This window comes from Rothia sp. HMSC072E10, assembly GCF_001813965.1.
GTDB classification, from domain to species: Bacteria; Actinomycetota; Actinomycetes; order Actinomycetales; family Micrococcaceae; genus Rothia; species Rothia mucilaginosa_A.
This window is the reverse complement of sequence record NZ_KV814491.1, coordinates 625,845-683,515: the sequence shown is the minus strand read 5'-3', so window position 1 is coordinate 683,515 and position 57,671 is coordinate 625,845. Positions and strand designations below refer to the sequence as shown.

The following is a 57,671-nucleotide window of genomic DNA, read 5'->3' as shown; positions in this document are numbered from 1 at the left end:
CGGCCTGTACGAGGTGACCAACGAGGGTATCCGCTTCACCCCCCCCGCCCGCCGCACCCCCGGCGCAGAGCTCAAGCCCATCGTCTTTGAAACCAACGTGCACCCCGGCTTCATGACCGACTGGCAGCAGCCGCTCGTCGTGGCGCTGACCCAGGCCAAGGGCGCCTCCATCGTGCACGAGACCGTGTACGAGGAGCGCTTCGGCTTTACCAACGCCCTCAAGCAGATGGGCGCCGACATTGTGGTGATGCGCGATTGCGTGGGCGGTGCACCCTGCCGCTTCGAGGGTAAGGGCTACGGCCACTCCGCCATCATCTCCGGCCCCACCCCGCTGACCGGTGCCGACATCGAGGTTCCCGACCTGCGCGGCGGCTTCTCCCACATCATCGCGGCGCTGACCGCCAAGGGTACCTCCCACGTGAGCGGTGTTGAGCTGATTGCCCGCGGCTACGAGAACTTTGAGCAGAAGCTCAAGAACCTGGGCGCAAACTTTGAGGTGCTCAAGCGCAAGGCTTCCAAGGCCCCCAAGCCGGACGCCGCCATCGTCGTGGTGGAGCCCGAGGAAGTTGAGGTTCAGGGCTAATGAGCGGGCAGCAGGGAAAGAAGGCACTGCCGGAAATTGAACCCACCGCCTACGGCGATGCGCTCTACAAGGTACTCGGTAATGCAGCGCGCGGGGTGTATAAGCTCATCGCGCGCGTCGAAATTACCGGCCGCGAGAACCTGCCGAAGAATGGCGGGTACATCATCGTTGCCAACCACACGACCGAGCTTGACCCGGTCACCGTGGCTTTCCCTGCTTTCGTTGAGGGCGCCCTGCCGCGCTTCTTGGCGAAGGACTCGCTCTTCCGCGCTCCCGTGCTCGGCTACATCATGCGCAAGCTCGCGCACATCCCCGTGGTGCGCGGCTCGGTGGATGCCCGCAAGTCACTGATTACCGCTCGCAAGGTCGTGGAGGCCGGCGGCGCCGTCGTGATTTTCCCCGAGGGCACCACCACCCACGATCCGCAGCTGTGGCCCATGCAGGCACGCACCGGTGCGGCTCGTCTGGCCCTGTCCACCGGCGCGCCCGTCTACCCGGTGGCGCACTGGGGTGACGAGCAGATTCTCGGTTACGTGGATGAGCCCGGCGAGGACGGTCGCGTGAAGGAAAAGCGCAAGGTTTCGCTCTTCCCCCGCAAGACCGTGCGAGTAAAGGTCGGACCGGCCCTCGACATCGCCTCCCTCGTGGCTGACCCCAGCCCGGAGGCGAAGCACACTCGCACCGAACTGGGCGTGGTCACCGACGCCATGCTGGACGCTATTACCGCCGAGCTGGAGGAAATCCGCGGAGAGAAGGCCCCCGAGGGACGCTGGAACCCGCGCACTAAGCGCCGCGAAGCCCCCGGCACCCCCTCGGGTCCGGTCGGCGGCGCCCTCGGCGAACCGGACGCGAAGTAGACCTTCGCCCCGGCCGCCCGCACGATCCCGGCTCGCACCCTCCCCTTACCAGCCACACCTATGCCCGCACCCCGCATCCGTGGGGAAGCGCGAGAGAGACAGGTTCCCATGAGCTTCTTTGGACGAACCCCGGCACCGAGCCCCGAGTTCACCCTCTCACCCACCGTGGAATCCATTGCGATTCTCGGCGCGGGTAGCTGGGGCACGGCCTTCGCCAAGATCGCGGCGGACGCCGCTCGCGAGCGCGGCGACGACACCCGCGTGACCCTCATCGGTCGCGACGAGCAGGCCATGGCCGAGTGCGAACGCACCCGCGAGAACTCCCGCTACTTCCCGGGCATTAAGCTCCCCGACAACCTGCACTTCACCGCGGACGCGCCCTCGGCGCTGACCGGGGCGGACCTGGTGGTCCTGGCTCTGCCGGCACAGGTTTTGCGCTCGCAGTTGCAGAACTACGCCCGCTTCATCGAACCGGATGCGTTGCTGGTCTCCCTGGCCAAGGGCCTGGAAACCGGCACAGGTCTGCGCATGTCGCAGGTCATTACCGAGGAGCTGGAGGAGGCCCTCGCGATGCGCGGCGCGGATGTGCGCGCGATCGGCCACATTCCGCACCGCGTGTGCGTGCTCTCGGGACCGAACCTGGCCACTGAGATTATGGGGGAGGAGCCCACGGCATCCGTCGTGGCGGCCCGCACCCTGCCCGTGGCCGAGGCCGTAGCCCGGGCCATTGCCTGCGGCTACTTCCGCCCCTACACCAACACGGACGTGGTCGGCACCGAAATCGGCGGCCTGGTCAAGAACGTGATTGCCCTCTGCGTGGGTATCTGCGAGGGCCGCAACTACGGCGATAATTCGAAGGCCTCCATCATGACGCGCGGCCTGGCGGAGATTACCCGCCTGGCGGTGGCGCTGGGTGGCGAGGCCTCGACCATGAGCGGACTGGCCGGCATGGGCGACCTGATCGCCACCTGCTCCTCACCACTGTCCCGTAACCACACGGCCGGCCGCCTGTTGGCCGAGGGGGTTGCCCCCGACCGCCTGCACGAGCACATGAGTCAGACGGCCGAGTCGATTAAGTCGGCTCCCGTGGTGGCCGAGCTGGCTCGCCGCCACGGTGTGGAAATGCCCATCGTGGAGGCCGTGGTGGCGGTGCTTTCGGGCCGCATCAGCATCGAGGACCTCGCCCCGAAGCTGCTGGGGCGCCGCCTCAAGCACGAGGGCCACTAGGGTTAAAGCTTTCTGATGTGCTGGCACCCCTTGATTCGGGTTGTGTGCCAGGACATACTAGAAGAAGATTGAATGTAAACATCCAAGGACGGATACCGTTGCGGAAAACCGGTGCGTGAGAAACGCATCAGTGACCGCGACGGTATTCGTGCGTTAGGATTATTGATGCATTGCCGTTCCACCTTCCGGACCTAATGGTAGGGGAACATTGACTAGGAGAAACACATGACCGAGAAGAAGACCGTCGCCCTGCTGTGCGGTGGCCGCTCCTCCGAGCACCCCATTTCGCTCATTACCGCCGCTGGCGTGCTGAGCGCTATTGACCGCACCGCCTACGACGTCATCACTATCGGCATTACCCGTGACGGCCGCTGGTACCTGACCGACGAGCAGCAGCTTGCCGAGCTGACTGCCGGCACTCGCGGTACCGCGGAGTTCCCCGAGGGTACCCAGCAGGTATTCCTGCCGATGGGCACCGGCGATTCCCGCCTGACCCTGGTGGACGCTGAGGGCAACGTTACCCGCACCGCGCCGGTGGACGTTGTGTTCCCGCTGCTGCACGGCCCCTTCGGTGAGGACGGCACCGTGCAGGGTCTGCTGGAGATGGCTGACCTGCACTACGTGGGTTGCGGCGTGACCGCCTCGGCCCTGGGCATGGATAAGCACTTCATGAAGGTTGCCTTCGAGTCCGCCGGCCTGGAGGTCGGCCCCTACGAGGTCGTGACCAACCGCCAGTGGGAGCACGAGGACCGCGAGCAGATTCTGGAGCGCGTGCTGAAGCTGGGCTTCCCCATGTTCGTGAAGCCGACCCGCGCAGGTTCCTCCTTCGGCATCACCAAGGTGGATTCGGTGGAGGAGCTCGTGCCCGCCATCGAGGAGGCTCGCCGTCACGACCCGAAGATCATCATCGAGGCCGGCATCGTGGGCCGCGAGATTGAGTGCGCCGTGCTCGACGGCCACCACGGCGAGATGCCGCGCGCATCCTACCCCGGCGAAATTGAGGTTGTGGATCAGGATCACGGTTTCTACGATTTCGAGGCGAAGTACGTTTCTGAGTCTTCCGCTGTGACCGTGTGCCCGGCGAACCTGCCGCAGGATGTGCAGGAGCGCCTGCGCGAGCTGGCTGTGAAGGCGTTCCTGGCACTGGACGGCGAGGGTCTGTCTCGTGCGGACTTCTTCTACACCGAGGACGGCCGCCTGGTCATCAACGAGGTGAACACCATGCCCGGCTTCACCCCGATTTCGATGTACAAGACCATGTGGGAGAACACCGGTATTTCCTACACCGACCTGATTAGCGAGCTGCTGACCCTGGCGATGGAACGCCCCCTGGGCCTGCGCTAGTTTCTGCATTAGCCGGGGCGCCGTATTCTGTCTTACGTACGGTGCCCCGGCTTGTGTGCGCTCTCTCGGAGCCATCGCGCCCCACCGGCCGAGCCGCAGGGGGATTCTCAGGATACATGAGAGACGTTCTAATTTCTCTGGTGCGAAAAATCACTTGACGGTTATACTTTTAGGATGCCTTTGCGATTTATCGAGTAAAAGTGCATACCGATTAGGGGTAACGCAAATTTTCTCGCAAGTGAATGTAGCGCCCGCAAAGGGTAATAAACCCGGATAAGCGGTCGTAAAAATTCATGACAAGCCCCGAAGACATACCCAAAGCGATAAGATAGACAGGAAAGAATCCGCTAATTCGGTAGAATAACTGATGGTGTTCCGTCGCTCACTGATGGGATACCTATTCACTCACGAAATATCAGAAAGTCAAGGACAACCTTTTGGGAAAACGAAACCGTAAGGTGGTCTCTGCGAGTCTGGCGACAGCACTGGTTGCTTCCGGAAGCCCCTTTGTAGCCTCGTTTGCGCAGGATATACAGGATGCCGCCCAGGTACCGGTGCACCCCGAAAACGCTGCAGACCAAACCCTAGACCCCGCCGTTGACGAACATTCGCAGACTACAGTTCCTACCCTAGCTACGGTGAGTGCATGGCCTACCACTGAAGCTACTTCCTCCGCGACGGCCGATGCTGAGGCATCCCCTCGCGCTACTTCTGATGCCCAGCCGACCCCGTCCGAGAGTGCTGAGCCGACCAAGGAGGCCGCTCCGGCACCTTCTGAGAGTGCGGACCCCACCCCCGAGCCTTCTAAGAGCGCCGAGCCGACCCCGGAGCCTTCGAAGAGCGCCGAGCCGACTCCGGAACCGTCGAAGACTGCCGAGCCCACCCCCGAGCCGTCGAAGACTGCTGAGCCCACTCCGGAGCCTTCGAAGAGCGCCGAGCCCACCCCCGAGCCGTCGAAGAGCGCCGAGCCGACCCCGGAGCCGTCGAAGAGCGCCGAGCCGACCCCGGAGCCGTCGAAGAGCGCCGAGCCCACCCCGGAACCTTCGAAGACTGCTGAGCCCACTCCGGAGCCTTCTAAGAGCGCCGAGCCGACCCCGGAACCGTCGAAGACTGCTGAGCCCACCCCCGAGCCTTCGAAGAGTGCCGAGCCGACTCCGGAACCCACTCAGGATCCGACCCCCGAGCCGACACCGGAGCCTACTCAGGATCCGACTCCTGAACCGACCCAGGACCCGACTCCTGAACCGACCCAGGACCCCATCCCTGAACCGACTCAGGACCCCGTCCCCGAGCCGTCCAAGGAACCCACGAAGGACGCAGACCCGAACCCGGTTAAGGACCCCACTCAGGAACCTAAGCAACAGCCGGTTGTCCCCGTGCCCAATCCGGAGCCCACGAAGAACGTTTCCCAGGATCCGGTGGTTCCCGTTATCCCCGTGATTTCTGACGAACCCAGGGATAACACCCCGAACCAACCGGTGGCTCCTCCGGAGACAGAGCCCGTGGCGCCGGCGCCCTCGGTGGACCGTGAGGTTATTGCGCCGACCAGGCGTCAAGAGGACACCGTCATCTCCATCGAGGTGGTGCGCCCGAGCACTTCGTCGGCATCGAGCGAGTCCGCAAAGCCGACCCCGATTGGTGACACCGATGAGGATCCGTTGCCCTCCGGCTCCACCACGCTGGGACGCATCGCGGCGAACAATGGTTCGCAGGATTCCATCCCCGGTGCAGCCGATTGGGTGGCCGGTTACCTTTCGCGTAATAAGTCCGAGGATGACCGAACTGCAGAGGCCAGCCCCTCGAAGTCGCCCAGCTCGGCGGCAGCATCGAAGTCGCCCAGCTCCTCCGCGTCCGCTACCGCCAGCCGCTCCGCCAAGAGCGTGACCAAGGCCGACGGCGCGAACGCCTCGCAGGAGCAGGCCGTGAAGAATGCCGACGCGGACGACTCGGGCCTGTCCGGCATCGCGCCGCTGATTCTCTTCTCGCTCATCGGCATCGTGCTGATTGCCCTGGCAATCCGCTACTTCAGCCAGGGAAGCTAAGACTCCCGAACGGGTAGAGACCAGGCCGTCATTCTCCCTAGTGAGAAAAGCAGCCGCGAGCTAACGCGTAGCGCAGAATACGCGATAATTAAGGGTGTGAATCCTCAAACATCTAGTGAAACGCGGGACCATCCCACGCGCGAGACGCCTCTCGCGCAGCTGGGAGAGTCCCGCGTTCTGCGCGCCTTCATGCCCATTATCGAGGCGCATAACGAACGAGTGACCGATGCACTCCGCGCATCGGGGCGCACCGAAGCGCTCGAGGTGGGACCCGGAGACGACTGCGCCGTGCTGACCCCCTCGACCGAGCGGACCGTGGTCACCACCGATACCCTCGTGCAAAACCAAGACTTTATGGACCCCTGGCTCGGGGGCTTCGACGGAACCCGTAGTGGCGGGTACGAGGTCGGCCGCAAATCGGCCACGCAAAACCTGGCCGACGTCGCCGCCATGGGCGCGCGGCCCGTGAGCCTCTTCGCATCCCTGAGCCTGCCGGGTGAAACCCCCTACGGCTGGGTCGAGGACTTCGCCCGGGGACTCGTGGACGGCGTGCGCGCCTGCGGAGCTGAAGACTGCACAATCGCCGGGGGCGACATGGGTGCCTCCGGCGAGATTTCGGTAACCGTCACCGCCCTGGGCCGCACCGACAGGCCCGTGCTGCGCTCCGGCGCGCAGGCGGGTGACACGCTTGCGCTGGCCGGGCGTACCGGCTGGGCCGACGCCGGGTTGCGGCTGCTCCTCAACCCGCTATCCCGCCCCGCCATGGTGCTGCTGAAGGGCATCGCGAACGGCGGGCTGTCCCACGATCCGCTCCCCGAAATTCCCCTGTCCGAGGGGCTTTTGGACCTCATCGGAACCCTGAATAGCGCCGAAGCTGCCGAAATGCTCGAGGCCTGCGAACGTGCCATTGATGCGCAGATGCGCCCGGTCAGCCCGGTGCCCCTGGGCGAGGCGGCGCGCGATGCGGGCGCGAACGCCATGCTGGACGTTTCCGATGGGCTCGTCAAGGATTCGGGCCGGATCGCCCGCGCATCCGGCGTGCAGATTCACCTGGACGAGGCCGCCGTGGATGCGCTTGCCTCGCCCCTGTTGCCCGTGGCCCGTCTGTTGCTGACCATCGTCGAACACAACGAGGGGGCCGAGAGTCCCGCCTCCCTGGCCAGGGCCTTCGTGCTCGGCGGGGGAGAGGATCACGGCTTGCTGGCGGCCTTCCCCGCGGAGGTGCCCGAGGGCTTTACGACCCTGGGCTCGTGCCGCGTGGACCGCGCGGGCCGAGCCCACAGTGCGGATCCCCTGGCCGGTGGGCACTACGGTGCGGGGCATCGCGGGTCGCTCGCGGCCGGTGCCGTGCTCATGAACGGCGTGCCCCTGAGCGAGCTGGGCTGGGAACACTACGGGGCCTAGCGCGAGCCGGGACCCGCGGGTTCTTAGACTCTTGGGTTTCGCGGAAAATACCGTACATTTAATCGAAAATTCTATTAGAATAGAAATACGAAGCAGGGGTGTGGGTGCTAAAGTGACGCCCACCCGCCGACCTGCGAATTACCGCAATTAGCCGTGGCGCGGGCCAGCCCTGGCGCGCGTGGGCTCGCGGAAACACCAGAAACCGGAACCGCAGGAGGGGAGCATGAGGACAGAACGTGAAGACTCGCGGGGCACCCGGCCCGCCGGAACCCGCGGTGATGCCCGTCCCGGGGGCCTTTCTGAGGGGCCGAATAGCGCTTCTGCACCGACCGGCCCCGAGCGCAATGATTCACTGCGCGAGGCCCGCGAGGTGTACCGCCGCGCCTGCATGCGAGCCTATCGATTCGGTATCGCCTGGTCCGCGAGCGCCCGGGCCGTGGTGGACCACTACCGCGAACCCCTCAACGAGCTCAACGGCTTTCCCGTGCCCGACCACGACACCGGGTCGAACCTGGCCCACACCCTGCGCACGCTCACCGAGGAATTCGACCGGGGCATGGAGGAACTCCTCTTCGAGGACCCCGCTGACCGCGAGGACGTGCCCGGGCTGGCCCACCTGTGGGTGCGCCTGGGCGGAATCTACGAGCGCGCCATCGTGAGCGCCTCGCGGATGGCCCGCGGCAACTCCGGAACGCTGCTCTGCGCCTGGGGCTTGGAAGCCGTGCGCAGCTACTGGGGCCTGCCCGGCAACCTTGCTCAGGAACTGGGTCCGGAGGCTGAGGAACTGCCCCTGCTGAGCGCCCTCGCCCGAGATGAGGAGCGGGTGCGCGCGGCTCACGCGGCCGCTTCGGGAAGCGGAGACCTCGAGGCGCCCCGCGGTTTTGACTACGCGGTGGCCGAGGCCCGCGCCATGGCCTGCGCCGCCGAGCGCGTGCGCGCGAGCGTGGGGGAGCAGATGGTGCCCTCCACGATGCTTTCCGTCATGGTGGAGCTGGCCAGCCTGGGGCTGTACTACCCCGAGGGGGAGAACGCCCCCGAGAAACTTGCGCACGGCGCTGATGAACCCGAAGCTGGCGAGCCCGGAGCTAACGGGGCGAATGGTGCCGAGGCGGAGGATGCCGAGAGTGCAGAAACCCCTCTGAACCGCGCCCGCCGCGCCGCCATGCTGAGAGCCCTGGAACGCACCGCCGAGCATCCGCCCGCACCGCACCTGGCCGGAAGCGTGGACGCCGGCGCCCTCGGCTTCTACCTGGCCGTTGTGCACGCCAACCCGAGGTGGGAGGGCGCAACCCTGAGCGAGGAGGAGGTCCGGAGTATGCTGACCCCCGCCTCCGCGGCACCCGCACAGGTCGCCCCCGCCCCGGGTGCGAAGACTCCCGCAGAGGAGGGGGAGAGCGGCTGGGAACTCATGGGTACCCTGCGCTGCGAACCCCTCGCGATGGCTCAGCTGCGTCTCGAGCTGGAGGGCATGGGCGATAGCCTGCTCATCACCCCGCTGGATATGGCCGCAGGCCTCTGGGCCGTGCACGTGCACGTGCCCGAGGTGGAACCGGCACGCCGGCTCGTGACCTCATACGGGGAGTGGTCGGACGAGCGCATCTCCTCGCTCGCGGACGGGCACCACGCGGAGAGCTGCAGATGAGCCCGCGCCGCACCCCAAAGCACAGCCCCGAACAGGAGGCCCTGGACCTGGGCATTTTCGGGGCTGAGCCTGTCGCGCCCGTCGAACCCACCGATCCTGTTGTACCCGCCGAGAAGGCTGAACCCGCTGCGCTCGCCGAACCTCACAAGAGGGAACGCGGGGTGCCCCTCCTCAGCGACGAACAGCTGCGCACCACGGCCGAGCTGACCGTCCGTGACCTTGCCTCCTTCGCCCGCGGCGAGGCGAGCCGCGAGGAGCTGAGCGAACGGGCCGCGCGTCGAACCAGCGCACCCTACCGTAAGGCGCTCAGGGCGCTCAAACATTCGCTGGGCCCCGCCGCGCACGCCATGACCGACGATGCGCTCTACGAGCTCGTGGATATCGCGCTGGCCGCCCGGCAGACGGCTCAGCCGGAGACGACTCAACCGGAGGAGCCCACGCCGAAGAAGCCGGCACGGAAGGCACCCGCCCGAAAGAAACCGGCGCAGAAAGAACTAGCTCAGAAAGCCTCCGCGAAGAAGGCCCCGGCTGAACGGAAAGCTGCGGTTGAACGGAGGGCCCCGGCTGAGAAATCGACCTCCGCATCAGTTGCCGCGGAGGCCAAAAGTCGTGCCCTGGCGCGCTACGCCGCCGAGGACAGCCTCGAGAACACGCCCCTCAAAAAGTACCTGCCCGCCCCCAGCGCCAAGGCCATCGCCACGCACCTGGGAATCACCACGGTCGGCCAGATGCTCGAATACTTCCCGCGCAAGTACCTGCCGCGCGGTGAGCTCAGCTCCTTTGCCGAACTCGTTGAGGGGCAGGACGTCACCATCATTGCGCGCGTGGTGCACGTGAGCACCCGAACCATGGCGGCCCGCCGCGGCAAAATCACCGAGGTGACCATCACCGACCGGCTCGCCGACTCCTCCGCACACGAGGAGAGCGGCTTCGGCGGCATCGTGTCCGTGACTCCCGGCCGCGCCAACGCCTCCGCCCCGGGCACCTCCTCCCGGGGGGCATCCAGGCTGGGTCTGCGCTGGCAGGCAACCGGCCAGCACAACCCGCGCATCGACTCCCTCGCCGCGCCCGCATCCTACACGGGCTACGCCGACTCCTACGGGCAGGACGACTTTACCCGCCCCGAGCAGGGCGGCCTCTTTGGCGTGCCCGCACCCGCGCCGCTCATCGGCGCGCAGATGAAGCTTTCCTTCTTCAACGCCTGGACCGCCGCCCGCGAAATTCGCGAGGGCGAAACCATGATGTTCTCCGGTAAAGTCGGCATCTACCGCGGCGAGTACACGCTCACCAACCCGCACTACGCCCTGCTCTCGAAGGACGCCTCCGGCTCCGAGATGAACGAGGCCGCCACCGCCCCCGTGCCCGTCTACCGGGCCCCCGCCAAGCTGCCCACCGACCGCATCGCCGGGTACATGGAGCAGCTGCTAGAGAAGGTTCCGCTCAAGGAGCTCGAGGACCCGGTACCCTACGCGATTCGTCGCGCCCGCAAGGTGCCCTCCCTCGCCTGGACCTACCGCGCCCTGCACACCCCCGACACCGAGGACACGTGGCGTGCCGCCCAGGCGCAGATGCGCTACCGTGAGGCCTTCGTGCTGCAGAGCGCCCTGGCGCGCCTGCACTCGGCCCGAGCAGCGCACCGCACGCAGGCCCGGCCGCCCATCAAGGACGGCCTGGCCGATCGCCTGCTCGAGGTGCTGCCCTACGAGCTGACCGAGGGGCAGCGGAAGGTGGGGGAGGAAATCTCCGCCGACCTCGCGAGCGAATCGCCCATGAACCGCCTGCTGCAGGGTGATGTGGGCTCCGGCAAAACCGTGGTGGCACTGCGCGCCATGCTGCAGGTGGCCGATGCGGGCGGCCAGTCCGCGATGCTCGCCCCGACCGAGGTGCTCGCCGAGCAGCACCTGCGTTCGGTGCTGGACATCCTGGGGGATATGGCCGCGCCCGAGGACTCTGACGGCTCTGCCGGAGGAATCCCCGAAGGGACTGTGCGCGTGCGCCTGCTGACCGCCTCCATGGGCACCCGCGCCAAGCGCCAGGTGCTGAAGGAGCTCGCCGACGGCACCGCGCAGATTGTGATTGGTACGCACGCCCTGCTCTCCGACGACGTGCGCTTCAACGACCTGGGCCTGGTCGTGGTGGACGAGCAGCACCGCTTCGGCGTGGAGCAGCGCGACGGCCTGCGCGGCCCCGACGGCGCCCTGCCGCACCGGCTGGTCATGACCGCGACGCCCATTCCGCGCACCGTCGCCATGACGGTGTTCGGCGACCTGGATGTGTCCGTGCTGGACACCCTGCCCGCCGGCCGCCAGAAGATTTCGACCCACGTGGTGCCCCTCGCCGAGAAGCCCGCCTGGGCCTCCCGCCTGTGGCAGCGCGCCCGCGAAGAAATCGACGCGGGGCACCAGGTGTATGTTGTCGTACCCAAAATCGGGGAGGACGGCGACGGCCTGGAGGAGGGCGCCGCGTTCTTCGGCGCCTCCGTCCCGACCGTTGCAGGAACCCCGGGCCTGGGTGGTCGGGCCAGTAGCGACGGCAAGGTGCAACTGACCTCCGTGGCCTCCATGCACGCTTACCTGAGCGCCGAGGATTCCCTCGTCGGCGTGCGCATCGGCACCCTGCACGGCCGCATGGACCCGGCGGAGAAGACCGCCGTCATGACCGCCTTCGAGCGCGGCGAGATTGACCTGCTCATCAGCACCACCGTCATCGAGGTGGGTGTGAACGTCCCGAACGCCACGCTCATGATCATCATGGACGCCGACCGCTTCGGCATCTCGGGTCTGCACCAGCTGCGCGGTCGTGTGGGTCGCGGCGGCTACGCGGGCACCTGCCTGCTGGTGACCCGCCAGGAGGAGGGCGGCGTGTCCCGCGAGCGTCTGGATGCGGTTGCCTCCACCACGGACGGCTTTGAGCTCTCCCGCATCGACCTGGCGCAGCGCCGTGAGGGTGATATTCTGGGTGCTGCACAATCGGGCTCGAAGAGCACCCTGCGGTTCCTGCGGGCGCTCGCCGATGCCGACATTATTGAGCGTGCCCGCGAGGATGCCCGCTCGGTGGTTGAGAAGGACCCGACGCTGGCTAAGCACCCGTCGCTGGCCCGCACGATTGACCGTGCCCTGGACGCTGACCGCGAGGCCTTCCTCGGCAGGGGATAGGTGCTCGGGGAATGGGGAGCACACTCTGCCCACTGTTCGCTAAAACCGTGCCCGCCCAAACCGTAACTGCACCACACCGCCGTTACCTAGTTAGTCAACTACTTCAGAGGAGAGACCCTATGAGCCGCATTATTGCCGGTGCCGCCGGAGGCGTGCGCCTGGCCTCGGTGCCGGGGGACAACACACGCCCCACCACGGACCGGGTGAAAGAATCCCTCTTCTCCAAGCTGGAGAGCTACGACCTGCTGCGCGACGCCCGCGTACTGGATGCCTTTGGTGGCTCGGGTGCGCTCGGATGCGAGGCGCTTTCCCGCGGGGCGGCCTCCGTGACCCTGCTGGACACCTACCCGAAGGCGGTTGCGGTGATTCGTCGCAACGTCGAGGCGGTGCAGAAGGCGATGGGCGGCAAAGCTGCCGGTTCTGCGGCGCGCGTGCAGCAGTCTCAGGCGCTGAGCTACGTGCAGACCGCATCGGGCCCGTGGGACCTGGTGTTTGTGGACCCGCCCTACGCCATGCCGAACGAGCAGGTGCGCGAGCTCATGCGGGCGCTGACCCCCAAGCTCGCCCCGGGTGCCGTCGTGGTGGTGGAGCGTTCTTCGCGCGATGCGGAACCCGAGTGGGGCGGCGAGCTGCACTGCTTCTCGACCCGCCAGCACGGCGAGACGGTGCTCTACTACGTTGAGCCCGAAGAGCCGGCCGACGGAGACGATCCCGCCGACGACTCTGCCGACGAAACAACCCCTCACCACTTCGACACCGCGGAGGTTACCGCATGATTGCCCTGTGCCCCGGATCCTTTGACCCCGTGCACCACGGTCACCTGGAAATCATTGCCCGGGCCGCCGAGCTCTTCGATGAAGTCATCGTGGGCGTGGCCCATAACAGCGCCAAGAAGTACCGCTTCTCCCTCGAGGAGCGCGTGCGGCTCGTGGAGGAATCCCTGCGCGAGCTCGGCATTGAGGGCGTGAGCGTGGAACCGATTCCGCCGGGCGTGCTGCTGGCCGAGTACGCGGCCGAGCGCGGCGCGAAGGTGCTGGTCAAGGGCCTGCGTTCGGCGACGGACTACAGCTACGAGGCTCCGATGGCGAGCATGAATCGTCACCTGGCGCGCGTGGAGACCGTGTTCCTGGCGGGTGAGGACCGCTACGGGGCGGTGTCCTCGACCATTATTCGCGAGGTGGCTTCGCTGGGCGGTGACGTGACCCCCTTCGTGCCGGAGGCGGTGGCCCGCGCCCTGAAGAGCGCCTAGTAGAGAGCCCCGCAAAACCGGCGGGCGCACCCGCCCGACACGCCCGCCGACATGCCCATCGGTACGGCTCCCGCACCGCCGACCGGGCGCTTAACCGCCTCTGCAACGTCCCCGGCCGGCCGGTTAAGCGCCGCGCGGCGCCTCCTTGAGGAGATATTTAAGAGGTGAGCGCCACTTAATTGGATTTAAAAGAGCCTTAATCTTGATTAACCGCGCGAACCACCCCTAAAATGGGACTTTGGTTTATACATTTCGTAAGGAGAAACGCCATTTCACGTGCAGACGCATCGCCGCTGGTGGTATCGGTTACTAACCTGATGCACCGTCCCGGCACCATGGAAACCCTCACCGAGGTCGTGCCTGCACCGGCAGACCTGGGTAACGCGCTCATCGGCGTGGAAGAGGGTTCGGATATTGACCTCGATATTCGTATGGAGTCTGTTGTTGATGGTATCCTAGTTACCGGCTCCGTTGTCGTGGATGTACACGGCGAGTGTAGCCTCTGCTTGGATCCGATTGATTACGAGATGTCGGCCAATATTCAAGAGCTTTTCGTCTTTGAGAAGGCCCCGGCTGGCGGCCCCGAAGACGAAGTAGATGAGCAGTACGCCGTTGAGGATGATTCGATCGACCTTGAACCGGCACTGCGGGACGCAGTAATCCTTCAACTGCCGTTCCAGCCTGTTTGTAGGGACACCTGCCAGGGTCTGTGCGCCGATTGCGGTGCGCGCCTGGAGGATGACCCCGGGCATCATCACGAGGTGTTGGATCCGCGCTGGTCGGCCCTGCAGGGCCTGCTCGGCGCAGATACCGAAAACTAAATTGTTGTTACTAGAGATTGTGAGATAGCTGTGGCTGTTCCCAAGCGCAAGATGTCCCGCGCTAACACCCGCGCACGCCGTTCCCAGTGGAAGGCATCCGTGCCCCAGCTGGTTAAGACCGTTGAAAACGGTCGCGTGACCTACAGCCTGCCCCACCAGGCAAAGGTTGTAACCGACGCTGCAGGCAACGCCCTGTTCCTGGAGTACAAGGGCCGTAAGGTTGCAGACGCCTAAGAAGCGGTGAATCCTTATGACTGAATTTCCTAGTGTTGATACTAGGGAGTTGCGTAAACGTCTCGGGGTCGATATCGACGCCGAGACGTTTTTGCTATCCCTAACCCACCGCTCCTACGCCTTCGAGAACCCCGGGGTGGAGCACAACGAACGCCTGGAGTTCCTGGGCGATTCGGTGCTTTCCCTGGCGATCGCTGAAGAAGTGTACCGACGCTACCCCGAGCTACCCGAGGGTGAGCTCGTGAAGCTGCACCATGTGGTGGTGTCTACGGTGGCGTTGGCGAAGGTAGCGCGCGACCTGGACCTGGGCAGGTACATCCTGCTCGGTAAGGGCGAGATTCACACCGGCGGCGCCGATAAGGACTCGATCCTTGCCGACACCATGGAAGCGATTTTTGGCCTGACCTACCTGCAGTGCGGTCGCGAGGCAGCCCGCGAGCTGGTTCTGCGCCTAATCGCGCCGCTGCTCGACGACGAGAAGGTGCTGAACTCCGGCCGCGATTGGAAGACCGACCTGCTGAACCTCGCCACCGCCCGCGGCTGGGGGGACGTCAGCTATGAAGTCACCGGTGAGGGTCCCGACCACGCGCGCGTGTACACCGCGGTCGCAATCGTGGCGCACCAGAAGACGGGCATCGGCGTGGGCCCGAGCAAGAAGGAAGCGGAACGCCTGGCCGCCGAGCAGGCGTACCGGGTTCTGGTTTAGGCTCATTCAAGTATCCTGCAGGCCTGTTAGCTCTGCGGGCTCTTGATTCTGTAGCCCCGCTGATTGGAGGGAACCATGCCCGAACTGCCCGAGGTAGAAACCGTTCGCGCAGGTCTAGCCGACCATTCGCTGGGCCGCCCCGTGCAGGCGGTGCGCGTGGTCGATGCACGTTCGCTACGTAGACACCTGCCCGGTCCCGCCCAGTTCGAGGCGGCGCTCACCGGCAGGACGCTGCGCGGTGCCTACCGTCGCGGCAAGTACCTGTGGCTGACCCTGAGCGAGCCGGACGGTGCGCTCGCCAATGAGGCGCTCGTGGTGCATCTGGGCATGAGCGGTCAGCTGCTCGTGCGCGATGAGCCGGGCGATGATTCCGGTAGCGACTCGGGTAATGATTCGGAGGCTCGCGCGGCCTTTGATGAGCAGCCGCGGCACCTGCGCGTGGCACTGGAACTGGGGCCCGCGGAAGCCAGGCCCGAAGAAACCTCCGAGGGGGAGGGACGCACCGGGCAGCGCTTGCTCTTCGTGGACCAGCGCATCTTCGGCGGCATGTTCCTCAGCCCGCTGGTACCGGACGTACCCGCAGCGGTTGCAACGAATAAAGCAGCGCCGGGTGAAGTACCGGAGCATTTTCTAGTACCGGAGGCAGTCAAGCACATTGCCCGCGACCCGCTGGACGAATTCTTCGACCCCGTGGCGGTGCGCCGCAAGTTCCTGCGCACCTCCAGCGGCATTAAAAAGGTGCTGCTGGACCAGTCGGTGATCTCCGGGGTGGGTAATATTTACGCTGACGAGGCGCTGTGGCGTGCGCGGCTGCACTACGCGAAGCCCGCACGCACCCTGAGCGCCGCGCAGACCCGCGACCTGCTGGCTGCAGTGACGGACGTGCTCCGCGAGTCCCTAGCGGCTGGTGGCACAAGCTTCGACGCCCTGTATGTGAACGTGCTGGGCGAGTCGGGCTACTTCGAGCGCTCGCTGAATGCCTACGGGCGAGCCGGGGAGCCCTGTCACCGGTGCGCGGAGGCGGGCCGCACCTCCCTGATGGTGCGTGAGCCGTTCCAGAATCGTTCGTCCTATCGTTGCCCGCACTGCCAGCGGGCGCCGCGCTCACGCTAACCTCACACGTTGATATTCCTATCTGTGACCGACGATATGGAAATGACGAGTGCTTATACACCAAAATATTATTCGGTGTACGCTAAATATAATTGGACGGTCGGCAAGGTGTACTGCCCAGACTATCTGACATTTTGAATTTCAACACCGAAAGGATGTGAAAACCATGCGCTCTGTTTTTGATGTCTCACTCGACATCCTAAAGGTCTCCGGTCAGGAGAGCCTGCCGACACTCACCCTGCAGAAGCTGGTCTTCTACACCTACGGGTGGTACGCTCACCTGACTGGTTCGCGGCTTTTTGAGCAGTCTTTCTACGCGATGCCCATGGGACCCGTGGTAGGTGAGCTGCTGACCGCTCACGCTCGTCGGCTCGATGTTGACCGCGATGTCTTAGAGCTGGGTCGGGAACTTTTGGAGGACGAGCCTCAGCCTGAAGATCCTTACTACGTCCAGATTATTGAGGCCGTTTGGGGGTACTACGGTCAATTTTCGCGTTGGGAACTGGTCCATATGACCCATGAAGAGCAGGTTTGGCGGGACGCTTGGGATTCACGCCGTGAGGGCTCCCGACGTGCTCCTCTGGAAGCAACGGATATTATTGATTACTTTGCCTTGAAGCGCGATATTCCTGAAGCCCTGCGTGCCCAACTACCGGATCCTCTCGTTGAGTGTCTTACTGAGAACGAATGGGCATATCTAGAGGCCGTTCCGGTCGTTGCTCACGCCCCTTTCCTTGAGCGTCTCGTGACGCGAGCTAACTAACGGCCGGGTGTCATGAACTATTCCGTTAGAAAGCTTGACGAGGAACACTACCTGGAATTTTTTGAGACTACCACGAGCTCGGGAGAAGGCACCGAATTAGGCGACTGGTTGCAAACCAAAGCTCGGGAGTACCAGAAACTCCACCGGAGCGTCGTATGGATCATGGGGGACGCAGATGATCCGGAGGACGTGATTGGATACTTTACGCTAAGTGGTTACCAGATTACAGGTGGGTCCCTCACGAAGCGTCTGCGCTCTGGCATTGAGCCGAGCCAGACCCATCCCGCACACCTTTTAGGAAAATTCGCCCTACGTACTGAGGGTCAAGGTAAAGGCATGGGGGAATTGCTCATGCTGGAGGTCTTCCGTAAATATCGTGATGTGGTTGCTATCTCTGGAAGCCGCTTCCTTTGCTTACACGTGCGGAACGAGGAACTCGAAAAGTACTACGAAGGGCGCTACGGATTCAGCACGGTAAGTGATGGATGCGGGTACCCAAAACTCATGGTGATAAGCACCGAGGCGGTGTTGGATCTACTTCGCAGGGTTGAAGAAAGTGGTAAAGAAAGCTACCCGAGTTAATCAATGTTAGCCGCGGCTGTACCTATCGCCTGCACCTAGCGGCTGTACCTGTCTCCGTAGAAAGCCCCCAGGCGCTCGTAGCCCTCCTCAATCGACACGGCGGGCTCCCACTGCAGCAGCTCGCGGGTGCGGCGCTGATCGAACCAGTGTGCCGTCGAGAGCTGCTCGGCAAGGAACTCCGTCATCGGCGGCTCATCGCCGGCCGTCACGTTCTTCGGCAGACGCTCCCACACGCGCTCGATTACGCGCCCGGCCAGGGCCGCAACCTTCGCGGGCACCGAGAAGCGCGGGGCGGGAACGCCCACCGCCTCGCAGAAACCTCCGAGTAGCTCAGAGATAGTGCGCGGCTGGCCGTTCGTGACCACCAGCGCCCGGCCCGCAAAGGCGTCGAGGCGCTGGTAGCCGCGCACCAGTGCATCCGCGGCGTTATCAATGTAGAGCGTGTCAATTAGGCCCGTACCGCCCGAAAGCAGCGGCAGGCGCCCGGCGGCGGAACGCTCCAGAATACGCTCCACCAGCTGGGTATCGCCCGGACCCCACATCAGGTGCGGGCGCAACGCGCCGGTGTGCATGACCCCGCCCGAGGGCAGGGGCGTGCCGTTCGCCGCCAGAACCAGCAGCTCGGCGGCCGCCTTGGAACGGGCGTAGTTGCCGCGCGCGTGCTCCGGGGATGCCACGCCGGCGCCGTCACCCACGATGGAAGATCCCGCGTGCGCCACCGAGGGCGAAGAAATGTACAGGAAGGTGCGCACCGAGTGGTTCACGGCGGCCTGTAGCATGACGCGGGTTCCGCCAATATTAATGCGCTCGTAGTCGGCCCACTCGCCGCTGACCGAAACCTTCGCGGCCGCGTGCACCACGCCGTCCACGCCGGTCATGGCCTCGTCGACGACCTTTTCGTTCGTGATGTCGCCGCGCACCTGCTCAAAGCGGGGGCGAATCGAATCGGGTAGCAGGGCCGCGATGCCCGAGTCGCCGCGCTGCAGAACGCGCACATCGTAACCGACGCGCAGCAGCTCCAGCACGCTCTCACGACCCAGCAGACCCGACGCACCTGTGAAGAGGATGCGCTCGCCAATACGCGGCGCGAAGTCCGACTCCTCGACGGCGCGCAGGGAACGCGGCGCGGGGTCGCTGTAGCGGGCGGCCAGGGGGCGCGCCGGCTTACGGAAACGAGCCGTGGGGGAGGCCGCCGTGTGCGCGGTCGACAGGCGGGACGCAGCCTCGCGAGAAGAGGACCCACGAGAAGAACGAGGGGACATCATGCTCCTTAGAAAGTAAAGACCCGGCGGATTTACGCCCCGGCGAGGACCTTTGCCGCCCACTCGCCCAGGGCGGGGCGGTCAATCTTCGAATTGTGGCGAATATCGGTCGGATGCTCGTGCACCACCAGCACGGCGGCCACCTCCACGCCGGTATCCTCGGCGACCTTTCGGCGCACCAGCTGGGAGAGCTCGAAGGGTGCCACGCCCTCCGCGATGGGGAAGCGGCCCACGCCGGGCACGCGATCGAGCAGGGCGCGCTTGAATGCGGAGGCCGACTGACGCGCCTCCAGTACGGCAGTATTTGCGGACGCCTCAATGACCAGCACCGGGGCGGCGGTTCCGGCGGGGCCCACCGCAACCAGGGCGGCGCGGCGCACCTCCGGCAGGGACTCGGCGGACTGCTCGGCGGCCACCGGGGTCAGCACGCCCTGGGAGGTCAGCAACACGTGGGCGAGGCGGCCCTCAACCCACAGGCGGCCCGAAGCGTCCAGGTGACCGACATCACCGGTGTGATGCCAACCCGGGGTGCTAATGGATTGCTCCTCGGTGACCCACAGCGTGTCGTAGCGGTCCTTCACGTGCGGTGCCGAGACCAGAATCTCGCCGGTCACACCGGGCTCGTGGGTCATTTGCGAATCGACCGAACCGTCCTGCAGCAGCGGTGCAATAGCCACCGCCGCGCCGTACACCGCGAAGCCCACGCACACGCCGTCACGGGCGAACGGGTCGAGCACCTCACCGGCGGCGTTCGGGGTGCCCTCGGCAATCGCCTGGCGAATCATCTCGAAGGACACATCGGTCACCGGCAGACCCTCGGTCATACCGTACGGGGTGTGCAGGGAGGCGTTCGGCACCAGGGCCGACAGCGCCTCCAGCAGGGGCACGGGAATCGGCGCGCCAGCACTCAGCACCGTCTGAACCTTAGCCAACGCCGCACGTTGCTCAGCGTTCAGCTCGTCGGCGGTCGCCACTACGTTCACCAGGGCGGCGGGGGAGGCGAACACGACCGACGCGTCGATGGCCGCCGCGGCCGAGGCCAGGGCAGAGGCCGTCAGGGTCTTCGGGCGGGTCACGTCCATGGTCGGGGTCACGCTGGTCGCGCCCAGGGCCGGGCCCAGCAGGGCAAAGGGCGCGAAGCCGGCCACCAGGCCGCTACCGGGTGCGAAGCCGTAGGTGTTTGCGATGGCGTCGCGCATACCCGCCAGCTGACGCTGCGTGTACACCACGCCCTTGGCCGGGCCGGTCGAACCGGAGGTGTACAGCACCGCCGCGTCAGCATCCGGAACGGGGGAGGGGAACTCCACCACGGTCGGGGTGGGGATGGGCTCGCCGAGTCGTCCCTCGGCGGAGGCAGCGAACACGGAACCGGATACGCCCAGTAGCTTCTCCTGCGCGGCACCCAGCGGCTCCACCGAGATGCGCTTGCCCGGCCAGAGCAGGGTGCGGGCGGCGGTCAGCGCGGCGGGAATACCGATCAGGAAGCTCGGGTTGGCGCCCTTCAGCGCGCGGGTCAGGCCCGCCAAGCCCAGGCCGGTGTCGGCCACGACGATGACCGCGCCGAGCTTCAGGCAGGCGTAGATCAGGGTGGTCAGGCGTGCACCGGGCGGCACCATGAGGTTCACGCGGTCGCCCGGGCGCACGCCCAGGGCGTGAAGGCGGGCCGCGGCGGCGTTGACCTGGCGGTTCAGCCCGGCCCAGGTGAGGGTCACGCTCACGGTGGTGCCATCGCCCTTGGGGTCCATGTCCACCACGGCCACGGAGGTGTCGTCGGCGCGCTCGGTGAGGGCCGCGAGCATGGGGCGGAACGCCGCGGGAACAGCGCCCTCAGTAATAGCGCCCTCGCCGGTAGTCAGACCGTGGCGGCGCGCGCGGGCGGCACGATGCTCCGCCTCAACGTTGTGCGGGGGCACCAGAGCGCCATCCTCCCTTGTGCCGAAGGTCTGCGCAAGCCACGAAATCATGGGGGAGGCAATATCGTAATCCTCAATGACCAGGTGCGAGGCCTTCTCGTAGCGGTGCACCTTCGCCTGCGGCATGCGCTCCATCAGGTCGAAGAGGTAGCGGCGCTGGAACACCGGATCCTTCGTGCCCCACTGGAAGAACGCGGGCACGTCCAGGTCACGAATCTGCTCGGCAATGCGCTGCATGGGCGCGTACGAGGGCACATCGGTGCCGGTCGGAATATCGCCCACGAAGTTGCGCACGCCCTCGCGCCAGGCCGGGTGGGCGTAGGGGGCGCGGTAGGTACGGTAAATCGCCTCGTTCAGCGGGCTCGGGTACAGGCGCTTGGGCTGCTTACCCATCGGCTGCGGCAGGGGGCCGCCCGCGGGGCCAGCGCCGGGGGTTCCGGGCTCGGGCAGGCGGCCCTCGTTCTGGGCCAGGCCCAGGGTCACATCAATAAACGCGGTGGAATCACGGGTGCCCAGCTCGTGCACGCCCAACGCCAGGCGCAGGGCGGCGGGAATGTTCTCAATGCCGTCGTGGTACACCGCGGTGTTGGTCAGCAGCACGCCCGAGAGAAGGTTGCGGTGCTCCAGGGCCCAGCCAAAGGAAATGAGGCCGCCCCAGTCGTGGGCGAGGGTCACGACCGGCTGATCGGTCTGATCCAGGCCAAGGGCCTTCGTAAAGTCGCCCAGGTCGGCGATGCGGTCCTCCAGGCTGCGGCGCTCGCCCTCCAGGTCCAGGTGGGTGCGCTCCGAGAAGCCCATGTCAATCTGGTCGACCGCCACCACGCGCCACGGGGTGCGCTCGTTCACGCCCGCATCCAGCACGGTGCGCCACAGGTACGACCAGGTCGGGTTGCCGTGCACGCACAGAATCGTGCCGATGGGCTCCAGTCCGCGTTCGGCGAGCACCGGTAGGTTGTCCAGGTAGTGCCAGCGGCGCGCGTCCGCCTGCTTTGCCCGCCGCTCAATGGGGGCGGTGGTGGGCACCTCCAGCCGGTGGGAGTAGCGCGGGTCCACGCCCGCCCACTCCTCCGGGTTGTAGGGAGGCTGGGTCTTGGGGAAGTTCAGGTGACGCATACTGGGGGTCCTTCCGGCCGAGGGCTTCGGCGGTTAGCGGAATCGGTGAGGGGATGCCGGTTGGGGGCGGCGAACGGGCTGAAGGGCCCGCGGGGGTGAGTCGCTACCACTGAATCTCGAGCAGGGCGGTGTTCAGGCCCGAACCCACGCCCATGCACAGAATACGGTCGCCCTCCCTATAGGTGGGGGCGCACTCGGCCAGGGTCATCGGCAGCGCCGCGGCGGCCACGTTGCCCCACTTCGGGAAGGTCAGGGGGATACGGTCGCGCTCGATGCCGACCGCCTCGATAATGGCGTTCGTGTGGGCGTTCGAAATCTGGTGGGTCACGTAGGAGGTCATGTCGTTCCACTCCCAGCCGTCCTCGTGCGCCTGCTCCCAGGCCTGCGCCACGAGCTCCAGGCCGTGCCTGAGCAGGCCCTCGGCGTCGGTGTTCATACCCTGATCGGCCTCGCCGCCGATGCACAGGTTGCGGTGCTCGGTGCCCGCGCGGGACACCGAACCGACGATGCGGTGGCCCTCCGGATGACGGTCAGCGCGACCAATCACGGCCGCCGCCGCACCCGAACCGAGGGTCAGGGTCGCAAACTGAGCCAGCACATCCTCGCGGGTCGAATCGGGGTTATTCAGGATGCGCACCGCGGTACGGTGCCACGGGGAGGGGTCCTCGCCAGCCACAATCAGGGCGTAGTCGATAGCGCCCGCGTCAATCATGGTGGAGGCGACGGTCATCGCGTTCACGAAGCCCAGGCATGCGTTCGTAATATCGAAGTTCAGGGCGTGACGCGGCAGGTCCAGGCGGTCGTGCACACCCACCGAAACGGCGGGCTCAAAGTTATCGCGAGTCACCGAGGCGTTAATCAGCAGGCCAATCTGGGAGCGGTCAATACCCGCCTGTTCGATAGCCTTCTCGGCTGCGGCGACCACGCCGTCCTCGAAGGTCTGGCCCTCGGCCCAGCCGCGGCGGGTGCTAATGCCGGCAAGGCGCTCGAGCAGGCCCTTGGGCATCTTCAGACGCTTGTAGGTATCGGCCAGCTGCTCGTCAAAATAGTCGCTCGTGACAATCTCGGGCGGTAGCTCGTGGGCGATGGAGAGCAGCGCGGCGTTGGAATGACGAATGTCGGAGTTTGTGCCGACCTTATCGGCGGGTGCATTCAACATGTGGGCCTTTGAGGTAGAAGTCAGTGGGTGCATACGCAAAAGCGGGGAGGCGTGCTGCTTCCCCGCAGATGTCATATGCTTCTTTCCAATGTACCGCATGGCGCGGAGGAGACCCCCACTTATTTCTCGTTCTGGACGGCCCCGTTCACCGCGCGCGTAAGCCCCGGGTGGGCCCCGCACCGCGTACACTAGAGGGATGCCGCCCACACACCCGAAAGGCCCGACCTGCGGGTTCGAGCTGCAGGTTCGAGCCGATGGGCTTCGCCGCGGCGGCGCTCCGATTCCGGCACCTTCCTCTGCAGAAAGGCCCCTTGTGCACCTGATGTCGCTGACCCTGCGCGGGTTCAAGTCTTTCGCCTCGGCCACGACCTTCGAGTTCGCTCCCGGCATTAACGCCGTGGTGGGCCCGAACGGCTCCGGCAAATCCAATGTGCTGGATGCGCTCGCCTGGGTCATGGGCGAGCAGGGCGCCAAGAGCCTGCGCGGCGGCAGCATGAAGGACGTCATCTTTGCCGGCTCGGGCGACGGCGTGCGGCGCGCGCCCCTGGGCCGCGCCAAGGTAACGCTGACCTTCGATAATTCGGACGGCACCCTCAGTATTCCCGCCGATCGGGTGCAGATTTCACGCACCATGTTCCGTTCGGGCGGCAGCGAGTACGAGATTAACGGTTCCCCGGCGCGCCTGAGCGATATCCAGGACCTGCTGTCGGAGGCCGGCCTGGGTCAGGACATGCACGTGCTCGTGGGCCAGGGCCAGCTGGATGCGGTCCTGCACGCAACCTCGCAGCAACGCCGCGACATGATTGAGCAGGCGGCCGGAGTGGTGAAGTACCGCCGCCGCCAGGAGAAGACCAGCCGCAAACTGGAGTCGGTGGCCTCTAACCTGACGCGCCTGAGCGACCTGGCGAGCGAGCTGGACTCGCAGCTTCAGCCGCTGAGCGACCAGGCCGAGTCCGCCGCGACCGCGCGGCAGCTGCAGGGGCGCATCCGCCAGCTGGAATCGGTGCTTCTGGCCCGTCAGCTGGGCGTTCTGCGCGCCGAGCAAGAGCAAGCCGCCACCGCCGAGGCGCAGGGCACCCGCCGCGCCGAGGGCCTGAGCGAACAACTGCGGGCGGCCCGCGAGGCGGCCGAGGCACATCGCGAGGGGCAGCTTCGACTCACCGCAGAGGTGACGGCGGCCCAGGCCGCGGTGTCTTCCCTGCGCGAGTCTGCGGCGCGCACCCGCTCGGTGCAGTCCATCGCCGCCGAGCGCGTGCGCACCTACCGCGTGGAGCTGACGGAGGCGACCGCCGCCGCCCGCGCCGGATACGAGCGCGCCCTGGAGGCGCTGGAGGAGCGCCGCGAGGAGTCCGAGCGCGCCACCGAGCAGTACGCCGGCTTTGAGGAGCGCTACGCGGAGGCCCTCGCCCGGGTGGAGCGTGCCGCCGAGGCCGTGGAGGGTTGCGAGCGGAGCACCGGGGAGGCAGCGCACCGCCGGGCCCGCGCGCAGGAACAGCTGGATGCGGCCCGCGCCGAGGCCGTGGAGGCGACCCGCGCCTACGCGGCGGCCTCCGAGCGTGCCGCGACCCTGCGTGAGGCGCTGGGGCAGAGCCTGGGTGAGGACCCTGCCGGGGATGCCGCGTCGAATGTTGTCGCTCCAGGCGAGGACGAGTTCGATCCCGAAACCGGCGAGCTACTGGAGCACGCCGAACCGGCCGATTCCGGGGCGCCCGCCGCGGGTGCCCTGCGCGTGCTCAACGCCGTGCAGATTGACCCCGAGTACGCTCGCGCGGCGGCCTGCGCCCTGAGCGCCCTGGCCACGGCTGCACTCACCGAGTCCTCCGCTGCCCCCGGCCGTTCCCACCTGCGCGGGGAGGCCCCCTCGCACGAGCGAGTCCCCGCCGCTTCGCTTCCCGAGCTTCACGCGGAGCGCCTGGCCGAGCTGGGCGTGCGCGCGGCCCTCGAGGTCGTCGAGCCCCTGAACGAGGAGGCCGCCGCGCTGAGTGGCATCGACGGCGAGACCCTGCGGGTTGTGGTTGCCGCCCTGCGTGAGCGCCTGGCCGGGACCCTCTTCGCCCCGAGCCCCAAGGCGGCCGAGGCTGCCCTGCGCCTGCTGACCGCCGAAAATCCCTCGCACCCCGAAACCCCCGAAGACTCCAACGACTCCGAAAACCTCGAAAGCTCCGAGAGTGACACCTCGACCCCCGAGGGAGAAACCGCCGGCCGGGACGTTTTCTGGCGCGTCTTTGACGCACGCGGAGTCGAGTACACCCGCTACAGCCTGCTCTACCCGGCCGAGGGCGTGAGCGCCCTGGAGCTGGCCGCGGCCCACCGGGAGGCCGAGCGCGCAGTGGCCCTCACCCGCGCCTCCCTGGACGATGCCGAGGCCGCCGTGGCCCGCGCCCGCGCCGCATCGGAATCCGCGGTCGAGGACGAGCGAGAGGCTGCCAAGGCCGCCGGCGTGGCCGCCGCCGACCACGCCCGCGCCCGCGCGGAGGCCGAGTCCCTGAAGGACTCCGCGCTGAACGTTCAGAACGAGCGCGCCCGCCACGTCGAGCGACTGGCCGCCGCCGAGCGTGCCGTGAGCGAGGCGGAGTCCGCCTACCGCGCCGCCCGCACCCGCGAGGACGAGTATCTGGCCGGCACGGGGGAGCAAGCCCCCGCCGCCACGGTGGAGCGCCGTGCCCGCCGACTGCTCGAGGTGCTCTCCGCCGAGGTGACCGAGCGCGAGGGGCAGCTGCGCGAGCTGAGCGCCGAGCTGGAGAAGACCCGCGAGAGCGCCCTCGCCGCCGATGAGGAGGTGCGCGACCTGCAGTCGAGCCACGCCGCGGCCCTGACCCTGCTGGCCCGCACCCAGACCGAGGCGGCCCGCGTGCAGGAGCGCCTGCAGGCCCTGGCCGAGCGGGTGCGCCTGCAGACGGGCGTGAGCCTGGAACAGCTGGGGGAGGACTACTCCGAGCAGCTGCCCGTGGACATCTCCGAAAATATCGAAAGCTTCGCGGGGGCGCCCGAAAATACCGCAGAAAAGGAAGCGACCGAAAATACCGAAAGCGCCGCAAAGAATGTAGAAAATGCCGACTGCGCGGAAAACCCCGAGGACGAGCCCTCCGAACGCGAGATCCCCACCGCCGTTGTGCGCGCCCGCCTGGAGGCGACCCGCGCCGAGCTCACCGCCCTGGGCGCCATCAACCCGCTGGCTCTGGAGGAGTACGAGGCCCTCTCCGAGCGCCACGCCTACCTGAACCAGCAGATTGACGACCTGAAGGCGACTCGCCGCGACCTCAACACGGTCATGGACGAGGTGAGTTCCCACATCGCTGAGGTCTTCACCGCCGCGCTGGAGGACATCAACACGCACTACCGCCGCATCTTCGCGACGCTCTTCCCCGGCGGCGAGGGCCACCTGGAGCTCGACGACCCCGCCGACCCGCTGAACGCCGGCGTGGAGATTCACGCCCGCCCGGCCGGCAAGAAGGTCAAGCGACTCTCCCTGCTTTCGGGCGGCGAGCGCTCGCTGGCCTCGCTGGCCCTGCTGATTGCGATTTATATGTCGCGCCCCTCGCCCTTCTACGCCCTCGACGAGGTGGAGGCCGCCCTGGACGACCGCAACCTCTCGCGCCTGCTGCAGGTGCTGGGCGAGCTGGGGGAGCGCTCCCAGCTGATTGTGGTGACGCACCAGAAGCGCACGATGCAGATGGCGCAGACCCTGTACGGGGTGTCGATGCGCGAGGGCGTCTCCGCCGTACTGTCTCAGGATATGGAAGAGCTGCGCGAATTGCTCTAGGTTTCCTTCGGAATGGACCCGCTTGGGGCCTTATCACGCCCCTCGGCGACATTCGGGCAGGCGCGCCCGGGGTACTATTGAAAATTATGGGTGAACGCCCGCCGGCACGCTTTCTTTAAGCATTTCGGATTTTTTCCGCGCATTTCTTAAAACGGCGCGGGAAAACCCGTACACGCCCGCCGGGCTCGCCCCGTTCAGGCCCGATGCGCCGCCCCCGCCCCCGCGGGCCCGCGAGATTCGCGCATCCGGCATCAACCATCCAGGGAAGGAATAGTGATGAGCGAAAACCTGGCAGATGCTTTCCTCAACGGTAAGTCGTTGAAGAACGCCCCCGGCCCCTACTTTGGTGAGTACGGCGGGCGGTGGATGCCCGAGTCGCTGATTGCCGCCATGGATGAGCTGGAAACCACCTTTAACGAGGCGAAGAACGATCCCGAGTTCCTGGCCGAGTTCAAGCGCCTCTCCGCCGAGTACTCGAACCGTCCGTCGCTGCTGACCGAGGTTCCGAAGTTCTCGGAGCACGCCGGTGCCCGCGTCTTCCTCAAGCGCGAGGACCTGAACCACACCGGTAGCCACAAGATCAACAACGTGCTGGGCCAGGCTCTGCTGGCCAAGCGCATGGGTAAGACCCGCCTGATTGCTGAGACCGGTGCCGGCCAGCACGGCGTGGCCACCGCGACCGCCGCAGCCCTGTTCGGCATGGAGTGCGTGGTGTACATGGGGGAGGAAGACACCGAGCGCCAGGCCCTGAACGTTGCCCGCATGCAGCTGCTGGGCGCGAAGGTGATTGCGGTGCAGAACGGCTCCCGCACCCTGAAGGACGCCATTAACGAGGCGTTGCGCGATTGGGTTGCGAACGTCGAGAACACCCACTACCTGCTGGGTACCGCCGCCGGTGCGCACCCGTTCCCGGCGATGGTGCGTTTCTTCCACGACGCCATCGGCACGGAGGCGCGCGAGCAGATTCAGCAGCTAACCGGTCGCCTGCCCGACGGCCTGGCCGCCTGCGTGGGCGGCGGTTCGAACGCGATTGGCCTGTTCCACGCGTTCCTGGACGACCCTTCGGTCGAGATTTACGGCTTTGAGGCCGGCGGCGACGGCGTGGAGACCGGCCGTCACGCGGCGACCATCACCCTGGGCCGCCCGGGCATGCTGCACGGCGCGATGACCTACCTGATGCAGGACGAGGACGGCCAGACCATCGAGTCCCACTCGATTTCGGCTGGCCTGGACTACCCGGGTGTGGGCCCGGAGCACTCGTACCTCTCCGATATTGGCCGCGTGACCTACGAGCCGGTGACCGACACCGAGGCCATGGATGCGCTGAGCCTGCTCTGCCGCACCGAGGGCATCATCCCGGCGATTGAGTCTTCGCACGCCCTGGCCGGCGCACTGCGCGTGTGCCAGCGCTGGGCCGCCGAGGACCCGGAGGCCGCCCGCGAGAAGACCATGATTGTGTGCCTGTCGGGCCGCGGCGATAAGGACATGGAGACCGCTCAGAAGTGGTTCGGCCTGGGTAAGGCCATCCCGTCCTCGACCCTGATGACCGGTAACAAGGAGGCCGCCGCCTCCGCTGAAAAGAACGCCCAGACCGAGAGCGAGGCTAAGTAATGAGCTACCAGGACTTCATTCCCCACGCCGCCCCCTACGAGGTGGTGGACGGTACCTTCCCTCCCGCTAACTCCGATTCGCCCCTGGCCGCTCGTCTCGCGCAGTGCGAGGCCGAGGGCCGTGCGGCCCTGATTGGCTACCTGCCGGTGGGTTTCCCCACCCTGGAGGAGTCCATTGACGCGGCGATTGCCCTGGGCAACAACGGCGCCGACATCATCGAGCTGGGCGTTCCCTACTCCGACCCGGTGATGGACGGTCCGGTGATTCAGAAGGCGACCGGCCAGGCTCTGGAGAACGGCTTCAAGCTTTCCCAGCTCTTTGAGGCGGTCCGCCGCATTACCGAGGCCACCGACGCGGTGGTCGTGGTGATGACCTATTGGAACCCGGTTCTGGCGTACGGCGTGAAGAATTTTGCGCGTGACCTGGCGGCTGCCGGTGGCGCGGGCATGATTACCCCCGACCTGGTGCCCGATGAGGCGTCGGCCTGGTTCGCCGCTTCCGCCGAGTATGGACTGGACCGTATCTTCCTGGCCGCGCTGTCCTCCTCGCCGGAGCGTCTGGCAACCGTGGCGAAGGCCTCGAGCGGCTTCGTGTACGCGGTGTCGGTCATGGGCGTGACCGGTGCCCGCGCCTCCGTGTCGGAGGCAGCCCGCATCCTGGTGGCGGATATCAAGGCCGCCGGCGCGAAGCGCGCGTGTGTGGGCCTGGGCGTTTCGACCCGCGCTCACGTGGAGGAGATTGGCGCCTACGCGGACGGTGTGATCGTCGGTACCGCGCTGGTGAAGGCCCTGGCCTCCGGCGGCGTGGATGCGGTAGCCCGCCTGACCCGCGAGCTGGCGGGGCGTGAGGCTTAATGTCGGCCCTGCTTTCGGCGGTGGCCCTGCCGGCGCTGTCGATTCCTTCCCCTAGCGTCTCGTACCTGCAGCTGGGCCCGTTTCGTGTGCATTTCTACGCTCTGTGCATTCTGACCGGTATGGCGGTGTGCCTGTGGCTGGGCGCCCGCCGTTGGAAGGCGGCGGGTGGTACCCCTGAGCGCGTCTTTGACGTGGCGATGTGGGCCATCCCGGCCGGCATCGTGGGTGCCCGCGCCTACCACGTGCTGATTACCGACCCGGGTAGCTACTTCGGCCCGAATGTCGCTGATCCGTGGGCCTTTCTGAAGATTTGGGAGGGCGGCATCGGCATCATGGGTGCCGTGTCGGTGGGCGCGCTGGGCGCCTGGTACGGTTGCCGCCGCTACGGCATGAACTTCGCGGCCTTCGCGGATGCGGTGGCCCCCGGCATCCTGCTGGCCCAGGCCTTTGGCCGCTGGGGCAACTGGTTCAACCAGGAGCTGTTCGGCAAGCCGACGACCCTGCCGTGGGGCCTGGAGATTAGCACCTCGAGCGGTAATTTTCCCTCGCAGTATCCGGCCGGCACGCTGTTCCACCCGACGTTCCTGTACGAGTCGCTGTGGAACCTGCTGGGCGTGGCGCTGCTGCTGTGGCTGGGTCGTAAGGGCGTGCTGAAGCTGGGTCGTAAGGGCGTGCTGAAGCTGGGTCAGACTCTGTGGCTGTACGTGTTCTACTACGGCGTGGGTCGCCTCTTCATTGAGATGTTCCTGCGTATTGATACCTCGGAGATGCTCTGGGGCGTTCGTATTCACGTGTGGACTGCTCTGCTACTGGTTCTGCTGGGTGCCGCGGGCTTTGTGGTGGCCGGTCGTCGCGCGGCGGCGAAGGCCGCCGCGGGTGTTGAGCCCGGCCCCGTGGAGGTTGCTCCGAAGCGTTCGGAGAAGAAGGCCGATGATGCCGAGGACTCTGCGAGCGCCGAAGACTCCGACGATTCCGAGGGGAAGTCGGAGGCCGCCGAAAAGGCCGGGAAGTCGGAGGACACCGCGTCCAGCTGATGCTCTCGGTAACCGATAATTCATGCTGAAAACCGCCGGATGGGGGAGCACCCCGTCCGGCGGTTTTCTGTCTTTCAGCTCCCGTGCCTGACCCCGTTTTGGCCCCCCTACCTGCGTTCTGCTCTCGTGGAGCTCCCAACTCTGCTTCCACACCGCAGAGGGTTTTCGGCGACTTGTGAAAACAGGGGCCTGAGAAGGCATAATAGAGGAACCACGGTAATACGTGCTCGCATGGGGGGCATAGCCTCTGGGAATCGGCCCCTTCCGCGCGGCACGCACCGCGCTCAGAATCATTCACTCAACTACAGGACACATATCGTGAGCTCTTCTTCCGGCGATTCTTCACGCCCAATTTCTCCCTCCTCCCGTTCGGGCCTGACCCGTCGTCGTCTCGTGGCCGGTGCGGCCTGGGCCGCCCCCGCCGTCGCGGCTTCGACCCTGGTTCCCGCTTTTGCCGCCTCCCCCGAGGAAGGCGAATGTACCGGCCCCTACGAGGATTCCACCCTGATTACCGCCGGTGACGGCGTGAAGAAGGTTGCCGTTCTGACCGTGCCCGCGGGTGCCCGACGCATGCGTTTCACCGTGATTGGCGGTGCCGGCGGCACGAACTACGCCGTTGCGGACGCCGGTTCGGGTGCCCTGGTAGAGGGATCCATGCCGGTGCGCGGCGGCCAGGTGATTACCCTGACGGCCGGTTCGGGCGGCATCGGTAACGGTGAGCTGACCCCGGCCGAGGGCGGTGACGGCTACGGCGTGGGCGGCTCCTCGAAGGCTTCCTCCCCGGTCCCTGCGGATGTGGTCGCCGCGATTGAGAGCCTGACCGGCCGCACCGGTGGTGTGATGGGACATGGCGGCATGAACGCCGTGCTTTATTCCTCCTCGGGCGGCGGTTCTTCCGCGATTGAGGTGGACGGTGTGCCGATGATTGTCGCCGGCGGTGGCGGCGGCGCGGGAACTCTGGCCACGTACGCGACGGATCTGCCGAGCCCCGCGAAGCCGGGTGCGCTGCAGGCGACGGCTTACTACTCCCTGGATAGCTCCGGTGGCCGCCACCAGTTCAGCACCGGCGGAGGCGCCGGTTCCAGCGACGGCGACGGTTCCCCGGGTTTCGTGGGTTTCACCTCGTACACGGCGCAGTCGGTGCCGCTGCTGAAGGTGAACCCCGGTTCGGGCGCTATGAACGGCATGGGCGGTGGTGGCGGTGAGAAGCTGGATCCGCCGACCTCCGACGGTTCCGTGATTGGCTTCTCGAGCACCTCCACGCAGAAGCTGGTGAGCAGCGCGGCGGCGGGTGAGACCGGCCCGAGCGGTTTCCGCGCGAAGGGCGCGGATGGCGTGGTCAGCTATTCGTACCAGTGGGACCAGACCCCCGCGGGCACCGACGCGTCCCCCTCGAATGCGGGCGCGATGTTTAACGGCTACCAGTCGGTGGTATCCGGAGGCGGCGGTGCCGGGTACGGCGGCGGCGGTTCGGGTGCGGCGCTGAGCGTCTCGGCCCGCGTGGTTTCGCAGAAGTGGAATAACGATCCGGCGCGTTCCCGCTACGCGGTGGGTACGGTGCAGCTGGCCGGCGGTGGTGCAGGCGGTGGAACCTACATGGATACGACCGCGTACGTGAGTGACCTGGGCTGGGCCATGAACGCCCCGAGCGCCTCGGGTGAGCGCGGTGCCGGTTCGGTCGAGGTTGCTTTCTGCTTCTAAATGCCGCTAGGAACCGTATAGGTGCGGGTTGAACCCTACCTTTAGGGTACTGTGCGCACCAAACTTAATATTTAAATTTTTTCTGAGTGCCTCCCAGACCGCTGGTTTGGGAGGCATTCTCATCTTCTGTGTTGCTTTGTCATAGCGTCATTTCAACCTTTGGCGGTTTAGCGCATTAGTCGGAATGGACCTTATCGAAAACATATCAACATTGGTTTGCAGATTCCTAAACATCCCCTTCGTCATATTTGGGAAGGGTCCTTCCGATTGGCGGCTCGTCATTTTACGGTGGAAGTGTCAAGAATACGCGCACCTGCGCCGCTGGTATACGGTCCGTGTGCGGTCAACGATGACTAAGGAGTTTTAGGTCATGTGCAAGGAAACCATGAAGGCTGTTGTTGTTCCCGAGAAGGTTGATGGCTCGGTTGAGGTTCGTGAGGTTCCCGTCCCGGCCGTGGGTCACGGCCAGGCGCTCGTGAAGATTGAGTATTCGGGCGTGTGCCACACCGACCTTCACGTGGCCTTGGGCGACTTCGGTGAGGTGCCCGGCCGCATCCTCGGCCACGAGGGTATCGGCGTGGTCGTTGAGGTCGGCGAAGGCGTCGAGTCCCTGAAGGTGGGCGACCGCGTGTCGGTGGCTTGGTTCTTTGAGGGCTGCGGCCACTGCGAGTACTGCACCTCGGGCCGCGAGACCCTGTGCCGTTCGGTCAAGAACGCCGGCTACACCGTCGACGGCGGCATGAGCGAGTACACCCTGGTGCCCGCCGACTACGCGGTCAAGGTGCCCGAGGGCCTGGACCCGGCGCAGGCTAGCTCGATTACCTGCGCGGGTGTGACCACCTACAAGGCCATTAAGGAATCGCTGGTTCGCCCGGGCCAGTGGCTGGTCGCCTACGGTGCTGGCGGTCTGGGTAACCTTGCCGTTCAGTACGCTAAGAAGGTCTTCGGTGCCAAGGTTATCGCCGTTGATATCAACGACGACAAGCTTGCTCTGGCCCGCGAGACCGGTGCCGACTACGTGATCAACGGCCGCGAGGTGCAGGACGTTCCGGCCCGTATTCGTGAGCTGACCGACGGTGGCGCCCACGCCGCCGTGGTGACCGCAGTGTCGAAGGTCGCCTTCAACCAAGCGGTGGAGTCGGTGCGCGCGGGTGGTTCCGTGGTGGCCGTGGGCCTGCCCTCCGAGATGATGGAGCTGTCCATCGTGAAGATTATTCTGGACGGCATCCGCGTGGTGGGCTCGCTCGTGGGTACCCGTCAGGATTTGGCGGAGGCCTTCCAGTTTGGTGCCGACGGCATCGTGGTTCCCGTCGTGAAGCTGCGCCCCGTGGACGAGGCACCGGAGGTCTTCAAGGAGATGGCCGCCGGCACGATTACCGGCCGCATGGTGCTGGATTTCGCAAGCCTCTAGGAGGTGCGAGCCCGGTGCGTGCGGCGTGAGCCGCGGCTGATCGGGCGATGAAGCGTCTAGGGCGCATCCCGTGTAGCGGGGGAGTAGGGGTACTTTCTCGCGGTGCATACGGCACGGGGTGCGCCCTAGTGTGCGTTGCGCTCCGGGGCTTTCCGCAGCCTGTGGCAAGGGTTTCCGTAAGAGAGATTTCTGGCTGGAAAAGCTTGGCGTTACCGCTGAGAGTGCGAAACACCTAAACGTAATATATCCATAAAATTATTTTGAAATAATCGAGGATTATCTCAAAAACTCCAGTAAATCACCCGAAAAATATGCACTATTAGACATCCAAAGGATTCAAAATATATTTTTATCAGGTAAACTTTCAATCAACGGTTGAGACGTAATATTTTCCGAAATGATGGGCGGAAAGCCCTCCTTCGACCTATCCTTGAATGAGGGACACGGCGTGTGAAGGAACCGCCCTCCTAGATATCGGTTCCTTCCCCGGAACGCCGCATCCCGGGTGAATTTCAGCATCTTCGTACCGTGCCGTCATTCGCCATGAGTCCTACTTCCGGTCAGGCTGCCCCTCTAGACACCTCCTGGGACTAGGCCTCACAGCGGTTAGTGTGGGCCCCACGGACGTAGTCAAGGGGGATTGCGTTCGCCACACTAATCCAGGGCCCGCCTCGCGAGATGACTCAACTACCTTCTCGGGTACGACATAAACTTACCTGCCGGCACGGGTAACATGACCGGGTTTCTCTACTCACTCGGTAACCCACCCCGCTCGCGGCAGTGTGTAACCCTTCTGCCCACACTCGGCAGAGGCTTAGCATCCTCGGAGCGGAAACGGCGAGGGGCACCTTCTGTGGCAGAAGGTGCCCCTCGTTCTCTATATCCGTGATGTTTGCTAGGGCGTAGGCCTAGTAGATGCCACGCTGAGCGGTCCAGCGGATTGTACCGCGCTCAAAATCCATGTAGTACACCCCGTTCGCGTAGGACTCGTTGCCGCGAGCCGCACCGTAACGAGCCGTGTTGCGAGCCCAGTGGTTGTAGATCGCGCCGTTACCGTTGGTCTCGTAGGCGCCGTACGCATCCGACCAGAGCAGCATCTTGCCGGAGGCGAAGCGCACCTGCGCGCCCGTGGAGTTAGCGGTCTCGTCGGTCGCCGGGGCGCCCCAGGCATTGCGGTGCTCCAGGAAACGGTAGTAGAACGCGCCGCCGGTACGCAGAAGGTGGGTGCCGGTCTTCGCGCTCCACACGAAGGTGCGACGGCCGGAGAACTCCTGCTTGGCGATGCCGCCGCCCAGGTTCTCCTCATCCGTGGTGGGGGCACCCTGGGCACCGGAATTGCGCCAGGCCCAATAGATGCCGCCGCGCTCGTTGAGCGTATGGGTTCCGGTGCTCTCGGTCCAGTAGGCGCCCTCCCCGTTGGCGAAAGAGACCGCCACGGTCTGGAAGCGTCCCCCCTCATCGGTGGTCAGGCCGCGGTAGCGGGCCACGTTAGAGCGGAACTTGTGATCGAGGCCGCCGTCGGTCACCACCCAGTGGGTCCCGTTCGCGTTCGTCCAGTAGATGGTCTTGCGGTTGCTGAACTTCTGGGCATACACGCCGTAGCCCAGGCTATACTCGCCGCCGACCGGGTTGCCGTAGAAGCTTCGGTTACGGTTCCAGGCCACGCCAATGCCGGTGCGAATATCAATCGAACCGGTCGGGGTGACGACCACGTTCGGGTTCTGGGTCGGCTGGTTGTCCTTGGCCCAGTTGCGGTGTTCAGCCTTCGGGTTCTTCGCCAGGACCTTCAGGTCCTCGACGCTGCCGGGGAAGAAGTTAGAGTCACCCACGAACGGGCCCGAGTCGGTGAACTGCCAGATGTCGTAACCGTTCCAGCCGGCGGGAATACGACCCACGACCGTGGAGTAGCTGGCCAGGTGCAGCGGCAGGGAGCCGAACTCCTGCGAGCCCACGCACTGGGACCACCAGGAGGTTGCGGTGTACACCATGGGCGCGCGACCGGTCAGCGCGCGGTAGGTGTCCACGAAGTCGCGGATCCAGGCGGTCAGCTGCGCCGCGGTCATGTTGTAGCAGGTGTTGCCGTAGGTGGGGTAGGGGTTGAACTCGATGTCCAGCAGGCCCGGGAGAGTCTTGCCGTCGTCGGTCCAGCCGCCGCCGTTCTGCACGAAGTAGCGGGCCTGATCGGCACCGGAGGAAGTGCGGGGGTTGGCGAAGTGGTAGGCGCCGTGCACCATGCCGACGGAGGCCGAGCCGCTGTACTGCTGCCCGAAGTAGGGGTTGGTGTAGTACGCGCCCTCGGTGGCCTTCACATAGGCGAATCGGGAACCGGCCGCCCAGGCGCTTGCCCAGTCCACGTTCTGCTGGTGCGAGGAGACGTCCATGCCGAGGGTGCCACCGCTGGGGGTCCAGGCGGAGCGGCCCGGGGCCAGCGCCTGTGCTGAAGAGCTACCCGCGGCGAGCCCACTCAGGGTTGCCGTGGGAGCGGAGGTTGCGCCGGTGCGGGCATTAGCGGTGCCCATGCGTTCGCGCTCGCCGGCACCCATGGCGGGGTTGTCGCGTTCAACCTGTGCGGGGTCCGGGGCGGGTGCGTAGGTGAGGTTCTCGTACGAGGTGTTCGCATCGACGGGCTGTGCGCTGGCGGTAGCCGCGGGGCTTGTGGAAGCCTCGGGGGCCGCGAAGGCCGCCGGAACTGCGGTCAGAGAGGACGCCAGGAGGGAGAGGGCACCGGCCGATGCCATGAGGGAGCGGGCTGCCGCGGAGCGCCCGGCAGTCTGGAATATCTTCATATTTATGCCTGTGTTTGAGTTGACTGTGAATGGTGTGGTTCCGGCGCGCGGTAGAACAGCATGACACGGAACGAACGAATCGTTCTGTAGTGTGCGTTCGGGTACGGTCGCCGGTGATGTGAGTGAAATGGCGGCCGCGTTCGGGCGCGACAATCCGTTGAAGGCACAGTGGTCCCTCGTGGATTCGTGGTTGGATTCTGCCACCGGAAGAAGATGCGCCACCGCGGGGTGGCTGGCCGGTGATGGGGTGGCAGGCGCCGACGGGCACAGCTAAAAGGGTACGGTACGCGCGCCGCGAAACGCAATGTTTCCGAGGGGTTTTGGACGGTTATTTTTTCGTCCGTGCGCATTTTTCGGCGTCGTGCGGAGGAGGGGGTACCTCGGGCCGGTGGAGAGGGCATGAAAGAAGGGGTGGGCCGCACACACAAAGACCCACCCCTCGGTTTCCGGGTACTGTTTTTGGCGCGGCCTCGCACCGGTACCCGGAGTTTCATGGTCGATGCAGGAGAGATGAAGTCATCGACCACTCTATGGTGCCAATCGGCACGTTTTGAATCGCGTATCCCTCACCCGAACGCATCCGTCTCAACCGTTGAACGGGATACCCGGTGCGTTCGAGCGGGGTACACACGAAAGCTAAGCGATTCCTCAGAACGGCTACGTTAGCGCAATCCTAGAGGAACTTGGCAATGTCCTCGACCAGAGGCTTGAGGCTCTCGCGGTCGATATACTCTGCCTTACCGGTCTTGTAGCATTCGAGCATCTGCTTGATGCCCTCGTTGGGGTTCGGGTTCGCCATGAGCCATGCGCGGACCGGGCCCTTCAGGGCGGTCTTGTGAGCCAGCGAAATCTTATCGAAGTCGATGCCGCCACGCAGGTGGTAAACGGGACGACCCTCGGTCAGCTCGGGGGTGTAGCTCTTGGCTACGGCCTTGTCCAGCAGCTTCTTCGAGTACTCGCCGGTGAAGGACACGGTGAAGAACGCGGTGCGGTTCTTCTTCGGGGCGATAACCGGCAAAATCTTCTTGCGAAGGGCCGGGGCACCGTTGAGGAATCCACCGTAGTCGCTACCGGCAATCACGAAGGCATCGAATGCCTCTGCCTGCTCGGGGGTGACCTTGGAGGCGGGGACAGTCTCAACCTCGGGGGCCTGCGGGAGTGCACGCAGATCTTCTGCCAGCCAGGTGGCGTACTGCTCGGTGTAGCCGTAGGTGGAGCCGAAGATAATCAGCACGCGAGTAGTCATCTGTGAACCTTCCAGATATATTTCGCATTTCAAATACTAATTATTGCTTCCAATATATGCTAGGCGCGCGAAAATGTGAAATCGCCTAGCCTTGGAAGCCTCATATATTTTCTCATAGGTCCTCACAAGAAGGGACCCTGAGCTCACAAACACGCCCGAAGGTTAATGGGCGTGACCAATTGTTACATTGCTTATCTTCTCTTGGTGGGGAGTGCCTCAAATGCCGTATACCGCGACTTTGCGCGGAAGGGATGCCGGGGGTGTGCGGGAGAAGATTTTGGGGTGCGAGGTGAAACACTAATTCCCCGTCAGAAAGACCGAAATAGGCATACCCAAGAGGCTGTAAAACCCCTATAATTGAGAAAGAATCCTACGCCTTCGGCATGTTCCATTTTGTTGGAAAGCGTGGGAATGAGTGGGAAATCAGTAGTGACCTTCCCCGAAAAACCGGCGTTTCCCCTCATGGGGTGCGCGAAACAACACACAAAGGTTAGGTACATGAGGCGCGCAAAAATCGTTGCAACCATCGGTCCGGCAATCGAATCTCCCGAGAAGATCTCCGAGGCAATCAAGGCTGGCCTGAACGTCGCCCGTCTGAACATGAGCCACGGTGACCACGCCGAGCATCAGGCACGCTACAACACCATCCGCGAAGAGTCCGCAAAGCTCGGTAAGGACGTTGCTATCCTTGCCGACCTGCAGGGCCCCAAGATTCGCCTCGAGCGCTTCGCAAACGGTAAGGAATACCTTGAGCCCGGCGCCGATTTCACCATTACCTCCGAAGACGTTGAGGGTACCGCAGAAATTTGCGGCACCACTTACAAGGGTCTGCCTGGCGACGTAAAGCTCGGCGACAAGCTCCTGCTCGACGACGGCAAGATTCGCCTCGAGGCTATCGAGGTGACCCCCACCCGCGTGCGCACCCGCGTCATCGTGGGCGGCCCCATCTCCAACAACAAGGGCATCAACCTGCCCGGCGCTGCGGTCTCTCTGCCCGCACTGACCGAGAAGGACGCCAACGACCTGCGCTTCGCCCTGAAGATGGGTGCGGACATCATTGCACTCTCCTTCGTCCGTACCGGTGCAGACGTTGAGCCCGTCCACAAGATCATGGAGGAAGAGGGTATCCGCGTACCCGTCATCGCCAAGATCGAGAAGCCCCAGGCAGTGGACAACCTGCAGGACATCATCGACAAGTTCGACGGCATCATGGTTGCTCGTGGTGACCTCGGTGTTGAGCTGCCCTTCTCCGAGGTTCCCCTCGTTCAGAAGAAGGCTATCGACATGGCACGCCGCTGGGCAAAGCCCGTTATCGTGGCAACCCAGGTGCTCGAGTCCATGACCGACAACCCCGTCCCCACCCGTGCAGAGGTTTCTGACTGCGCTAACGCAATCCTCGACGGTGCAGACGCCGTGATGCTCTCCGGTGAGACCTCGGTCGGTAAGTACCCGATCCTGACCCTGCAGGCTATGGCCGAGATCGTCAAGGATACCGAAAAGGGCGGCCTGTACCGCGTGCCCGAACTGGACCGCAAGCCCCGCACCCGCGGCGGCGCAATCACCCGTGCTGCAGTGAACATCGCCGATCAGCTGGATGCAAAGCTCATCGTGACCTTCACCCAGTCCGGTGACTCCGCACGCCGTCTGGCACGTCTGCGTCCCGAGACCCCCGTGGTTGCATTCACCACCAGCTCGAAGGTTCGTTCCTTCCTGTCCATGCTGTGGGGTGTTGAAGCTGAGCAGGTTGAGATGATTACTGATCAGGAAGCTATCTTTACCTTCGTGGACGAGTACCTGCTCAAGAACGGCCTGGCAGAAGCCGGCGACCTGGTCGTCGTGGCTGCCGGTGCTCCCGCGGGTCGCGCCGGTACCACCAACATGGTTCAGGTACACCGCGTTTCCGGTGCAGACGGTGAGCGCGAAACCCTGCGTCCTTACGAGGAGAACGAGGTCAAGCGCTAAGCCGCTGACTATTCTTTCCGATGCGTAGCTGAGGCCACCCCTCGTAGGTTGCGCTAAGGTGTATGAAACCGCCGCCCGGTCGTGAACTATCACGGCTGGGCGGCGGTTTTGTTATGGGGATGAGGTAGCTTGCGCGGCAACGCTGGGATGCGCGGGTATAGAAAAAGCGGCGGGAAAGCTTCAAACTTTCCCGCCGCTTTTGCGTTGGTGCCCGAGGTGGGACTCGAACCCACACTCCGAAGAACCTGATTTTGAGTCAGGCGCGTCTGCCAATTCCGCCACTCGGGCGCATCGCACGCGGAGCGCGACACTTCTAAGATTCTAACCCAGGCGGTCTAGAAAATCTAATTATTAGCGGGACGCGGGGGAGCGGAAAAGAGCAGCCCCGACCTCATTGCGGGCAGTCCCGAGCGCCGGGTGAACGTCTGGCAACCCGCACGCCGAAGACGGCCTCGGATGCGCTCGCCGGCGGCCCTTTGCTGAGCTCGCGGTGAACCCCGCGCGTTATCCACAGGCATAAGCGGGGGAGAAAGCGCGCATCCTGTATCCTTAAGGACTGACTAACCATCCCCGCACGCCCCCGCGGTGGGGCCACCTCAACGTTAAGAAAGTGATCACGGATCGTGTTCAATTCTCTCTCCGACCGCTTGACGGCAACCTTTAAGAACCTGCGCGGCAAGGGCCGCCTCTCCGAGGCAGACATTGATGCAACCGTCCGCGAAATCCGTCGCGCCCTGCTCGACGCCGACGTCGCGGTGCCCGTGGTCCGCGAGTTCGTCGCCCATGTGAAGGAGCGCGCCCTCGGCGCGGAAGTTTCCGAGGCGCTCAACCCCTCCCAGCAGATCGTCAAGATCGTGAACGACGAGCTGGTGAGCATCCTGGGCGGCTCTACCCGCCGCATCAATATGGCCAAGAGCGGCCCGACTATCATCATGCTCGCGGGTCTGCAGGGTGCCGGTAAGACCACCCTGGCCGGCAAGCTGGCCTATTGGCTCAAGGGCCAGGGTCACACCCCCATGCTGATTGCCTCCGACCTGCAGCGCCCCAACGCGGTGACCCAGCTGAAGGTCGTCGGCGAGCGCGCGGGCGTGCCCGTCTACGCACCGCACCCCGGCGTGACCAGCGAGTTTGACGTGCCCACCGGCGACCCCGTGCAGGTGGCGCGTGACGGTGTGGCCGAGGCTCGCGCCAAGCTGCACGACGTGGTGATTGTCGATACCGCGGGTCGTCTGGGTGTTGACGCCGAGCTCATGCAGCAGGCACGCAATATCCGCGACGCCATTGAGCCGAACGAAGTTCTGTTCGTCATCGACGCGATGATCGGTCAGGACGCCGTGAACACCGCCAACGCCTTCAACGAGGGCGTGGACTTCACCGGTGTTGTCCTGTCCAAGCTGGATGGCGACGCCCGCGGTGGTGCGGCCCTGTCGGTGGCTTCGGTGACCGGCAAGCCGATTATGTTCGCCTCCACCGGTGAGAACGTGACCGACTTTGAGCAGTTCCACCCGGACCGTATGGCAAGCCGCATCCTGGATATGGGTGACATCCTGACCCTGATCGAGCAGGCCGAGGCTCAGTGGGATAAGGCCGAAGCCGACCGCATGGCGAAGAAGTTCATCGACCAGGAAGACTTCACCTTCGAGGACTTCCTGGCTCAGATGCAGCAGATTCGTAAGCTTGGCTCCATGAAGAAGCTGCTCATGATGATGCCCGGCGCGGCTCAGATGCGTCAGCAGCTCGAGGCCTTTGACGAGCGCGAGATTGACCGCGTGGAGGCGATTGTTCGCTCCATGACCCCGCACGAGCGCGTGGCTCCGCGCATCATTAACGGTTCTCGCCGTGCCCGTATCGCTAAGGGTGCGGGCGTGACCGTGTCTGAGGTGAACCAGCTGATGGAGCGATTCGCCCAGGCTCAGAAGATGATGAAGAAGCTCGCTTCGGGCAAGATGCCCGGCATGCCCGGCGGTATGCAGATGCCCGGTATGGCGGCAGCGGCCGGTGGTGCTCGCAAGAACGCGAAGAACAACAAGAAGAAGAAGGCCCGCTCCGGCAACCCGCAGAAGCGTGCGGCCCAGGAGGCGGCAGCAGCTAAGGCGCAGCAGGCACGCGCCGGTGCTGCCTTCGGTCAGCAGGCTCAGAACCAGGAAATGGATCTGTCCAGTATGAACCTGCCGAAGGGCTTCGAGAAGTTCCTGCAGTAGTAGCAGACGCAACCCCGCAAGGGGCGGTACGGGTGCGCATCGACTTTACGGTGCGCACCCGTACCGGTATGGCGCCCGATGAGGGGGCCGAAGGGAGGGACAATGACTCAGAACGAGCAGAACGGGGAGCGCGAGAACCCGCGTACCGGCGAGACCCAGTACGGCGAGACCCAGTACGGCGAGATTCAGCCTGACAAAGCCCAGCACGGCGAGGTGCGAGGACTGTCTGGCGGAGGCTCCCTGCCCGAAAGCGTCCCGGCTCGTGATACCGCGGGGGAGGTCGCCTCGGACGAGACGGAGTCGGAACTCGGAGCGGTGCTCGAGCCCTCGTTTGACGGCCACGGCGAACAGCTGCCCGGGCTCCCCGGATACATTCCTCTCTGGGTGCGTCTTGCCCTGGACTACGGTGAGAACTCCGCCGACGTCACCGGCGATCTCGTTTACTCCAGCGAGAGCGACGAACCGGCCGTCGACGACGTGACCGCTACCCTGCTGCGGCTTATCCGCGAGGCACGCAGTATGCACGGAACCGACCGGGACTCCGCGGCGGACTCCTGGCAGGACCGCAGCCGGGTGGACCGCATCGCCGCCGACCTGGAGAGCGAGGAGTGGACCGTCGACAAGCTCTCGGGCCTGTGGGATAGCGCCCCCGCGCCCTCCGACCCGGACGAATCCGTGAGCCCTGAACGCTCGGGCGAGGGCGGCGAAACCGAACCGCGGGGCGAGGAGCCTAGTGACCGGAACCTTGAGCTGGAGGAAAAGATTCAGCGCCGCCGCATCATGGCGCGCTCCACCACTGACGAGGAGCTGATTGCCGCCCTCATCGAGGCCACGGCCGGCGACTCCGAGCTCATCGCCTACGAGCTGGGTGAGACGCAGGTGCAGCTCCACGTGCTTTGCGCGGTGGACTCCGAGGGGTACCTGAACGTTCTGGAGGTGGCAGACGGCACGCTGAGCCTGGGCGCCCCCATCGAGGATTACGTGGCCCAGCTGGTTGAGAAGCTCCCTGTCACCGGTGCCGCTATGGAGGGCGAGGCGACCGAATGGGAGGCGCTGCCCGGCACCGTGCAGGAGCTGGAGTTCTACGTGGACGGCGACGCCGCCATGCTCGTCGACCTGCCCATCGACATGATTACGGGCCTTCTCCTGGCCTACCTTCCGGCCGGTACTCGGCAGGTGGTGGCCGCCCCGGCGGGGGAGTGGACCCTCATCTCGGCCGACCCGGTGGACCTTATGGCCCTGCTGGGGCTGCTGAGCTGCAACGCCCTGATCGTTGAGGGTAACGTGAACCAGCAGCACCTGGTGGTCTGCGAAGAACCCGCCCTCGAGCCCTACTCCGATGACGAGTGGTACCTGGAGGCTTTCGGCGAGCCTCGCGAGAGCATTGTGGAGGAGTTCCGCTGGCAGCGCGTGCCCAAGCGCCTGAACCGCGCCTTCAGCGTGGAGGAGCTGGCCCGTTACGACGGCCTGCTGGAGGATTTGCTCGCGGGTCTTCCCGGAACGGCTCCGGAGCTTGCCGGCTCGAAAATTTTTGGTTCCGATGAGGAAGAGCTTGCGCAGAGCATCGCCAATGTGATGGCGTTGTTCGGTGTTGAGGCTGAGTCTACGACCGGCCGCCGCCTGAACGCGTACCTTCGCGATACGAGCAACACCCTGGCGCTGGAATCGGTCCTGCAGCTTCTGGGCGTGCCCACCGAGCTGGCGCTGGTGCCGACCGCCGGCTTTGACGTGGCCTCGATTAGCACGGCCCGTATCTTCGGCTCCGAGGATGAGGAGCTCGCACAGCCCGCCGGTTCTGCTGAATCAGCTGATGCGGCTGAAGCTACTGATGAGGCGCAGGCATCTGAAGCTGTGGACGTTACCTTCCCGCTGGAAGACTCCGTTGCCGAGGCTACCTTCTCCGAGAACACTATCTCTGGGAGCCCTGTCTCTGAGGACACTGCCGCGGAGGATGATTCCTTCGAGGACGACGAGGAGATTGAACCCTACCCGGATGGCTACACCTCGCCTCTGGAGCGTAGCTATCAGCTGGTGGCGACCGGTCGCCGAGTAACCCTCGCCGAGTGGATGGACGCCATCAATAACGGGCACATTCCCTACGAGTACACCCATATGGGTTCGCCGGAGGGATCGGCCCCGGACTCTTTCGTGGAGGCTGAAGAAGGACGCTTGTCCCTCGACAGTGCCATGCGCGAGGCCGACCCCGTGTCGCACGAGGAGCCGCACGAAGCATCGGTAATCCAGCGGGCTTCCGAGGGTTCCGCCGCGCTCGCGAATGATGCCGCGGCGAGCGATGAGCCTGCGCCGAGCACACCCCAAGACCCGGCGCCCCAGCCCCCTGCGCTGCAGGGCCCTTTCGTACAGGGCTCTGCTCCGCGTTCGCGCCGCAAGCGCCTGACCCCGGAGCAGATTCGCGCGAAGACCCGCCGCGTGGGGCTTGCCCTGGGTGCGGACGTTACCGCTCAGAGCGCTATCGCCATGACCCTGGCGGCCGTGGCGCGTCGCCGCCGCGCTCAGGGTAGGGCGAGCCGCAAGTTCTCGGTGGCTGCGGCACTCTTTGCCCTGAACGCCACGGTTGAATCCGCGCTGATTCCGGCCGTCGTGCGTTCCTTCGAACGTACCCAGCTGGAGAAGCACGGCCACGAGGGTCGCCCCGCCGCGACCCCCGCGGAGGTCGTGCATCCTGGTGAGAGCGGGCGGGAACACCACCCCGCCAAGCGCACCCTGATTGACGAGCTGCGCGAGGGCAACTACCGTACCGCGGAAGAACCCGGGGAAGAATCGAACCCGAACCCGAGCCTGCGCGAGCGAGTCCGGAACATGGTGCGTCGCGTGCGCGCGCCGAAAGAACGTTAAGGAGAACTACGATGAGGGATACCTACCTGAGCGATGAAGAGCTGAAGGCTTTTATCGCGACCCTGCCCACGCGCCGCCTGGCGGCTGGTGCTCTGATCCGCAACGAGCGTGGCGAGATGCTGCTGGTCAAGCCGAACTATAAGGACGGCTGGATTCTGCCCGGCGGCACCGTGGAGGCTGGTGAGGCCCCCAAGCCCGGTTGTGAGCGCGAAATCGTGGAGGAGCTGGGCCTGGACCTGAAGCTGGGCCGCGTGCTGCTGATTTTCCACGGCTTGGCCCTGGGTGTGTGGGGTGACTCCACCTACTACATGTATGACGGTGGCGTGATTGCGGCGGATACGAAGATTACCCTGCAGGACGCCGAGCTGGTGACCTACGAGTGGGTGGCCCCCGAGAACCTGGAGGGCTACGTGCGTCCATCGATGGTGCACCGCCTGCGCGAGTGCTACCGGGCCTTGGATACGGGGGAGACCCTGGAGATGAGCAACCTCGACTAGCGGGGCTTGCGGGCCCCTCCGCCAGCCTTTTGCGGGCAATGGAGGGGCCCGCGGCGATTAACTGCAATTAAATGTGCACGGTCGCTAGCTTAAAATCTCGGGCTCTGATACCCTAACTGAGTACCCGGCGACGCGCGACCCCTCTCTTCGCGCGCCGTTGTGTCCATAGAGGCGCCGTGAATGGCCCGCCCCACGGGTGCTGAACCGCGTGCCTCGCACCAAATTATGAAACAGGAGTAACCACTAAAGTGGCTGTTAAGATTCGTCTCAAGCGTATGGGTAAGATCCGCGATCCTCGTTACCGCGTTGTGGTCGCTGATTCGCGCGTCAAGCGCGACGGTAAGACCATCGAGGAGATTGGTATTTACCACCCGACCGAGCACCCCTCGCGTATCGAGATCAACTCTGAGCGTGTTCAGTACTGGCTCTCCGTCGGCGCACAGCCGACCGAGCAGGTTCTGGCTCTGCTGAAGCTCTCGGGCGACTGGGCTGCATTCAAGGGCGAGAAGGCAGAGTCCAAGGTTCTGCCCGTCGAGGCTAAGGCTGAGTTCGTTGTTCCCGAGAAGGGTTCCGTGATCCTGCCCGAGGCTATCACCCCCAAGGCTGAGAAGGCTGAAGAGGCTGCTGAGGAAGCAGCTCCCGAGGCTGAGGCTGAGGAAGCAGCTGAGTAATCATGTTGGCTGACGCACTCGAACACCTGGTTCGAGGGATTGTCGATCGTCCGGAGGACGTGAAGGTGCGCCTGCGCACCCAGCGTCACCGCGAGACCCTTGAGGTTCGTGTGCATCCGGATGACCTGGGCCGAGTCATTGGCCGGTCCGGTCGCACCGCCAAGAGCATCCGTCTGGTGATGGACGCTATTTCTGATGGCGAGCCGATGCGTATCGACATTATCGACACCGACAAGAAGCGACGCTAGCTCGTAACGTTTGAAGCGCCCCCGCTTCCGGATTTCCGGAGGCGGGGGCGTTCGCGTACCCGGACTCTGTTCGCGAGCGCTCACCCCGGTCGCCGCGGAGGGGGGGCGAGGCGGCAGAGTGCGTCCGCCCGGGGTGCCCGGTAGAATAGTGGGAGCCGTGCAGACGCGCGGCATAGGTTCGACTTGTACCCAGCGGAGGAAAATTATGCAGGTTGTGGTGGCTCGTATCGGTAAGCCGCACGGTATTCGCGGCGAGGTGACGGTTCAGCTTTTCACCGACGCCCCGCAGGAGCGTTTTGCCCGCGGTGAGGTGCTCGGCGTTGAGAATTTCAAGCCCGGTTCAGCCGCCGCGTCGGTGGCCCCCGCCGGCGAGCTGACCGTGGCCGGTGCCCGCTGGAACAAGAAGATTCTGGTGGTCCGCTTTGACGAGGTGACCACCCGCAACCAGGCGGAGGAGCTGCGCGGCACCCGCCTGGTCTACGAGGTTCCCGAGGACGACGGCGAGGAAGAGGGCTTCTACGAGCAGGAGCTCGTGAACCTGCCCGTGTACCTGCTGGCGGATGTGCCCGAGGGTGAGAGCCCCGTGGATAACCCGGCCGTGGGCGAGCCGCTGGGCAAGGTGACCGGGCTGCAGACCATGCCGGTCCAGGACCTGCTGCTCATTAAGCTGGCTCGTTCGCCGCGCCTGGCCTCCGGCGCGGGCGAGGAAATCATGATTCCCTTCGTCGAGGAGATTGTGCCCGAGGTGGTTCCCTCCACCGAGGAGGAGCCCGGCTTCGTGCTGTTGACCCCTCCGGCGGGTCTGATTGACCTGGTTGAGGAGGCCGACCAGGCCACCGAACGGGCGGGGGAGTAGTCCGTGCGCTACGACGTGGTCACGATTTTCCCCGAGTACCTGGAACCGCTGAAGCTGTCCCTGCTGGGCAAGGCGCGCGAGAAGGGCCTGGTGGACCTGCACCTGCACGACCTGCGCGATTACACCTTTGACCGTCACCGCACGGTGGATGACACCCCGTACGGCGGTGGCGCGGGCATGGTCATGAAGCCCGAGCCGTGGGGCCTGGCCCTGGACGAGGTGCTGGCCGCCTCCCCGCTGCAGACTGCCACCGAAGACTCTGCTGAGGGTGCCGACCCCGCCGCAGATACCCGCCCGCTGCTCATCGTTCCGTCCCCGGCGGGTGCCGTCTTCGACCAGGCGATGGCGTACGAGCTGGCGGAGGAGAAGCATATTGTCTTCGCTCCGGCGCGCTACGAGGGCATTGACGAGCGTGTGCTGGACTGGGCGCAGGAGGGCTTCCGCGTGATGCCCGTGTCCCTGGGCGACTACGTGCTCTACGGCGGTGAGGTCGCGGTCATGGCGATGATTGAGGCCATTACTCGACTGATTCCCGGCGCGATGGGCAACCCCGCCTCCCTCGAGGAGGAGTCGCACACGGGCGGTCTGCTGGAGTACCCTGTGTACACGAAGCCCGCCGTGTGGCGCGACCGTGAGGTGCCGGAGGTGCTGCTCTCGGGTAATCACGGTGCGATTGCGCGTTGGCGTCGTGACCGTCAGATTGAGCGCACCCTGGAGCGCCGCCCGGACCTGCTGGAGGCGTATCCGGTGGAGCAGTGGGATAAGAAGGATCGCCGCTTCCTGGCCGAGCGCGGGGTGCATTTTGCGAACCCGGCGAAGGCGGCTCAGAAGAAGACGAAGCAGCAGAAGGACGCCGCCGAGGCTGCCTCCTCGGAGCCCGCATCGTCTGAGGCTTCGGCTCCCGAGGCGGGCGCCGCATCCTAGCCCGGTTGCACGGAGTGCATCCGAGCGGCGGGTTTTTGCGGGCCGTCGGCACCCGGAGTGCTGAGGCGCTTATCGCGGTAAAAGCCCAGGTCAAGGCTTGATTGAGGGAATAATCAACGTATGACGCGAGAAAATCAACCGAGTTGATATACGTTCAACGAAAGATTCCGTGAATCCTCAATCAAAATATGACACTTTAATGCAAAAAGGTTATGATTATCCCGAGAACAGACTTCTCCCGTGCCGGTAGTGCGGGCGAAGCATGTAATCCCCACTCGGTCGAACTGCATGATTCGGCTGAGTTTCACCTCGGGGGTAGATGACGCCATCACGCGGGTGCATCCTCTGCATGGGATGCCCGGTCTGAGAACTTCATTCATCCCAGTGTTAATCAGTGGTGCATGGTATAAGCACCCCGCACTTTATGGGATGGGAGCTTGGTGGTTCGAGCGTTCATCGTGGTTGATGACCCTCCGTCGCGCGGGTAAAAGTACCTATGCTTACGGGTGGGCATCCAATGGTCCGGATTGGATGCCCACCCGTTCCGCTTTTTAAACCCTCCGCTTTACCCCGCCCGCGCGCGCCCGGTTGCCCAGCACGCGCATCCGGCGGCCCTCAGCGTTTCTCGGGTACGGGGCGCTCGCGAAATTCGATGGGGCGCTTCGCCTTGGGCAGTGAGTACATGACGCGCAGGTAGGCATCCTCCACAAGTTCGGCAAGCACCCGCTCGGTCACGCCCTCACCGGCACCCACCGAAATCCAGTGTCGCTTGTTCATATGCCAGGCCGGAATGATGGAGGGGTAGATGCGCCGCAGCACCTCGGATTCCTCGGGGTCGGTCTTGAGGTTCGCAATGGGGTAGCCGATGCCCTCGGTGTACATGGCGAACATCTTGCCGCCGATGCGGTACACCGTGTGTTCGGGCCCGAACGGCTGGTCGGAGGTTGCCAACGGCATGGCGAGCGCGAGGCGGTGCAGAACCGGCTGAAGGGACTCGGCGGTGAGCTCTCCACCTGCTCCGCCTGCTCCGGGGGCTCCGAAGGTTTCGGGCTCCCCGGGGACGGAATCCGTGACCCCCTCCGGGGTGCGAGCGGGGGAGCGGTCGATGCTCTCGGGGCGATACTGTCGGGTACTCATACTTTCGAGTCTAGTGCCCTTCGCCAAATCTCTCGTAACGCCCGGCGAATCCACGCTAAAATAGGTAACTATGGCTGAATTTATTTATCAGATGATCAAGGCCCGCAAGACCGTGGGCGACAAGGTCATCCTTAACGACGTGACGATGTCGTTCTTCCCCGGCGCCAAGATCGGTATGGTTGGCCCGAACGGCGCGGGTAAGTCGACCATCCTCAAGATTATGGCTGGCCTCGACCAGCCCTCCAACGGCGAGGCACGCCTGACCCCCGGCTACACCGTGGGTATCCTGCTGCAGGAGCCGCCGCTGAACGAAGAGAAGACCGTTCTGGGCAACGTTGAGGAGGGCGTGGGCGAGATTAAGGCCAAGCTCGACCGCTTCAACGAGATTTCCGCCCTCATGGCTGAGCCCGACGCCGACTTTGACGCCCTCATGGAGGAAATGGGTCAGCTGCAGGAGGCTATCGACGCCGCCAACGCGTGGGACCTGGACTCCCAGCTGGAGCAGGCTATGGAGGCGCTGCGCTGCCCGCCTGCCGACACGCCCGTCACCCACCTCTCCGGTGGTGAGCGCCGCCGCGTGGCACTGTGCAAGCTGCTGTTGCAGAAGCCCGACCTGCTGCTGCTCGACGAGCCCACCAACCACCTGGACGCAGAGTCCGTGCTCTGGCTGGAGCAGCACCTGCAGTCCTACGAGGGCGCCGTCATCGCCGTGACCCACGACCGTTACTTCCTCGACCACGTGGCCGAGTGGATTGCCGAGGTTGACCGCGGTAACCTCTACCCCTACGAGGGCAACTACTCCACCTACCTGGAGAAGAAGCGCTCCCGCCTTGAGGTTCAGGGCAAGAAGGACGCCAAGCTCGCCAAGCGCCTGAGCGAGGAACTGGACTGGGTTCGCTCGAACTCGAAGGGCCGCCAGGCCAAGTCGAAGGCCCGTCTGGCCCGCTACGAGGAAATGGCTGCGGAGGCTGAGAAGACCCGCAAGCTTGACTTCGAAGAGATCCAGATTCCGCCGGGACCCCGCCTGGGTAACGTGGTTATCGAGGCTGAGAACCTGCAGAAGGGCTTCGACGGCCGCTCCCTGATTAACGGCCTGTCCTTCTCCCTGCCCCGTAACGGCATCGTCGGTGTGATTGGTCCTAACGGTGTGGGTAAGTCCACCCTGTTCAAGACCATCGTGGGCCTGGAGCCCCTCGACGGCGGCACCCTGAAGGTCGGCGAGACCGTGAAGATCTCGTACGTCGACCAGAACCGTGCCAACATCGACCCGGAGAAGACCCTCTGGGAGGTCGTCTCCGACGGTCTGGACTACATTCAGGTCGGCAACGTTGAGATGCCCTCGCGTGCGTACGTCTCCGCGTTCGGCTTCAAGGGCCCGGACCAGCAGAAGAAGGCCGGCGTGCTCTCCGGTGGTGAGCGCAACCGCCTGAACCTGGCGCTGACCCTCAAGCAGGGCGGTAACCTGCTGCTGCTCGACGAGCCCACTAACGACCTGGACGTTGAGACCCTCGCATCCCTGGAAAATGCGCTGCTGGAATTCCCCGGCTGCGCCGTGGTCGTCTCTCACGACCGTTGGTTCCTGGACCGCGTGGCAACCCACATCCTGGCGTGGGAGGGCACCGACGAGAACCCGGATCAGTGGTACTGGTTCGAGGGTAACTTCGAGTCCTACGAGAAGAACAAGATTGAGCGCCTCGGCCCCGAGGCCGCCAAGCCGCACCGCGTGGTGCACCGCAAGCTGACCCGATAGGGTTTGAACCGGTAGCGAGCCCCGCCTCCGAGCTGTTGAAGCACGGGGAGGCGGGGCTTCGCTGTACCCGCTGGATGCTGTATGCACTGGATGCCGTATGCGCTGGCGAGGGGAGGAGCATGTGTTCACCGGTAGAAATAGTTCGCCCAGTAGTGACCGGTACGTCATAGCAGAGTACATATTCGCGGTTTAATGGACGTGTATAACTAACGCATTTGATACGAAGGGTAGAGTGTCATGCTTTCAAAATATAACTGGATGTCCTTAGCCACCGGTCTGCTGCTGGTCGCAACGGCAATCTATATGTTCGCCAACCCCGCCACCCCTCTGGCTGTTCTGGGTTTCGTATTCTCGATTGCGGTGCTGCTCGGTGGCGTGTTTGAGCTGGTCCGCTACTTTGGCGCGTTGAAGCCGGCACGTACCGGCTGGGACCTGGTTAACGGCATCCTGACCGTGGTGGTTGGTCTGATTCTGCTGAGCGCTTCGGCTGGTGCGCAGGCGACGTACATTCCGACCATTGTGGGTGTGTGGCTGATTGCGTGGGCACTGATTCGTCTGATGACTGCTCAGGGCCTGAAGTACCTGAGCTTCGCCGCCGGACGCCACCTGCAGTTCTCTGCTATCGGTACCCTGATCCTGGGTTTGCTCGTGCTGCTGTTCCCGATGTTTTTCGGTACGGTGGCGGTCTGGGGAATTGCCCTGGTGCTGCTGCTAATCGGCCTCGTGTTCGTGGGTGACTTCTTCGTTTCCCGCCGCGCCAAGCGCACCGTGCACATTTCCCCGGACGGCGTGATTGACGTCGAAGCTCACTAAGAGCTTCCCGGCTGCATCTAGCTAGAACATAAGAAAGACCGTGTGAGACAACCACCTCACACGGTCTTTCTGTATGCTCTGACGTTTTGAGCTGTTGCGGTGCCGATACTCTAGCGGTATTCGGGCAGGCGGAACATCATTTCCTGCGCCACGGTCGCCACCAGCTCACCGGAACGATTGAAAATCGAACCCTGCGCGAGCATCCTGCCACCCTGCGCGCTCGGGGAATCCAGCACGTACAGCAGCCACTCGTCGGCGCGCGCCGGGCGGTGGAACCATATCGCGTGATCCAGCGAGGCGCTCTTCAGACCCGGCTCCAGCCAGAACTTGCCGTGACGGCGCAGGGCAGGCTCCAGCGGCAGGTAGTCCGAAGCGTAGGCGATCGCGGCGCGGTGCTCCGCATCCGAAGCCTCGGAACCATCAGCGTGCACCAGGCGGTCAAAGGTCTTGAACCACACGCAGGCACGCGGCTCCGTCGAGGAGGAATCCGGCTGAGTGTACAGCGGCGCATCCACGTGGCGCATATCAATCGGGCGCTCCCACGCCACCGCCTGCGCAATCGGATGCGGCAGCTCGCCCAGGTAGTCGCTGACCTTCGGCAGGGACTCGGGGTCCGGAACCTCCGGCATGGTCACCGCGGTGTGCTCGGGGCCGCGGCTCTCAGCCTGGAAAGACATAATCGCCGAGAACATGGGTGCCTCATCCTGGAACACCTGCACGCGGCGGGTCGAGAAGGAGCGGCTATCGTTCAGGCGCTGCGTGGAGAAGAACAGCTCCCGCTCAATATCCCCGGGGCGCAGGAAGTACGCGTGGATGGAGTGCAGGGCCTTCCCTTCAACCGTACGGTCTGCGGCAATGATCGACTGGGCGAGCACCTGGCCGCCAAAGGTACGAGGCTGCTCGCGGGTGAGCGTCACGCCGCTGAGTGCCTCATCGCTGCCGAAGGAGGCGGGGGCCGCCTCGACGGGGGAGAGGTCCAGCATCCGCATGAGGTTCTGAGTCACAGTGGGCTTAGTCATGCTTTCATTTTCCCACGTTTTCAGAGGGGCCGAAGGTGGCGTAGAGTGGGAAGGCACACTCTGAGACGCGCGCGGCCTGCAACCGACCGCCTCGGAGCGAAGAGATAGAGAATAACCCAAGGAGCTACGATGAGCACCCCGTCCGAGAAGAACCCCGCACCCGCCGCTGAAGACGGCACCCGCGCCCCCATCGAGCTCAAGTACAACCCCCACGAAGGCGTGGAGGAACCCTATCTGATCCTGCCCGGAGGCGCGCACGGCGCCGCCGTGGTGAAGGACCTGGCCACCTACATCTCCCGCGCTCTGGCCGTAAACCCGGATGCGGCGATCCGCCTGACCGCCCGCGGCCGCGTGCTGGCCGTCTTCGCCTGCTCCCTGGAGCCCGAGGACGCTTCCTCGATCGCGCCCGTCATCATGGGGATGCGCGCCCTGCACCTCGCCGCCGAATCCGCCCTGGATATGACGGTCCGGGCCCAGGCCCTGCAGGAACGTCTGGCTCGGCTGCAGAAGCAAGCCGAACAGCAGGGAGCCGAGCAGCAGAGCGCCGAGGGGCAGCAGAACCCCGAGCTCGTGCTCTACATGCCCCCGGTGACCGTCAACGCCGGCTGGACCGGTAAGGCAGCCCCCGTGCGCGGCTGGTCCGAGGTGGGCACCGTGCCGGCCGAGGAGTTTGCCCGAGCCACCGCCGAGGGCCTGGAAGCCGTGGACCGCGCCCTGCCCGAGAACCCGGGGGCTGCGGTTCTGACGACGGTACGCTCTCGCATCTGGTCCTCGCCCATGGTGCTGGAGTACCTGCCTGCCTTTGACGGCGTGCAGGTTCCCACCGGTGCCGCCTTTGCCCTGCGCGTGTACGGTTTCATCCCCGAGGGCTTTACCGGTGAGCTTCCCGTCTTCGCCGCCCGCGTGGGCTCGGACGAGTGGCTGCGCATCGTGGCACCGGCCGGCATGGTGCTGGTGCGCCGTGGCTCCGGTTCCCTGCTCTAGTTCCTCGCTCTAGGGCGCATAATCGTCGTATTCGGGCCCGTAGCGCCCGCTTCTGTCCTTCACCTCCCTCGCGGACCCCGGTCTGCAAGGGGGTGAGATGCGTCCAAAAAGCGATCAGCACGGCTTAATATATGACCGCTGACGAGACAAAACTTTACGGAAAGAGGTAATCTAGAAAGGCTACACCCGCACCGGGGTGTGGCAAACGCACCGATAAACCAGCCACACCGCACGGGAATCTTCCGCCGCGCCGTCACCGGGCGCATCCTCCCGCGCGGGTTGAAAGTGAGACCCCTCATGGACCTGATTGCAGTCGATATCGACGGCACTCTTGCCAGCAACCGAGACCAGATGGATAAGTATCTGAGCGGTTTCTTCACCAGCTACCGCCGCTTTTTCAAGGCCATCCGCCACGCCACCGTGAACGTTGAGGTGGCCGATAGCGTACGCGATATGGCGGAACAGACCGGCGCTCAGATTGCCGTGATTACCGGCCGCGACGGCACCTACATGAAGGAACTGAACGAGTTCATCGCCCGCGCCGACATCAACCCCAAGTACGTGATTGCCAAGCCCGGCCGCGACCAGTCCGACACTGCCGCCTGGAAGAGCTCCATCCTGGATTCCCTGGAGGCAGACGGCCACCGCATCATCCACGCCTTTGAAGATAACGAGCACGAGGTGTACCTGCGCCGAGGCATCCCCGTGACCTGGGTGGCCCCGATTCGCGACTACGTGGGCGAGTGGCATTACGAGCCCGTGGGCATCGACCCCGTCGCCTGGGCCGCCGAACAGCGTGAGAAGCAGGCCGCCCGCGAGCGCCAGCAGCGCCGCCTGGCCGACGGCGTGCGCGCCCACGAACGCGCCGAGGCACAGAAGGACCAGCGCCTGGCTGCGTAGACCTCCTCGGTTTATAGGTCTCGGCCATAACCCGGACGCATCGGAGGGCGGCTCCTGACGAGCCCTGCATGAACCCTCCCAATAATTGACCGTAGCGTGAGGCGCCGGAAAGATAGGTTCTTTCCGGCGCCTCACGCTATGCAAAAGAAGATGCGGGGTTAGGAAGCCAGCAACTCGCGTATCCGCGCGGCGAAGGGGGCCGCCATCTTGTACTGCGTTTCGTCCTTCAGGTGCAGGCCGTCGGCCATATCGCCCTCGGCCAGGTACAGGGTCAGCCAGTCCGAGGTGTCCATGAAGAGCACGCCGGTCTGCTGAGCCACGACCTTCGCCGCCTCGTTGGCCGTGTGACGCTTGTGGGCCTTCTGCGGATCGGGCGCGGCGGACTCGCTCATCGACACCACGCCGCCGAGCACAATCTTCGAGGAAGGGTACATGCGTTGCAGCTGCTGGATGACCCGTGTCTGGCGGTCCTGCGTCTGCTCCGTAGCCTTCGCCTCATCCTCGTCGACGTACATGTCGTTGCCGGACGCATCCAGGTAAATCACGCCGGGGGCGCCGCCGGGCAGGGCCCAGACGCTCTCCATCACGCCCTGGTAGTAGGAGGGGCAGGCGCCGGGGCGGGAGGCCACGAAGCCAACGCCGCCGCACCGGAACATGTGGGAGGTGAAGCCCGCCTCGGAAAGGCCCAGGCCAACCCACGAGGTCGGCAGAACCTGCGAGTCACCGATGACGAGGGCGTCCTGCGCGCCCAGAGTCGTGGTGCTTCGGGGCACGTTCATCGCGGTGTCCCAGTAGAGTTCGGCCTTCTCGAAGGTCGTGTAGATGATTCCGTTCTCGGAGCGCCAGCCGGTCGGCAGCCCCTCGAGGCTGGCAAAATCGCTGTACTCGCGCTGCTTCCACCAGTGCGCGTAGATGCCGGAGTGCATGGCCACCGCGCCATGGGCTGCGGTATGCATGACCACGCCGCCCTGGTACTGCTGCACCGTGACGTCGGCGGCATCCTGGGAGGTGGTAAAGGGCTTCTGCGCCTCGCCCACCGGGTGCGCGCCCTCCGCCCCGAAGGCCTCCTGCGCGACCCGGTCCATCTGCTGCGCCACGGTTTCGGGGGTGGGTTCCGCCGAGGGGCTCTCGGTGGGGCTTGCCACTGGGTCCGTCGAGGCGACGACCGGGGATTCCGGGTTGAGCGCGTGGGCGGTGGCCGCGGATGCGTTGGGGGTGCTGGAGCCCTCGACGGCGTAGAGGCCGAGGGAACCTAATGCGAAGACGCCGAGGACGGCGCCTACCGTGGTGACGCGTTTGAAATGGGGCCGGGTAGAAGACATACCTACAGTGTACGGTAGGTTCAACCCCAAGTGGAGAGCTTTTCCGAGGGGTTTAAGCAAAAACACTGAAAAATATGCACCCGAGTGCCGATAATTTGTGTGCCCCGGTTTCGGCTCCTTCCCGATCCGAATCCAATCGGCCCCGCCCCGTTTCCCGGCTCGGTGCCGGGAGCCGACGCTCTCTCGGGCACGGAAACACCCCCTCCGCCCCGGCATCGTGCGGATGCCTGGGGGAGAGGGGGTGTCTCGGGTGCGGCGTGCACCGAGCGACTCGGGGAGCCGCTCACGCGCACCGCCGCGCCAACGGGTCGATGCCTAAAGCAACGCCACTAGATATCGGCGGCCTGAACCTTCAGTGCACGAGCCACGCCGTCGCGCGCCTCCGCAATCTGGCGGTACAGAGCCGCAGCATCCTCGGGCAGAGAAGCCAGGTACGCCTCGGTACGCTCCAGCAGCTCAGCGGTCGGCACGCTCGGGTACATACCACCAATAATCTGCATGGAAATCTCGTGCGAACGCGAACGCCAGATGCCCTCAATCTGCTCGAAGTACGGCTCATCGTACTGGGCAATCAGCTCAGGCTTGCAGGACTTGAAACCGGAAATAGCGTAACGCTGAATCATGTTCGACAGCTCGCCGGTCACCATGATCTTGTTCCAGTACTCAGCCTTAGCCTCGGCGGTCGGAATCGATGCGTACGCCTGGGCTGCGTACTGCTGGCCGTTAGCGGTGTTGTCGTTCTCCAGCTCCTCGGCAATCTGCTCGGCGGAGAAGCGGCCACCGGTTGCCAGTCGGCACACCAGGTTCCAGCGCAGGTCGGCGTCAATGTCCAGGCCCTCAAGGGTCAGTTCGCCCTCGAAGAGGCGCTGCACGTTGTCGTACTGCTCCTCGGTGCGGGTCTGGTTGATGAACGCCTGCAGCAGCTGCAGCTGAGCATCCGAGTCGGGCTCAGCGGCCTTGGCCAGCTCCCAGAGACGGTCAGCTGCACGGTGGCGGGTCTCCTCGCGAGCCTCAGGAGCCACGAAGGAGTGCAGGGTAGCGGACAGGTTGTTAATCTGGGTGCGCAGAGCGGTGGAGTTGGTCTCCTTACCGATGTTGTTCAGCACCAGGTCAACGTACTTGCGGGCCGGCATCTGAGCGTCACGCACGGTGTCCCAGAGCGAACCCCAGACCACGCCGCGAGCCACGGAGGAATCGATGTCGCCCAGGTGCTTGATGGCGGTCTCGATGGAGCGCCCGTCCAGGCGAATCTTGGCGTAGGCCAGGTCCTCATCGTTCAGCAGCAGCAGGTCGGGGCGCTTCTTGCCTACAGCCTCCTCGACCACGGTCAGCTCGCCGTCGATGTCCAGCTCGATGCGGTCGGTGCGGGTCAGCTTGCCGTCCACCAGGTTGTAGAAACCAATCACAGCGCGGTGCGGGCGCAGGGTCTCGAAGCCCTCGGCGTAGGACTGGCGGATGCCCAGCGAAGAAATGTTGCCCGCCTCGTCATTCTCAACCTCAACAGCCAGAGTGTTTACGCCGGCGGTCTCAAGCCACTTGGCGCTCCAGGCGCGCACGTCGCGGCCGGAGGTGCGCTCCAGCTCCACCAGCAGGTCGTCCAGCACGGTGTTGCCCCAGCTGTGCTTATCGAAGTACACCTTCAGTGCGGCCATGAAGTTCTCCTGGCCAACCCAAGCCACCATCTGACGCAGCACCGAGGCACCCTTCGCGTAGGTGATGCCGTCGAAGTTCACCTGAACGTCGGCGAGGTCGCGAATCTCGGCCACAATCGGGTGGGTCGAGGACAGCTGATCCTGACGGTAGGCCCAGGTCTTCTCCGAAGCGGAGAAGGTAGCCCACGCCTCCTTGGCATAGCGGGTGTTCTCCGCGGCGGCCAGGGTAGACATGAACTCCGCGAAGGACTCGTTCAGCCACAGGTCGTTCCACCACTTCATGGTGACCAGGTCGCCGAACCAC

The 57,671-nt window shown here is 64.9% G+C and carries 43 protein-coding genes and 1 tRNA gene (1 of these 44 only partly in view); 34 read left to right on the top strand and 10 right to left on the bottom strand.

Annotated elements, in window-relative coordinates; genetic code table 11:
* The 16 genes from murA to HMPREF2944_RS07955 form a co-directional block, all read left to right on the top strand.
* A protein-coding gene (gene murA, locus HMPREF2944_RS08030) for a UDP-N-acetylglucosamine 1-carboxyvinyltransferase (protein WP_070682260.1) crosses the window boundary here: on the top strand, positions 1 to 583 show its final stretch. It extends 851 nt beyond the left edge of the window; only the last 583 of its 1,434 coding nucleotides appear in the window; its start codon lies beyond the left edge, outside the window; the stop codon is at positions 581 to 583.
* The gene (locus HMPREF2944_RS08025) at positions 583 to 1,440 is read left to right on the top strand and encodes a lysophospholipid acyltransferase family protein (protein WP_070682257.1); all 858 of its coding nucleotides are present in this window, start codon (positions 583 to 585) and stop codon (positions 1,438 to 1,440) included. The genes murA and HMPREF2944_RS08025 overlap by 1 nt, the downstream gene beginning before the upstream one ends.
* 108 nt (positions 1,441 to 1,548) lie before the next feature.
* Positions 1,549 to 2,667, top strand: coding sequence for an NAD(P)H-dependent glycerol-3-phosphate dehydrogenase (locus HMPREF2944_RS08020; RefSeq protein ID WP_070682253.1), 1,119 nt, complete (start codon positions 1,549 to 1,551; stop codon positions 2,665 to 2,667).
* Positions 2,668 to 2,892: 225 nt separating this feature from the next.
* Positions 2,893 to 4,011, top strand: a complete 1,119-nt coding sequence (locus HMPREF2944_RS08015) for a D-alanine--D-alanine ligase family protein (RefSeq protein WP_070682250.1) — start codon at positions 2,893 to 2,895, stop codon at positions 4,009 to 4,011.
* Positions 4,012 to 4,448: 437 nt separating this feature from the next.
* Positions 4,449 to 6,053 carry a hypothetical protein gene (locus tag HMPREF2944_RS09205; RefSeq protein WP_070682246.1) on the top strand — a complete coding sequence of 535 codons (1,605 nt, stop codon included), beginning with the start codon at positions 4,449 to 4,451 and terminating at the stop codon, positions 6,051 to 6,053.
* Positions 6,054 to 6,272: 219 nt separating this feature from the next.
* Positions 6,273 to 7,457, top strand: coding sequence for a thiamine-phosphate kinase (locus HMPREF2944_RS08005; RefSeq protein WP_246826297.1), 1,185 nt, complete (start codon positions 6,273 to 6,275; stop codon positions 7,455 to 7,457).
* Between the two features lie 223 nt (positions 7,458 to 7,680).
* Positions 7,681 to 9,099, top strand: coding sequence for a DAK2 domain-containing protein (locus tag HMPREF2944_RS08000; protein WP_141755753.1), 1,419 nt, complete (start codon positions 7,681 to 7,683; stop codon positions 9,097 to 9,099).
* On the top strand, positions 9,096 to 12,254 hold the full coding sequence (locus HMPREF2944_RS07995; RefSeq protein ID WP_083313106.1) for an ATP-dependent DNA helicase RecG: 3,159 nt from the start codon (positions 9,096 to 9,098) through the stop codon (positions 12,252 to 12,254). The genes HMPREF2944_RS08000 and HMPREF2944_RS07995 overlap by 4 nt, the downstream gene beginning before the upstream one ends.
* A gap of 119 nt (positions 12,255 to 12,373) precedes the next feature.
* Positions 12,374 to 13,030: a 16S rRNA (guanine(966)-N(2))-methyltransferase RsmD gene (gene rsmD / locus HMPREF2944_RS07990; RefSeq protein ID WP_070682240.1), complete on the top strand. Its 657-nt coding sequence runs from the start codon at positions 12,374 to 12,376 to the stop codon at positions 13,028 to 13,030.
* Entirely contained in the window at positions 13,027 to 13,503 is a 477-nt protein-coding gene (coaD, locus tag HMPREF2944_RS07985) for a pantetheine-phosphate adenylyltransferase (RefSeq protein WP_049344147.1), read from the top strand. The genes rsmD and coaD overlap by 4 nt, the downstream gene beginning before the upstream one ends.
* Positions 13,504 to 13,733: 230 nt before the next feature.
* Entirely contained in the window at positions 13,734 to 14,324 is a 591-nt protein-coding gene (locus HMPREF2944_RS07980; RefSeq protein WP_080974899.1) for a YceD family protein, read from the top strand.
* A gap of 30 nt (positions 14,325 to 14,354) precedes the next feature.
* Complete coding sequence (gene rpmF / locus HMPREF2944_RS07975) at positions 14,355 to 14,558, top strand: 50S ribosomal protein L32 (RefSeq protein WP_005505656.1); 204 nt, start codon at positions 14,355 to 14,357, stop codon at positions 14,556 to 14,558.
* Positions 14,559 to 14,574: 16 nt separating this feature from the next.
* Positions 14,575 to 15,264, top strand: coding sequence for a ribonuclease III (gene rnc / locus HMPREF2944_RS07970; RefSeq protein WP_070682237.1), 690 nt, complete (start codon positions 14,575 to 14,577; stop codon positions 15,262 to 15,264).
* 75 nt (positions 15,265 to 15,339) lie between these two features.
* Complete coding sequence (mutM, locus tag HMPREF2944_RS07965; RefSeq protein ID WP_070682234.1) at positions 15,340 to 16,377, top strand: bifunctional DNA-formamidopyrimidine glycosylase/DNA-(apurinic or apyrimidinic site) lyase; 1,038 nt, start codon at positions 15,340 to 15,342, stop codon at positions 16,375 to 16,377.
* 166 nt (positions 16,378 to 16,543) lie between these two features.
* The gene (locus HMPREF2944_RS07960) at positions 16,544 to 17,140 is read left to right on the top strand and encodes a Panacea domain-containing protein (protein ID WP_070682232.1); all 597 of its coding nucleotides are present in this window, start codon (positions 16,544 to 16,546) and stop codon (positions 17,138 to 17,140) included.
* A gap of 12 nt (positions 17,141 to 17,152) precedes the next feature.
* Positions 17,153 to 17,722, top strand: a complete 570-nt coding sequence (locus HMPREF2944_RS07955) for a hypothetical protein (RefSeq protein ID WP_070682229.1) — start codon at positions 17,153 to 17,155, stop codon at positions 17,720 to 17,722.
* 35 nt (positions 17,723 to 17,757) lie between these two features.
* Here HMPREF2944_RS07955 and HMPREF2944_RS07950 read toward each other — a convergent pair whose 3' ends face one another.
* The 3 genes from HMPREF2944_RS07950 to HMPREF2944_RS07940 all read right to left on the bottom strand — a co-directional run bounded on the left by HMPREF2944_RS07950 (position 17,758) and on the right by HMPREF2944_RS07940 (position 23,169).
* Positions 17,758 to 18,984: an NAD-dependent epimerase/dehydratase family protein gene (locus tag HMPREF2944_RS07950; protein ID WP_070682226.1), complete on the bottom strand. Its 1,227-nt coding sequence runs from the start codon at positions 18,982 to 18,984 to the stop codon at positions 17,758 to 17,760.
* A 32-nt stretch (positions 18,985 to 19,016) separates the two neighbouring features.
* Positions 19,017 to 22,010: an alpha/beta fold hydrolase gene (locus HMPREF2944_RS07945; RefSeq protein ID WP_070682223.1), complete on the bottom strand. Its 2,994-nt coding sequence runs from the start codon at positions 22,008 to 22,010 to the stop codon at positions 19,017 to 19,019.
* 103 nt (positions 22,011 to 22,113) lie between these two features.
* The gene (locus HMPREF2944_RS07940; RefSeq protein WP_070682220.1) at positions 22,114 to 23,169 is read right to left on the bottom strand and encodes a 3-oxoacyl-ACP synthase III; all 1,056 of its coding nucleotides are present in this window, start codon (positions 23,167 to 23,169) and stop codon (positions 22,114 to 22,116) included.
* Between the two features lie 322 nt (positions 23,170 to 23,491).
* Here HMPREF2944_RS07940 and HMPREF2944_RS07935 point away from each other — a divergent pair, with 322 nt between their 5' ends.
* The 6 genes from HMPREF2944_RS07935 (at position 23,492) to adhP (ending at position 33,543) form a co-directional block, all read left to right on the top strand.
* Positions 23,492 to 26,932: a chromosome segregation SMC family protein gene (locus HMPREF2944_RS07935; RefSeq protein ID WP_210398470.1), complete on the top strand. Its 3,441-nt coding sequence runs from the start codon at positions 23,492 to 23,494 to the stop codon at positions 26,930 to 26,932.
* 276 nt (positions 26,933 to 27,208) lie between these two features.
* Positions 27,209 to 28,543 carry a tryptophan synthase subunit beta gene (trpB, locus tag HMPREF2944_RS07930; RefSeq protein WP_049331388.1) on the top strand — a complete coding sequence of 445 codons (1,335 nt, stop codon included), beginning with the start codon at positions 27,209 to 27,211 and terminating at the stop codon, positions 28,541 to 28,543.
* Positions 28,543 to 29,397 carry a tryptophan synthase subunit alpha gene (gene trpA, locus HMPREF2944_RS07925; RefSeq protein WP_070682214.1) on the top strand — a complete coding sequence of 285 codons (855 nt, stop codon included), beginning with the start codon at positions 28,543 to 28,545 and terminating at the stop codon, positions 29,395 to 29,397. The genes trpB and trpA overlap by 1 nt, the downstream gene beginning before the upstream one ends.
* Entirely contained in the window at positions 29,397 to 30,431 is a 1,035-nt protein-coding gene (gene lgt / locus HMPREF2944_RS07920) for a prolipoprotein diacylglyceryl transferase (RefSeq protein WP_070682211.1), read from the top strand. Before trpA ends, lgt begins: the two co-directional genes overlap by 1 nt.
* 318 nt (positions 30,432 to 30,749) lie before the next feature.
* Complete coding sequence (locus tag HMPREF2944_RS07915) at positions 30,750 to 32,132, top strand: hypothetical protein (protein WP_049343823.1); 1,383 nt, start codon at positions 30,750 to 30,752, stop codon at positions 32,130 to 32,132.
* 370 nt (positions 32,133 to 32,502) lie between these two features.
* Positions 32,503 to 33,543 carry an alcohol dehydrogenase AdhP gene (adhP, locus tag HMPREF2944_RS07910; RefSeq protein ID WP_083309834.1) on the top strand — a complete coding sequence of 347 codons (1,041 nt, stop codon included), beginning with the start codon at positions 32,503 to 32,505 and terminating at the stop codon, positions 33,541 to 33,543.
* 908 nt (positions 33,544 to 34,451) lie between these two features.
* On the opposite strand, the gene HMPREF2944_RS09200 is transcribed toward adhP, so the two are convergent.
* A complete protein-coding gene (locus HMPREF2944_RS09200; RefSeq protein WP_070682207.1) occupies positions 34,452 to 36,329 on the bottom strand; it encodes a GH25 family lysozyme in 1,878 nt (625 codons plus the stop codon).
* 673 nt (positions 36,330 to 37,002) lie between these two features.
* The gene (locus HMPREF2944_RS07900; RefSeq protein ID WP_049331378.1) at positions 37,003 to 37,575 is read right to left on the bottom strand and encodes a flavodoxin domain-containing protein; all 573 of its coding nucleotides are present in this window, start codon (positions 37,573 to 37,575) and stop codon (positions 37,003 to 37,005) included.
* A 498-nt stretch (positions 37,576 to 38,073) separates the two neighbouring features.
* On the opposite strand from HMPREF2944_RS07900, the gene pyk reads away from it, so the two are divergent.
* Entirely contained in the window at positions 38,074 to 39,537 is a 1,464-nt protein-coding gene (gene pyk, locus HMPREF2944_RS07895; protein WP_070682205.1) for a pyruvate kinase, read from the top strand.
* 205 nt (positions 39,538 to 39,742) lie between these two features.
* On the opposite strand, the gene HMPREF2944_RS07890 is transcribed toward pyk, so the two are convergent.
* Positions 39,743 to 39,825, bottom strand: a tRNA-Leu gene (locus HMPREF2944_RS07890).
* 335 nt (positions 39,826 to 40,160) lie between these two features.
* On the opposite strand from HMPREF2944_RS07890, the gene ffh reads away from it, so the two are divergent.
* From ffh to trmD, 7 genes are all read left to right on the top strand, one after another.
* The gene (gene ffh, locus HMPREF2944_RS07885) at positions 40,161 to 41,738 is read left to right on the top strand and encodes a signal recognition particle protein (RefSeq protein ID WP_049331374.1); all 1,578 of its coding nucleotides are present in this window, start codon (positions 40,161 to 40,163) and stop codon (positions 41,736 to 41,738) included.
* A gap of 102 nt (positions 41,739 to 41,840) precedes the next feature.
* Positions 41,841 to 44,594, top strand: coding sequence for a hypothetical protein (locus HMPREF2944_RS07880; RefSeq protein ID WP_070682202.1), 2,754 nt, complete (start codon positions 41,841 to 41,843; stop codon positions 44,592 to 44,594).
* Between the two features lie 11 nt (positions 44,595 to 44,605).
* The gene (locus HMPREF2944_RS07875) at positions 44,606 to 45,091 is read left to right on the top strand and encodes an NUDIX domain-containing protein (RefSeq protein WP_049331372.1); all 486 of its coding nucleotides are present in this window, start codon (positions 44,606 to 44,608) and stop codon (positions 45,089 to 45,091) included.
* 248 nt (positions 45,092 to 45,339) lie between these two features.
* Positions 45,340 to 45,762 carry a 30S ribosomal protein S16 gene (gene rpsP / locus HMPREF2944_RS07870; RefSeq protein ID WP_049343812.1) on the top strand — a complete coding sequence of 141 codons (423 nt, stop codon included), beginning with the start codon at positions 45,340 to 45,342 and terminating at the stop codon, positions 45,760 to 45,762.
* 2 nt (positions 45,763 to 45,764) lie between these two features.
* Positions 45,765 to 46,010, top strand: a complete 246-nt coding sequence (locus HMPREF2944_RS07865) for an RNA-binding protein (protein ID WP_005505691.1) — start codon at positions 45,765 to 45,767, stop codon at positions 46,008 to 46,010.
* A gap of 205 nt (positions 46,011 to 46,215) precedes the next feature.
* Positions 46,216 to 46,866 carry a ribosome maturation factor RimM gene (gene rimM, locus HMPREF2944_RS07860; protein WP_070682199.1) on the top strand — a complete coding sequence of 217 codons (651 nt, stop codon included), beginning with the start codon at positions 46,216 to 46,218 and terminating at the stop codon, positions 46,864 to 46,866.
* 3 nt (positions 46,867 to 46,869) lie between these two features.
* Complete coding sequence (gene trmD / locus HMPREF2944_RS07855; RefSeq protein ID WP_070682196.1) at positions 46,870 to 47,790, top strand: tRNA (guanosine(37)-N1)-methyltransferase TrmD; 921 nt, start codon at positions 46,870 to 46,872, stop codon at positions 47,788 to 47,790.
* Positions 47,791 to 48,405: 615 nt separating this feature from the next.
* On the opposite strand, the gene HMPREF2944_RS07850 is transcribed toward trmD, so the two are convergent.
* On the bottom strand, positions 48,406 to 48,927 hold the full coding sequence (locus tag HMPREF2944_RS07850; RefSeq protein WP_246826296.1) for an MmcQ/YjbR family DNA-binding protein: 522 nt from the start codon (positions 48,925 to 48,927) through the stop codon (positions 48,406 to 48,408).
* 70 nt (positions 48,928 to 48,997) lie between these two features.
* On the opposite strand from HMPREF2944_RS07850, the gene ettA reads away from it, so the two are divergent.
* Together ettA and HMPREF2944_RS07840 are read left to right on the top strand one after the other, a co-directional pair.
* Complete coding sequence (gene ettA / locus HMPREF2944_RS07845; protein WP_049343810.1) at positions 48,998 to 50,677, top strand: energy-dependent translational throttle protein EttA; 1,680 nt, start codon at positions 48,998 to 49,000, stop codon at positions 50,675 to 50,677.
* Between the two features lie 258 nt (positions 50,678 to 50,935).
* Positions 50,936 to 51,490 carry a DUF308 domain-containing protein gene (locus tag HMPREF2944_RS07840; RefSeq protein ID WP_246826295.1) on the top strand — a complete coding sequence of 185 codons (555 nt, stop codon included), beginning with the start codon at positions 50,936 to 50,938 and terminating at the stop codon, positions 51,488 to 51,490.
* A gap of 110 nt (positions 51,491 to 51,600) precedes the next feature.
* On the opposite strand, the gene HMPREF2944_RS07835 is transcribed toward HMPREF2944_RS07840, so the two are convergent.
* Entirely contained in the window at positions 51,601 to 52,509 is a 909-nt protein-coding gene (locus tag HMPREF2944_RS07835; RefSeq protein WP_070682190.1) for an acyl-CoA thioesterase, read from the bottom strand.
* Positions 52,510 to 52,638: 129 nt separating this feature from the next.
* On the opposite strand from HMPREF2944_RS07835, the gene HMPREF2944_RS07830 reads away from it, so the two are divergent.
* Together HMPREF2944_RS07830 and HMPREF2944_RS07825 are read left to right on the top strand one after the other, a co-directional pair.
* A complete protein-coding gene (locus HMPREF2944_RS07830; protein WP_070682187.1) occupies positions 52,639 to 53,493 on the top strand; it encodes a DUF8185 domain-containing protein in 855 nt (284 codons plus the stop codon).
* Positions 53,494 to 53,790: 297 nt separating this feature from the next.
* On the top strand, positions 53,791 to 54,393 hold the full coding sequence (locus tag HMPREF2944_RS07825) for a phosphatase domain-containing protein (protein WP_070483980.1): 603 nt from the start codon (positions 53,791 to 53,793) through the stop codon (positions 54,391 to 54,393).
* A 158-nt stretch (positions 54,394 to 54,551) separates the two neighbouring features.
* Here the strand turns inward: HMPREF2944_RS07825 and HMPREF2944_RS07820 are convergent, their stop codons facing one another.
* Positions 54,552 to 55,715, bottom strand: coding sequence for a GDSL-type esterase/lipase family protein (locus HMPREF2944_RS07820; protein ID WP_070682185.1), 1,164 nt, complete (start codon positions 55,713 to 55,715; stop codon positions 54,552 to 54,554).
* 329 nt (positions 55,716 to 56,044) lie between these two features.
* On the bottom strand, positions 56,045 to 57,671 hold a 1,627-nt coding region (locus tag HMPREF2944_RS07815), incomplete at its 5' end, for an ERAP1-like C-terminal domain-containing protein (RefSeq protein WP_210398463.1).

Coding starts and splice junctions, on each gene's coding strand:
- HMPREF2944_RS08020 (WP_070682253.1), top strand. CDS start 1,549: ATGAGCTTCTTTGGACGAACCCCGGCACCGAGCCCCGAGTTCACCCTC.
- HMPREF2944_RS07980 (WP_080974899.1), top strand. CDS start 13,734: ATGGGACTTTGGTTTATACATTTCGTAAGGAGAAACGCCATTTCACGT.
- HMPREF2944_RS07960 (WP_070682232.1), top strand. CDS start 16,544: ATGCGCTCTGTTTTTGATGTCTCACTCGACATCCTAAAGGTCTCCGGT.
- HMPREF2944_RS07945 (WP_070682223.1), bottom strand. CDS start 22,010: ATGCGTCACCTGAACTTCCCCAAGACCCAGCCTCCCTACAACCCGGAG.
- HMPREF2944_RS07875 (WP_049331372.1), top strand. CDS start 44,606: ATGAGGGATACCTACCTGAGCGATGAAGAGCTGAAGGCTTTTATCGCG.
- HMPREF2944_RS07840 (WP_246826295.1), top strand. CDS start 50,936: ATGTCCTTAGCCACCGGTCTGCTGCTGGTCGCAACGGCAATCTATATG.
- HMPREF2944_RS07835 (WP_070682190.1), bottom strand. CDS start 52,509: ATGACTAAGCCCACTGTGACTCAGAACCTCATGCGGATGCTGGACCTC.
- rnc (WP_070682237.1), top strand. CDS start 14,575: ATGACTGAATTTCCTAGTGTTGATACTAGGGAGTTGCGTAAACGTCTC.
- rimM (WP_070682199.1), top strand. CDS start 46,216: ATGCAGGTTGTGGTGGCTCGTATCGGTAAGCCGCACGGTATTCGCGGC.
- adhP (WP_083309834.1), top strand. CDS start 32,503: ATGTGCAAGGAAACCATGAAGGCTGTTGTTGTTCCCGAGAAGGTTGAT.
- HMPREF2944_RS07880 (WP_070682202.1), top strand. CDS start 41,841: ATGACTCAGAACGAGCAGAACGGGGAGCGCGAGAACCCGCGTACCGGC.
- HMPREF2944_RS07995 (WP_083313106.1), top strand. CDS start 9,096: ATGAGCCCGCGCCGCACCCCAAAGCACAGCCCCGAACAGGAGGCCCTG.
- HMPREF2944_RS07865 (WP_005505691.1), top strand. CDS start 45,765: ATGTTGGCTGACGCACTCGAACACCTGGTTCGAGGGATTGTCGATCGT.
- mutM (WP_070682234.1), top strand. CDS start 15,340: ATGCCCGAACTGCCCGAGGTAGAAACCGTTCGCGCAGGTCTAGCCGAC.
- HMPREF2944_RS07850 (WP_246826296.1), bottom strand. CDS start 48,927: ATGAGTACCCGACAGTATCGCCCCGAGAGCATCGACCGCTCCCCCGCT.
- pyk (WP_070682205.1), top strand. CDS start 38,074: ATGAGGCGCGCAAAAATCGTTGCAACCATCGGTCCGGCAATCGAATCT.
- HMPREF2944_RS07900 (WP_049331378.1), bottom strand. CDS start 37,575: ATGACTACTCGCGTGCTGATTATCTTCGGCTCCACCTACGGCTACACC.
- HMPREF2944_RS07820 (WP_070682185.1), bottom strand. CDS start 55,715: ATGTCTTCTACCCGGCCCCATTTCAAACGCGTCACCACGGTAGGCGCC.
- lgt (WP_070682211.1), top strand. CDS start 29,397: ATGTCGGCCCTGCTTTCGGCGGTGGCCCTGCCGGCGCTGTCGATTCCT.
- trpB (WP_049331388.1), top strand. CDS start 27,209: ATGAGCGAAAACCTGGCAGATGCTTTCCTCAACGGTAAGTCGTTGAAG.
- trpA (WP_070682214.1), top strand. CDS start 28,543: ATGAGCTACCAGGACTTCATTCCCCACGCCGCCCCCTACGAGGTGGTG.
- HMPREF2944_RS07950 (WP_070682226.1), bottom strand. CDS start 18,984: ATGTCCCCTCGTTCTTCTCGTGGGTCCTCTTCTCGCGAGGCTGCGTCC.
- HMPREF2944_RS08015 (WP_070682250.1), top strand. CDS start 2,893: ATGACCGAGAAGAAGACCGTCGCCCTGCTGTGCGGTGGCCGCTCCTCC.
- ettA (WP_049343810.1), top strand. CDS start 48,998: ATGGCTGAATTTATTTATCAGATGATCAAGGCCCGCAAGACCGTGGGC.
- HMPREF2944_RS07940 (WP_070682220.1), bottom strand. CDS start 23,169: ATGTTGAATGCACCCGCCGATAAGGTCGGCACAAACTCCGACATTCGT.
- HMPREF2944_RS07955 (WP_070682229.1), top strand. CDS start 17,153: ATGAACTATTCCGTTAGAAAGCTTGACGAGGAACACTACCTGGAATTT.
- rsmD (WP_070682240.1), top strand. CDS start 12,374: ATGAGCCGCATTATTGCCGGTGCCGCCGGAGGCGTGCGCCTGGCCTCG.
- HMPREF2944_RS08025 (WP_070682257.1), top strand. CDS start 583: ATGAGCGGGCAGCAGGGAAAGAAGGCACTGCCGGAAATTGAACCCACC.
- HMPREF2944_RS07935 (WP_210398470.1), top strand. CDS start 23,492: ATGTCGCTGACCCTGCGCGGGTTCAAGTCTTTCGCCTCGGCCACGACC.
- coaD (WP_049344147.1), top strand. CDS start 13,027: ATGATTGCCCTGTGCCCCGGATCCTTTGACCCCGTGCACCACGGTCAC.
- HMPREF2944_RS08000 (WP_141755753.1), top strand. CDS start 7,681: ATGAGGACAGAACGTGAAGACTCGCGGGGCACCCGGCCCGCCGGAACC.
- HMPREF2944_RS07830 (WP_070682187.1), top strand. CDS start 52,639: ATGAGCACCCCGTCCGAGAAGAACCCCGCACCCGCCGCTGAAGACGGC.
- HMPREF2944_RS07825 (WP_070483980.1), top strand. CDS start 53,791: ATGGACCTGATTGCAGTCGATATCGACGGCACTCTTGCCAGCAACCGA.
- HMPREF2944_RS09200 (WP_070682207.1), bottom strand. CDS start 36,329: ATGAAGATATTCCAGACTGCCGGGCGCTCCGCGGCAGCCCGCTCCCTC.